This window comes from Roseovarius pacificus (assembly GCF_900142665.1).
Classification (GTDB): Bacteria; Pseudomonadota; Alphaproteobacteria; order Rhodobacterales; family Rhodobacteraceae; genus Roseovarius; species Roseovarius pacificus.
Genome location: NZ_FRBR01000002.1, coordinates 1 through 55,851, shown reverse-complemented (window position 1 = coordinate 55,851; position 55,851 = coordinate 1). Strand labels below are relative to the sequence as shown.

Genomic DNA, 55,851 nt, shown 5'->3' with positions numbered 1-55,851 from the left:
GTACGCCTGGCCCGAGCCAGATGCTGATGCTGTCGAACAGCGCCATCAATGGCCTTCCGCGGGCCTGGTTCACCGCTGCGGGGGATCTGACAGCGAACCTGATTCAGATGCTTGCTGCCGGCCTGGGGCTGGCGACCGTCCTCGCAGCCTCCGCCGAGGCCCTGACCGCCGTAAAATGGGCCGGCACCCTCTATCTCCTGTGGATCGGCCTGCGTACGCTTCGGCGATCGATGAAGCCCATATCGCACTCCGCTTCTCGACGGGCCTCCCTGCGGGCCCTTTGGCTGCAAGGCTTCGTGACCTCGGCGGCCAACCCCAAGGCCGTGGTCTTCTTCGCCGCGCTGTTTCCCCAGTTCATTGATCCGGCGCAGCCGTTCTGGCCGCAGTTTCTAATTCTGTCGGCCACCTACATCGCAATGGACGGAGCGTTCCTGACCGGATACGGGGCTGGCGCGCATTGGCTCTCCCAACGACTGAAGGGTTCGGCCCGTCGTTGGCTGGACCGGATCGGAGGCAGCTGCATGATCCTGGCAGCGGTTCTCCTGGGGATGAAAAACGCCGCCAGCCGGTAAGGTCGCTACTTCTCTCGGACGGAAATTCAACGCCGGGTGAGACATTCTCACTACGCATGATGCGAGAGGTTTTTCATGATGATCAGGCGTTGCATGAGAAGGCGCTGAAGCAAGCAAGCAGCCAGCCCCCCGCTTCCGAACGCAGGTTTCGGCTGCAGGTTCGGAGGTGGCTTCATGATTGAACTGCGTCAACTACACCAATTGATCGCTATCGCCGAGTTTCGGAGCCTGCGCGCTGCCGCCGAAGCTCTGGAGGTACAACAGTCGACGCTAAGCCGCACCGTCCGCGCCATCGAGGATGAGCTCGGCGCGATAGTTCTGGACAGGCGCCATAGCGGCGTCGAGTTCACTGAGGCCGGGCAGGCTTTCCTTCGCGAAGCCAAATCCGCGATCGAACTGCTCGAACGTGCGCAGCGACATGCCAGGCTTGCAGGTCGAGGAAAGACCGGAAGTCTCACGATCGGGATTCAGACCTCGCTGGGCACCGGCTTCCTCAAGGACCTTCTCCGGCGATACGCGACGGCCCATCCCAAGGTGCAGCTTAGCGCAGTCGACGGCGCAACGAGAGAGCATGTCAGGCTCGTCGCGGCGGGCTCTCTGGACATCGCCTTCGTGACCGATTGCGAGATCCCGTCGAACTGCGATTACGCACAGCTGTGGCAGGAAGAAGTTTTCGTTGTCACCTCGAAGACCCATGCACTGTCTGGCGTGCCCGCTGTCAGTTGGTCCTCGATGCGGCACGAACGGGTCCTCGTAACCGTCGCCGCGCCAGGTCCCGAGGTCGAAGCCTTCATTCGCGGCGTTCTGGCAGCCGAAGATGATTGCGCCTTCAAAGTCGATCGGATCGATGCGACGCAGGAGATGCTTCTGGATCTGGTCGCCCTGAACCAGGGCATTACGCTCGCCGTCTCTTCCTGGCAGCGACCGGATGATCGGGAACTTTCCTATCTCCCGGTGAACGAGCCCAAAAACAGCGTGGCCTTCAATGCAATCTGGAATCGAGCGAACGGCAATCCGGCGCTCCGGCGGCTCATAACTGCCGCACATATCTGCGCCGGACGGCACCGCCGGGGCACGTCCGACTGGCTGTCAGCGCAACACTCCATCGGTCAGGACGGCATGTCGGGCCAACAAGTTACCATACCCTCCAAAGGGTCCTCGCGCGATGGATAGTATCAAGCGTTGCCGTACCGCAGAAGCTCTGAGCGCCTATGCCGCAGGACGCTACTCAGCGGCGGAAACCGTCTGCGTGCGCACACTCATGGACTACCCTAACGACCCGGACCTGTTTCACCTGCTCGGGGTCGCACTGCTCGCTCATGGTAGCATCACCGCGGCGATCGAGGCCCTCGAGGCCGCGTGCGTACATGCACCGGTACCCTCGCCGGAAGCTTACAACAATCTCGGCATAGCTCTGCGTAAGGGGGCAGCGGCCTGAAGACGCAATTGCAGCCTTCAGGAAGGCCATCGAAACACGGCCCGGATATGCGGAAGCGATGTACAATTTGGCTGTCACCTCAATGGATCTGGCGGATTTTTCTACAGCAGCCGACCTTCTTGCCGAAGTCACCGCTGCCAGTCCTGAAGATGCGCGGGCGCATTTCGCTTTGGCAGACGCTTTAATCGCCCTGAACGATCTTGACGCGGCAGCGCTGTCATTGCGTCGCTACCTGCGCCTCGCCCCCGGAGACGAGCAAGGCGCTGAACTGATTCTTGCATCAATTGGCAAGGCGCCTGTTCCAGCTAGAGCATCGCCCGCCTTTCTGCGCGACCTCTACCGACGAAAGGCGAAGAATTGGGATCTGGTCCCAGGCTATTTCGCGCATCGTCACGTCCTGGATGCCGTTCTGCGCCACGCTTCCCCGCTCTTCCTCTCGGCCCTCGATGCCGGATGTGGCACAGGTCTCTCCGGCGCCGGCTTCCGCGCGATGACCCAGCACATGACGGGGGTCGACGTCTCACCGGACATGCTTGAGCGCGCACGCGCGAAAGGCATCTATGACGTCCTGAACGAGGATGATCTGCTTTCTTTCCTGACCCGGCATCCAGACCAATTTGACCTGATCGTCTCGGCGGCGGCACTCATCCATTTCGGAGACCTGAACGCCGTCCTCGAAGCAGTGTGGCTGGCCCTTCGGCCGGAAGGAACATTTGCTTTCACCACCTATTCATACGACGGTTCCGACCCAACAGCCTTTGGTGCATCGAGCTATCGGGAACTCGCAAAATCGGAATGTTTTGCGCATGGCAGCGCCTACCTGGCCGACTTATCCAAAACCTGCGGTTTCGAGATCTGCGAAGTCAGCGAGATCATTCATGAGCAAAGCTCCACGCAGAAAATCCCGGGTTTCGTCGCGGTGCTGCGCAAGAAGAACGGCGTTGAAGGCCCCTAATCAACGGCCCCTTGCCGGGCCATTGATCTGAGCAATCCCGTCTATTGCCTGGATGCGGAAGGTCTCTTCCCGATGATGTTCATCGCCTTGACGCTGGCGACCACCTCGTCGCACTGGTTCCTCGACAACATCTTCATCGAGAGGCTGTGGGGCACGCTGAAATACGAGTGCGTCTACCTTCATGCCTGGGAGGCAGGTTCGGAGACAAAGGCGGCCATCCGGAAATGGATGACCTTCTACAACCACCAGCGGCCCCACTTCGCCCTCGGCGGCAAGCCTCCGGCGCTGGTTTATTGGCAGAGAAATGCTATCAACCAACCTGATCAGCAGGTGCAACGAGTAGCTTAATTCACACCAGGTCCTGTTCAAGAGATGGGTAATAGCTCAGGCTACCACCGCTGAAGCTGTGTTGAGAGCAAGATGAAATGCACCAAGATGCTTCGCAAATCCCTGATGGCTCTAGACTTTGACCACCTGATTGTGGAGCTGCAGATCCGCATTGCAGTCCTCGGCGGTTACGCCGCGCTCGGCATACCTCTCACAGAGGCCATAGGGTAATTTCGTCCGGGGAAAGGGGAACTGTGATCAGAGCCGGATTTGCGCAACACGGCCGCCTTTGACTACCGTTTTCTGGCAAAACCGGCCGCAACAGTCATTTTCAATCGCTGTCTTCAGCCGCGTCGTTGGTATCGCTAAGACGAAGGCGTGCCGCTAGTGTGCTTCTTACATCTTCGGGTTGATCGTCCAGCGCCCTGAGCAATGTTCGCAGGTCGCGTCGGGTTTGGTAGAGTTGGTCGATGAGGTTCAAAACCACCGGCATAGCAGTCGTGGGCAGCGCCATCCCCTTTCGCAAATCGCAAAGAAGGCGCAGGCGCGCGATATCGAGTTCGTCGAAGACCGGGCCAGCCTCGCCCACCGCCGGGCGTACCCACCCTTGGCGCACCCAAAGCCGGAGTTCCCGCCGGGACAGGCGCCGGATCTTGGTGAGGACCATCTCTTCCGTGTGTCTCATGTCATCCTCCGCAATTCGGCGCGCGGGTCGAACACGGCCATCCGGCGCCAGCGCTCCGCCAGTTCCTCCATCTCTGGGTCGATCTTTTTAGGCAGCACGATCTTCAACCTCACGATCTGATCGCCCGGCTTGCCTTTCGGGCCCTTGATGCCCTTGCCGCGCAATCTCAGGCGCCGACCCGACGACGCCCCTTTCGGAATCGTGACCGAGACGGATCCCGATACGGTCGGCACATCGACCTTTGCGCCGAGCACCGCTTCATCGAAGGTGATTGGCAATTCCATCTCGATATCGTCATCCAGCCGGGCGAACACCGGATGCGTCCCCACCGAAACGGTCACCAGAGCGTCGCCGGCGGCGCCACCGCCGATCCCCGGAGCGCCCTTGCCGCGCAGCCGAAGCGTCTGGCCATCCCTGACGCCAGGCGGGATCGTGATTTCGATATTGTTGCCATCGGGCATCGTGACACGACGCTTCGCGCCGCGCGCGGCATCGAGGAAATCGACCTCGAGATGATAACGCATATCCGAACCGCGGGCGTGGACCTCGTGCCGGAACCCACCGCCGCCCGCCCCGGCGGCGCGCGCTCTGAAGAACTGCGAGAAGATGTCGTTCAGATCGTCCTGATCCATTCCACCCTCGAAACCCGGACCCGGGTCGTAGCGGCGGCCGGCATCCTGGCCGGCATAGTGGTGGTAATACTGGCGCTCGGGGCGTTCCTGTCCGCTGGCGTCGATCTCGCCGGCATCGAAACGCCGGCGCTTCTCGGGATCGCCCAGCAGATCGTTGGCCGCCGACACCTCCTTGAACCGTTCCTGCTTGGCCTTGTCATCGGGATGCAGGTCCGGGTGCAGCTCTTTCGCCAGCTTGCGATAGGCCTTCTTGATCTCGTCCTGTGTGGCGGCCTTCGGCACGCCAAGTATCTCATAAGGATCGGTGTTCATCTTCACCTGTCTGTGTTGGGTCCGGCGTCGTCATGACCCCGGATCCTTACCCTGGGATTTCGCGCCTCTCCTGATCATTTTCCAGCCAAGACCCTATGGCCCGCGCGAAGCCGGGATCTTGCACCGGCAAAGGCTAGGATATGGTTTCATACTGTCTGTGCCGAGTGCCGGAGCAAGGAATGTGCGCTCTCAAACACGGGAGAAAGACAAACCCCGGAGGGATTTGCGCAACGCCACAATACCTCGTCAGTATTCCGCAGCAACAGACAACGGTGGGTCAATTGTAACACCATAACCGCATCAATAAGAAACCGGAGAACAATGCGTCTCCTTGAACCAAGTTCATAAATTGTCGGCCCTGCGCGTGGGGCCGACAGTCGTATCAGGCGGTCAGAGCAGAGTTGCCGCCGTCGTTTTTCCAGCGCCGCCAGGCGGGAAAGGCCAGCGCGAGCGCGCCGAGAGCCACATGGGCGAGTGCGATACTGAGCGTGAAGCCGGCTATGAGAGCCCATGGGCTGATCGCAGCCCAGACCCCCGCAACCATACGTGCCCAGTCAAGCCCTTCATGCGGTCGCCAAAGCGCAATTGCGGAAAGCACTGCGATCAGTCCGCCTGTCAGCAGGGCGCTCCAGAAGGCAATATCGGTCATCGTGATGACGAAGGGCAACCCAGCGAGGGCGAGGCCCGCGAGAAGGCTGATGCCGTCGCCAAGCTTGTCATAGTTCGTAGTCCAGGTCTTGCTCATGGTGTTACCTCCTTTCTCTTCACCAGGGATTCAATGCGGCCGAGCCAGCCGCTTGGGCGCCGGCGCAGGCAGGAAGGGCAACAGCTCCTCCTGCGAAATCGCGCCGGTCGCGATCTCTTCCAAGGCAAGCTCTTCGGTGGCTTGCCGTTTAGGTTCGACCCGCGGTTCTGCCCCGGCCTTCAGCGCCCGGCTGCGGGCGCTCGCGGCGAGGACCAGAGCGAAACGATCGGGCACCGCCTGCTGGGCATCAATTGCAACGAAGGGATTCATGCCGCCCTCCCTTCCTCAACGGACGGATACATGCCGTCGGCGGCCACCGCCGCTTCAAGCGCCAACAGCGCTCGTTCAACCTCGGCAAGCTGCGATTCACGTTGGTTTTCCGGCATGCCTTCGGTGCTGGCGACATCCTGAAGATACTCCGTGTAGGCCCAGTTCATCAGGATAGAACGGCGAGCCTCCAACGACAGGCTGGCGTCCGAAGCAACCTCAATGGGAGGACGCCCATCATCGCCGCCTTTCGGATCGCCCCGCCGTTTGGCGCCGGCCATCGCGTCGCGATAGGTTTGCCGCATCTCCGACAGGCCGAGCCGAGAAAGCGTGGCATCGGACCACAGCCCGGCCTGCCTGTCCCGTGCCCGGGCGGCACCGCGCGCGGCTTCGCCTGCCGGCAGATGCACCTCGTAAGCCACCCCCAGACGCTTTGCATGGCGAATAGCAGCTTCCAGCGTCGGAAAGCTCAGGTCTATCTGCTGGATCGTGTCGTCCCCACCCGTCCAGCCCATCAAAGGCTCGAGCCAAGGACCGGTCCGGCGCGGAAAGCTCATCTTCCAGCCCTGCGTACCCGCGCGCCCCGAGGTCATCGCCGATTTCGACGGCTTCCAGATCCGGGCGACCGCATCGTCCGGCAGAGAAGAGTCCCAGTCGGGTCGCGAACCGGCCAGGCTCGGAATGGGTGAGGCATGTGATTGTGCTGTGAAATCTCCACTGATCAAGTTCACTACTTACCCTCCAGATTTCGGGAACGGCGTCCGACCGCCAAGAAAGCGGCCGGAGCATCCCATCCTGGGCCCGAGGTGCTTCAGGCCGCGACAGGTTCCGGCTCACGAGCCGTCTCGAGCTGCCTGGTCTCGAGACCTTCGGTCGCCTCAGGAGACGCGATCTCGATCCGACGCGGCTTGAGTTCCTCGGGGACCTCGCGCTTCAGCTGGACAGTCAGCAGGCCGTTCGACAAGGTGGCCTCTTCGACCCGGACGTGATCAGCCAGTTCGAACCGACGTTCAAACGACCGACCGGCGATGCCGCGATAGAGATAGCTGGCACCGTCGTCACCATCGGGAGTCTCCTTGTGGCCCGACACGATCAGCATGTTCTTGTCCTGGGTCAGGGTCAGATCGTCTTCGGCAAAGCCAGCCACCGCCATGTCGATGCGATAGTCGTCCTCGCCGGTCTTGACGATGTCGTAGGGCGGCCAGTTGTCGAGCGTTTCCACCCGACGGGCGGCCTCAAGTGCGTCGAGCATACGGTCGAAACCGATACTCGAACGGAACAGAGGTGCAAAATCAAGTCTCGTTGCCATAGCCATATCCTCCTTTGAGCAACATGGGTACAGACGACGGAAGCACCGCAGGAACGGCGTCCCGCCTTGTCACCGATCCCCATCTGGGCGATCAGCACAAATTGATTTGGAACAGCACCTTACGGTTTCAAGAGGGTGCTCAAAACTTTTTTCTGCGAACAGAAATCCTATATTTCACGCACTTCCTTGTAGCATTCGAAAGGAGGAGATCATGACCGAGAATGACGTGAAGAGCATCTTGGGTCCCGGCACGGATCCTACACTTCTGTCTGATATTCTGCGCACCGGCGCTGACGCCTCCGAGCTTGCCCGTGCCAAGGCCTGGGTCGAGGCGGATGAAGCGCAGGTCGATGCCCATAGCCCCTTCCCATCGGGCCGGGTCGCACGGTTGGTAGAATTGCTCGAAGCCGATCAGGAAGAAGACGATCTGCTGTAACAGAAATCGGGCTGGCGCAGAAGATGGCGCCAGCCCGTCCCTTCAGGTTGTTACGATAACCCGAACCGGTCCGTCGCGACGCAGAACATCGGCAACCACGTGGGTGCCCGACCTGCGTAGAGCCACATCGACGGATCCACCATCAAGGCGCAGATTGCGCAGGACGACCTCTCCCAGAAACCCCGGAAGGATCGGTTGCTCGAAGATCACCTGACGCGCCTCAGCATCGAAGCGCAGCCCGAGACAGGCTTGAAGCAGCAACAACGGCGCTCCCGCCGCCCAGGCCTGCGGCGTACAGGCCACCGGGTAGAAGGTCGGCCCTTGCGTCTCGCGGCGCGGAAAACCGCAGAACAGCTCCGGCAACCGTCTCAGATCGATATAGGTGGCGGCGGAGAAGATGCCCTCGAATATACGCGCGGCCTGTTCACGGAACCCGTAGCGCGCCAGCCCCGCCCCGATCAGCGCATTGTCATGGGGCCAGACCGAGCCGTTGTGATAGCTCATCGGATTGTACCGTGCCTGACCCGCGGCAATGGTCCGCACTCCCCATCCGCAGAAAGACGTCGGCCCCATCAGGGCATGAATGACCGTTTCGGCGCGCTCCTCCGGGACGATTCCCGTCCAGAGCAGATGGCCCGCGTTCGAACTGCGTACTCGGCAGGGCCGTTTGTCACCATCGAGGGCGAGCACATAGGTCCCAAGCTCATCGTCCCAGAACGCCGCGTCGAAACGGGACTTGAGTTCCGAGGCCTTTCGCGCCTGCTCTTGCGCGATCCCGTCATGACCGAGTTCCCGTGCGATCTCGGCCGCGGCCAGCCGGGCAGCATAGACGTAGCCCTGCACTTCGCAAAGCGCGATCGGCCCCTTGGCCAGCGTCCCATCGGCGTGAAACACCGCATCATGACTGTCCTTCCACCCCTGGTTGGCGAGCCCCTTGTCGCTGCGCCTCTCGTATTCCACGAAACCGTCGCCGTCCCGATCGCCATAGGTCTCGATCCAATCGAGCGCCGCACGGACATGCGGCCAGAGTGTTTCCAGCACCTCCCGATTGCCGGTGCGCTCGAAATACGCCCCGGCGAGCATCACGAACAGCGGTGTCGAATCCACGCTGCCGTAATAGCGCCGGAACGGAACTTCGCCGGTTTCCGCCATTTCGCCATAACGCGCTTCATGAAGGATCTTGCCTGGCTCGGCATCGGTATCCGGATCGAATTCCGTCGCCTGGTTGGCCGCAAGATGCAGCAAAACGCCCCGCGCGACCGCCGGGTCGAGCCAGAGCATTTCCCGGGCGGTGATCAGAGCATCGCGACCGAACACGGTGCTGAACCAGGGCACGCCCGCATAGGGATAGGGCCCCTCCTCCGTATCGGTCATGAGCATGTAGAGGTCCGAGACCGAACGGCGCATGGTCTCATTGAAAATCTCGTTGGAGCTTTGCACCGTGGCTGCGCGGGAAGAGGAACGTCTGAGTGCGCGGCGCGCGTCCCGCAAGGAGCGGAAAAACAGGCGCGACGGAGGATCCTCGGCCCCATTCGCGTCGCAGCCGATCTCGATAAAGAGCGAACGCGTTTCGCCGGGGGCGAGGCTCAGACGATAGACGGCTTTCCCCGGCTCAAGCTGCGCAGGCGCAGGATCGAAACGCAGAGCGGTGCTACGTGGATTGTGGTCGAGCCCCCGGTACGACAAGATTACGTGCGAGCCATCCACCTCCGGCAAGAGCGACGTTCCCCGGCGGGCCCGTACCCGGCCACGGACCTCAAAAATATCCGCAAAATCGGCCTCAAAGGCGATTTCCAAGGTAACTTCATGTGCGACCTCGTCAAAATTGCGTACCGCCAGCCGCTCATAACAGGTGCCTTGCCAGAGAAACCGCGTCCGGCGCATGTGGATGCGATCATGCGCAATCAGACAGCGACCGGTCTCGTCATTAAGATCGGGATTCGTCAGATCGCAGGTCAGCGTGGCGTTATCGTCGCGCAATGTGGACGAGAGCAGCATGGGCCGCTCTCCCCCGATGGTCAGATAGTAATGCGAGAGATACCTGGTGTCGCGATGGAACAGGCCCTCGGGGCTGCCCGGCCCCGAGAGCACATCGCCATTGTGATCGAACACGGCGAAGGTATCGCCGTGCTTCAGGGTTCGTGGCCGCCGTTCCTGCAAGGAGGCTGCCGCCGGGATGAAGAATTGCGCCGGCGGCGCGACCAGTTGCGACGCACGCAAGCCCGTTTGATGCAGCGCCTCGGTCATCTTATTCTCCTTCGCTCTCATTCCGCTGCATGCAGGACCTGAGCCCCTTGGCCCCCGAGCATATGCGGGAGCGGCATCGTAACAGCCTCGACGCCCGGCAACCCACGATAGATTTCGACATAGTCGCGCGCCATGCGGTCCGCAGTGAAGCGTTCTTCGAACGTCTCGCGCACGATTCGTCTGCTGATTCGGTTCAGTTTCCCCACAGCTGCGGCGGCATCTTCCAGAGAATTCACTACATAGCCAGTCAGCCCAGGCTCTACGATCTCCGGCACGGAGCCATTCGCCCATGCGATCACCGGCGTGCCGCAAGCCATAGCTTCGATCATCACGAGACCGAAAGGTTCAGGCCAGTCGACAGGGAACAACAGCGCCCGCGCGTTCCCGAGAAACTCGGCTTTTTGTTCTTCGTTAATTTCCCCAATGAACTCGACATTGTCATGGGCATCGACCATCGGTGCTATGATCTCGTCCCAATACTTGCGATCCGCATCGCCGATCTTAGCAGCAATTTTCAATGGCAACCCCGCTCGCACCGCTATCTCGATGGCGCGGTCCGGCCGTTTCTCCGGCGAAATCCGCCCAAGAAAGGCAAGATAGTCCCCCTTCGGAGATTTGGTGAACGACAGCAGATTCTTGGGAAGTCCATGATAGACGGTCCCTGCCCAGTTCACGAAGGGCAGCGGACGGCGCTGGTCGTCCGAGATAGAAACGAGCGGATAGTTTGGGAACGTCGCGTAGAAGGGCCGGAGATCGGGGCCATCGAGCCTCCCATGCATGGTCGTCACCATACGGTCGGCGAATGCCCGCGCCATGGGATAGTGCAGGAAGTCGATGTGAAAATGCAGCACGTCGAATTCATCGGCCCGCAAGCGGACTTCCTCCAGCATGGCGACATGCCACGGCAGCGAGTTCTTCACGTTCGGATCGAGCCGGAGGGCTTCCTTGCTGCACGGGACCAGGTGGGCCTTGGTCCGGCTGTCGCCGCTGGCGAACAGCGTGACTTCATGGCCCTGCCTGACCAGTTCCTCGGTGAGATAGGAGACGATCCTTTCTGTTCCCCCATAGAGACGCGGCGGGCAACTTTCTTCTAGCGGTGCGATCTGTGCGATCTTCATCGGCAAAACCTCCTCTTCTGAGCGAAGCCTCAACAATGGATGCGAGAAGGTCGTCTACGATCACCCCGCTTGGGCATGACCGCCGGATGTGGCATCTCGAATTCGGACAGTCGTGATACAAGATCACTGCCATCCGCCGGACCATGGTGCCGGAACGCGAGATGGCCTTGCCCGGCAAAACCTCCTGCGCAAAACAGCGATATCAGATAGCAGGGAACCCCTGCAAAAAGTTCAGTTAGAAATCGACTTTGGAGTTTCAACCCCTACGGCGCGCAAAAAATATTAGGCGAAGCAGACAACTGCTGAGTGTGCGTCGGTCGCATTTACGCTGCGCGACGAACCACAACCGCTCCAATCAGCATGCTCAGCCCCAACGCGAGGAACAGAGGCTCGGCGACCTTGGATTGCAACAGGCCGGAGGCAGTCGTGACAGAGATGAGCATCAAGCTGAATTCGCCGCCATGGGCCAGGATGGCGCCCGCGCGAAGCGCAGTCTCGAGCTGTTCTCCGAACATGCGGGTCAGAGCAACAACAAGCGCGAGTTTCACCACCATGAGCACAAAAAGCCATGCCAACACCGTTGGCCATGTCGACCAAATCGCACCTATATGGAGTTGGGTTCCGATACCGATGAAGAACACCCCGACGAACAAATCCCGGAACGGCCTGATTTCCCGTTCGACAAATTGGCGGGCGTCGCCCTCGGCGATCATCATGCCGGCAGCGAATGCACCGAGCGCCGGCGAAAGACCCGCAACCTGCGCAATAATGGCCGCGAGCAAGGCAACGGTCAGGGCAAGAAGCTGTGCGAGTTCAGCCGCGCCCTGGGTTGCGACCCATCCGGCAAGCCGCTGAAGCATTGACCGGGTGATGAAGAGCGCCCCGACGAGCACGCCCATGCCCCCGACCATCTTCAGGACGTCGTGCGCGCTTTCCACGGCTCCTGCCCCGGCGATGACATCGTGAAACGCCAGAAAGCCGACGGCCGCCAGATCCTGAAACAGCAGAACAGCAATCGCGACCCGTCCCTGAGGCGTTCCGAGCGCATCGCCGCCCGCCAGGACCTTAAGACATAGCGCGGTCGATGACATCGCGACCGCGCCAGCGATCAGAACCGCTGCCGCCGGCGCGATCTCGGTAAAGACGAGGAGCCCTACGGTGACCAACCCTCCAACTACGAGCACCTGTACCAGACCGAGTCCGAAGATCAGCCGCCGGAGCGACACGAGCTTGTCGAGGGAGAATTCCAGACCAAGCGCAAAGAGAAGCAGGATCACCCCGACCTCACCGATAACCGTCAGTGTGGCACCCTCGGTGATGAGCCCCAGACCGGACGGCCCGATCACAATGCCGGACAGCAGGAAACCGACCAGTGCGGGGATGCCAAGCCGTGCGCAGATCGCGACATGGCAAAAAGCCATCATGGCGAGCAACGCGGCGGCCTCCAACAGCCCCTGGTCGGCGTGCATCAACGTCGCCCGCTTCCATAGACAGTCGCCCCGATCCACGCCGGTGGGTCGGACGCGGGGAAGGACTCAGCACTCGCTTCACAGACCGGGTCTGCAGCCGTCGCGAGTTCCGCTGAGAGATCACGAACGCTGGCCGCGTCGATGCCTCGGTGAAGCCGGTGCCGGGAACTCGGTCGGTGGCCGGTCTCGATACGGTGGGCGCCAGGAGCATCGGCTCCCTTGCTGGTTGGCACTGTCTCCCACCAGAATCGGCGCGGTGGCACGGATCGACGTTTGTCCGGCTCGTGGCGCACGATATACTGCCAGTCGTTTCGTTCCGCGAAGGCGATGGCGCTGTCGAGATCAGGGAATGTCAGGCGGATCGGACGATAGGGATCTTCGGTTGCGGTCCAGCCCATAAGAGGCTCGATGACCGGCGCCCGGGCCGGCTCAAACTCGAGTATCCAATGCTGCCGCCTGATTGGAGCGGAGGTGTGGGACGAGCGAGCTGGCCTGTAGATCAACGCTGTCGGCAGGTCTGGAGATGTCAGGTCAGTTCCGGGGATCTTCGGTCGAAACGGTGGGCGGTTGTGTCCTTTCATCATGATGTACCTCTCTTCGGATTGCGGCACCGGCGGCGTTACCGTCGCCGGTGCACGTGCCGTCATTCGGCGGCAGGCTCGGCCTCTTCGCTATCGCCATTGCCGGGCTCGCCGAGGGCCTCGGTTTCTGCTGCGCTCTCCAGCTTTTGGAACGTGATCTTCTGATCATCCGCGGTCCAGGCGACGCGCACCTTGTCGCCGTCCTCGATCCGACCGGAAAGCATCTCGCGGGCGAGCTCGGTTTCCAGTTCCGACCGGATTAGCCGTCGCAACTCGCGGGCGCCGAACTCTGGCCGGAAACCCACCGCTCCGAAATGCTCCGCAACGCTTCCGTCATAGTCGAGCTCGACCCCCTGGGTCAGCGCCGTGCGGGCGACGCGGGCCAGCTGCAACTCGACGATCTGCCGGATTTCCGACTGGTTCAGAGAATGGAAGACGATGATTTCGTCGATCCGGTTGATGAACTCGGGCCGGAAATGGGCACGCAACACGTCCATCAGTTCGGCCTTCTGCCCTGCCTCGTCGAACTCCTTGGTTCCGCGCTTGCGAAGGTTGCGCTGGATGATATCGGAGCCGAGGTTCGACGTGGCGATAATGATGGTGTTGGTGAAATCCACCACGCGGCCCTTGCCGTCGGTCAGGCGGCCATCGTCGAAGACCTGCAGCAGGATGTTGTAGACATCCGCATGCGCCTTCTCGATCTCGTCGAGCAGCACGACAGAATAGGGCCGGCGCCGGACCCGTTCCGTCAACTGGCCGCCCTCGTCGTAACCGACATAGCCCGGCGGGGCGCCAACCAGCCGCGCGACCGCGTGACGTTCGCCATATTCGGACATGTCGATGCGGATCATCGCATCCTGATCACCGAAGATCGTCTCCGCCAGAGTCTTGGCCAGCTCGGTCTTGCCGACGCCGGTCGGGCCGAGGAACAGGAAGGTCGCGGTCGGGCCGGAGCCCTCGCGCAGCCCGGAGCGCGCCAGTCGCACGGCATCGGCAACGGCATGAATCGCCTCTTCCTGGCCGATTACCCGCTCATGCAACTTTTCCTCGAGTCTCAGCAGCTTTTCGCGCTCTTCTGTCGTCAGCTCGCTCACCGGCACGCCGGTCAGTTTCGAGACGATCTGCGCCACGTGGTCGGCGCGCACTTCAGCCGTCGCAGAGGCCCGGTCGCGCTTCCAGGTTTCCATCAACTCGTCAAGCTCGACCTGTTTGGCTTCAAGCTCTTTCTTGAGTTCAGCAGCACGGTCGAACTGCTTCCTCCCCGCAGCGTAGTCCTGCTCGCGCCGGATCTGGGCGACCTCAGCCTCGAGCTCCTGGACATCGACGGGACGCGCGGTAGCGCTGATCTTCACGCGCGCGGCAGCCTGGTCGATCAGGTCGATGGCCTTATCGGGCATGAAGCGGCCGGTGACGTAGCGGTCGGAAAGCTCGGCCGCCGCGACGATGGCCTCGTCGGTGATCGTCACCTTGTGGTGGCTTTCCAGCGTGTCGCGCAGGCCGCGCAGGATCATGATCGTCTGCGCCACCGTCGGCTCATCGACATAGACCGGCTGGAAGCGGCGCTCCAGCGCGGCGTCCTTCTCGATGTATTTCTGGTACTCGTTCAGGGTGGTCGCGCCGATCAGGTTCAGCTCGCCGCGGGCCAGCGCCGGCTTGAACGTATTGGCGATGTCGAGCCCGCCTTCGCCGCCGCCCTGTCCGGCTCCAACGATGGTGTGGATCTCGTCGATGAACAGGATCATGTCGGCCTTGTTGGCCTCGATCTCCTTGAGGATCTTCTGGACCCGCTCCTCGAACTCACCGCGATATTTCGATCCGGCCACCATCGAGTTAATGTTGAGTTCGACCAGCCGTTTGTCGCGCAGCGCCTCAGGCACTTCGCCCGCGACGATGCGCTGCGCCAGCCCCTCGATGATCGCGGTCTTGCCGACGCCCGGCTCGCCGATCAGCACCGGGTTGTTCTTCTTGCGCCGCGCCAGAACCTCGATCGTCGTTTCGATTTCACGCGCCCGGCCGATCACCGGGTCGAGCCTGCCCTCGCGCGCCAGCTTGGTCAAATCGCGGCTGTATTCATCCAGATCAGGCGTGCTCGACGGGGTTTCAACGCGGCCTTCCTCGGCCCCCTGACCGACGATCTTCGTCACCTGCTGGCGTAGCGCCTGCGGCGTCAGGCCCAGCCGGTTCAAGATGCTCGACGCCACGCCCTCGCCCTCTTCGGCGAGACCGATCAGAAGGTGCTCGGGGCCGACATAGGAATGGCCCAGCTCGTTCGAGGCGATGAAGGCGCGGTTCAGCGCATCCTTCACCCGCGGGCTGACGCCGATCTCACGGTCCTTCCCCGTTGCGTCGCCCTTCTTCGCTTCGCTCTCGATCTGGCGGCGCAGATCGTCGGCGTCGATCTTGACCTGCCCCAGCACCGTGCGGACAACATCCGAGCCGGTAAGCGCCAGCAGAAGGTGTTCCGTATCAACCTCGGTTCGGCCGAATTCATGCGCCTTCTGGCCCGCCTCCTGCAAAAGCCGGTTGGCCTGTTCGCTCAGGCGGTCAGCGATATTGATGCCGCCGCGCCGGGCGGTGCGCCCCGCCTGTCGTATAGGGACGGGTTGCCCCTGATCTTCGCCAAGCCGATCGAAAAGGCCACCGGCCTCGCCAAAGAATTCATCGAAGAGCGAGCGCCCTCCGAAAAGCGATTCCAGTGGCGATGCGCTACGCCCCTGCCGTCGGGCGATCCTGCGGTAGTCCTCGTCGCAAAGCTCCATCACCTTGCGTTCACCGTTGACAGAGACCTGCGCACGAAAGCTGGCAGGTCGGGATTTGCAGATATCACAGATGCCGTTTGCCATTTTTCACCTCCGTCATGCTCCCAGCCGGAACGTCCGGACTGGGTCTCTATATTCAGGCCGCCTCGACCTCCTGAGTGAGGACCTTTTCTGCGATGGCCCGAAGGTCGGGCTCGTCCAGCGTCTCGCGGTCGAGCAGATCGCGGGACGTTTCCTCCAGCAGCGCCCGGTTCGCGTCGAGAAGCGCGACTGTACGCGCGAAGATGTCGTCGATAATCGCCTTGACAGCGGTATCCATCCGCTCGGCCGTTGCCTCGCTGTGGCGGCGGTTGAGCCAGGCGGATTGATCCCCCGTGCCAAGGAAGCCGGGCCGCTCGGTGTCATAGCTGACATGGCCCAGATCGGGGTCCATGCCGTAGCGCGCGACCATGGCCCTGGCGATGTCGGTTGCCTTCACCAGGTCGTCGGCGGCACCGGTCGAAAGGTGATCGTATATGACCTTCTCGGCCGCACGCCCGCCCAGAAGAACGGCGATCTTGTTCTCCAGTTCCTCGCGGGTCATCAGGAAGCGGTCTTCGGTCGGGCGCTGGATCGTATAGCCGAGCGCACCGATCCCGCGCGGGATGATCGAGACCTTGTGCACCGGATCGACCCCCGGCAGCGCCATCGCGACCAGCGCATGCCCCATTTCGTGATGCGCCACGATTTCCCGCTCGCGCGCGTTCAGAACACGATTGCGCTTTTCCAGCCCGGCGACGATACGCTCTACCGCGTTGTTGAAGTCTTCCATGGTCACCGCATCGGCCTTTCGGCGGGTTGCCAATAGCGCCCCCTCATTGACCAGATTTGCCAGGTCCGCTCCGGAAAAGCCCGGGGTCAGCGCGGCGACCTTCTCGGCATCCACGTCCGGTGCGAGCGTCACCTTCTTCATGTGTACCTCGAGGATCTGGATGCGGCCCTTCTTGTCGGGCTTGTCCACCAGCACCTGCCGGTCGAAGCGCCCGGCCCTGAGCAACGCCGGGTCGAGGACTTCCGGCCGGTTGGTGGCCGCCAGCAGCACGATCCCCGACGACGGGTCGAACCCGTCCAGCTCAGTGAGAAGCTGGTTCAGCGTCTGTTCGCGCTCGTCATGCCCGCCGGCCATCTGACCGGAGGCGCGGGCGCGGCCGAGCGCGTCGAGCTCGTCGATGAAGATGATCGCCGGTGCGTTCTTGCGGGCCTGCTCGAACAGGTCGCGCACCCGGGCCGCGCCGACGCCCACGAACATCTCGACGAATTCCGAGCCCGAGATCGAGAAGAAGGTCACGCCCGCCTCGCCCGCCACGGCCCGCGCCAGAAGCGTCTTGCCGGTACCCGGCGGGCCGACCAGGAGGATGCCTTTCGGGATCCGGGCGCCGAGCTTGCCGTAATCCTCGGGCGTCTTCAGGAAATCGACCACTTCCTCCAGCTCGGCCTTGGCCTCGTCGACCCCGGCCACATCGGCAAAACTGACGCCGGTTTCCTTCTCCATGTAGACCTTGGCCTTGCTCTTGCCGACCTGCAGGAAGCCGCCAAAACCCTGACGCTCGGCGAACTTGCGAAAGACGAACATCCAGAGACCGAAGAAGACCACTGCCGGCACCACCCAGGAGAGAAGCGCCCCGATCCAGGTGTTTTGCGGAATGCCGGTGATCTCGACATCCGCGTCGTCCAGCCGTTCAAGAATGGCGGGATCGACGATCGTGGTGACGAAGCCCGAGCGCCCGTCGATGGGAGCTTCGAAAGTACCGGTGATCGTATCGGACCCGACCGCAACCGAAGCGATGTCGCCGTCGGCTAGATACTGTTCGAATTGGCTATAGCTGATCGGCGCGGTGCTGCGGTAGCTGGCGATCAGATCCTGAATAAAGATCACCGCAAAAAATGCGACGATCCAGTACCAGATATTAAATTCGGTTCTCTTTTCCATCCCCTTATCTCCTCGGCGCCAACCCGTAGAGATGTTGCTGGTTTATCACACCCGGCCAGATTGGTATTGCTTGAGCCGAGTTCAAGAGGGATCCGACATGAAGATCGAAGCTGGCAACGATGCCCAAAATTCTTACATCCCGTGGTGTGCCACTTCCCGTTAGCTGCGAGTGAAGTTTATTGCGATCATGACTGCAACGCCGCGCCACCAATTCCTGAACCTGCTTCAATCCATCCTGCTTTTGGCGGGTATGGCGGTTATTGCCTGGTTCATCGTTTCGGCGATTGCGGGACAGGGCTTGGCGATTGCGATCGTCATCGGATCCTTGCTGGGATTGCTGCTGTCACCCGGCATCCCGAAACGCCTGTTGCTGAACGCCTACGGCGCACGCAGGCTCAGCGGGCGGGAATTTCCAGAGGGCATGGCGATACTGGCCGAACTCGCACGCCGCGCCGGGCTGCCGCGTGTACCGGAACTCTACTATGTACCGAGCCAGATACCGAACGCCTTCGCTATGGGCTCTCCGGATGAAAGCGCCGTCTGCGTCAGCGATGGTCTTCTGCGATTGATGAACCAGCGCGAACTGGCCGGGGTCCTGGCGCACGAGGTCGCTCACATCGCCAACCGCGATCTCTGGATCATGGGTCTGGCCGACGCGATGTCGCGCGCGGTGTCGCTCGCGTCCTGGGTTGGGCAACTCATCCTGCTGCTGAACCTGCCGCTCATCCTGGCCGGCGCGGCTTATGTGCCCTGGCAGGTACCACTTGTCCTGATCTTTTCACCCACGATCATGGCCCTTCTTCAGCTCGCGCTGTCGCGGGCCCGGGAATACAATGCCGACAGGGGCGGCGCCGAGCTGACCGGCGATCCCGATGGCCTCGCTTCGGCCCTCCTCAAGCTGGAACGCCGCGTCGGGCGGGTCTGGGAAGAGATGTTCCTGCCCGGTCGCCGCATCCCCGAACCCTCGATCCTGCGCACGCACCCGCCCACCGCCGATCGAGTCCGGCGACTGCGTGCAATTTCCGGACCCCGCCGACCGGTCCCACCGTCCGTTCCCCTGAACGCACCGCGGGCTGTGCGCGTCTCCACGCCGCGTTACGGGCCCTGGGGCGTCTATCGATGAGTACTTTTTTGCGCTGAGGCCTTGAAGTTGCAAACAAGCAACACTTTATCCGCAGCGGAACGCCCAGTTGGGGTTTCACGGATACGCGACAGGTTCGGCTGATTCAGCGGACCGCCTGACGTTCGCCTGAGAGGAACGCATGGCAGACGCGAACGCACCAGACCGCCGCCGAAATGGCGAACCTTGAAGCATGTCCGTTCTCCGCGGGCGTTCAGTGGCGTGGTGACAAATCCACGCCGTCAACTGAAACGACGGAGGCGAAACATGCTCTATCCCACCTACACACGTCGCAGCGATCCGTTTGCGCTGATGCGCTCGATGCTGCGCGATTTTGACAGGACCTCTCCTGGCCGCGTGACCCAGCCCGTTTTCCCCGCCGTGAACGTCTGGCAGGGCGACGAGGCAGTCGCGATCACTGCAGAACTCCCTGGCGTTGACCCGGCCGACATCGACATTTCCGTGAAGGAAAATGTCCTGACGCTCTCTGGCGAGCGCAAGGCGCCCGAAATTCCGGAAGGCGGCCGCTGGCACCGCAACGAACGCGGCTTTGGCAAGTTCGCTCGTTCGGTTCGGCTGCCGTTCGTGGCCGCGGAGGACAAGGTCGAGGCGCGGATGACCAACGGTGTGCTGCGCATCGTGATCGGCCGTCCCGAAGAGGACAAGCCGCGAAAAATCGAGATCAAGGCTGCGTAAGAGGAGGACCGATCCATGACCAACGATGTGACACATACTGCCGACAAGACCCCGGCCGAGACACCGGAAACCACCACCGGCCGTCGTATCTACAGGCCGCTGACCGACATCGTCGAAACGACTGACGGGGTGACGCTGATGCTCGAGATGCCGGGCGTCGCCGCCGAAGACGTGGATATCACGCTCGAAAAGCGCGTGTTGACGATCCGAGGTAAGGTCCATGCCACGCAGCCCGAGAAGCTGCAATTGGCCTATGCCGAATACGGCGAGGGCGATTTCGAGCGAGCCTTCACCATGTCCGACGACTTCGACCCCGACAAGATCGGCGCGCAGGTCTCGAACGGTGTGTTGACCCTGACGCTGCCGCGCGCAGCGGAAGCCCAACCCAAAAAGATCACGGTAACGGCTTCGTAAACCCGACATGTCGCACCCAAAAGAAGAAAGGAGAACTCACATGCAGATCAAGGACCTGATCCCTTGGGCGCGGAAGGATCATGCGCCCGACCCGAAAAGTGATGACCAGAACCCCATCGCCACCCTTCAGCGCGACATGAACCGTGTGTTTGAAGGCTTCTGGAACCGCGTCGGCGATTTCGACTGGACCTGGGGAGGCGGCGAGGCGAAATCCGACGTGGTCGAGACCGAAGATCACGTGGAGGTATCGATCGAACTGCCCGGGATGGAAATGAAGGACATCGAGGTCACCGTGACCGACGACATGCTGACCATCAAGGGCGAGAAGAAGATCGAGCGGCAGGAGGAGAAGAAGGGCTATTATCTCTCCGAGCGCAGCTATGGCGCGATCTATCGCACGATCCCGCTACCGCCGGGAGTCGACGGTGAGAAGGCCGATGCCAGCTTCAAGAACGGCGTGCTGACGATCAAGCTGCCGCAGACCCCGGAGGCGCAGGCCAAGGTCAAGCGCATCGAGGTGAAAAACGCCTGATGCCAAATGGCGTGCCGGCGGCACTGTGCCGTCGGCACGACGACCTACACTTCTCCAGTCTTGGACGGCTAAATCCAATCGGGAGAGAGCGATGCAGGTCCGGTTGGAACTTAAGGCAGTTGCCCGGGACTGGTCTTCCGCAAAAGTACTTCCTAGCAGTTCACATAGCTAAAATGGACGAACGATCTCGTCAAAAGCACGGCACCAGAACCCTGCACGATCGAGTGCGAGACCCACCTATGGGGGCATCGAGCGGTTGACACACGATGAAAAGGAGAGCACGTGACATTGAGTTTCGGCACCTGCGGTGCTTCGTTAATGCAGCCGATCATGGAAGTTTCCGAAAAGCTGGAAGCACGATGGGTGTCCAGCAGTCATCAATCAGTCGATGCATCTGCGATCTCGAAGATCGCCTCGGAACATCCTTGTTCCACCGTCATCGAAGCGGTGTGACCCTAAACCGCGCCGGGCAACAATTTCTACCTCGCGCACGTCAGATAATTCGCGGGCTTGATGAGAGCTTGCACGCGATGGCGGCACTTGGCAGATCGGAAAACGGCCGTATAAGAGTCGGCATTTATTCATCGATTGCCTCGGGCTTTCTGGCCGAATTGCTGCGCTCCTTCGGGGAGCAGCAAAATCATGTGCAGATCGAATTGATCGATGGAAACCCGGAAGAACACGTCGCTGCCATTCGCGGGCTCAAACTCGACGTCGCTTTCCTAACCGGAACCCGAACCTGGCAAGATTGCGACAGCGCATTGATGTGGTCGGAAGGTGTTTTCGTTGTCCTGCCTGAACGCCATGAGTTAGCCATCCGGACAGCAGTCGACTGGCGCGAGCTTAGCGGCGAGGCTTTCATGGTCAGCGAAACAGCGCCGGGCCAAGAGATCTATGACATCTGGTGAGGAAGCTGGCAGAGCTCAGTTGGCACCCTGACATACATGTGCAGTCCGTAAGTCGAGATAACCTGCTGTCATTGGTTGCCATTGGGCGAGGTTTGACCGTGGTCAGCGAGGCAATGACAGTGACGACCCATCCGGGAGTGGTCTTTCGACCGATCAAGGGCGAGCGCCTTCCATTTTCTGCAATCTGGTCGCCGAATAACGACAACCCCGCGTTCAGGCGTCTTCTGAGCATGGCGAGGACAAAAGCAGGGGGGGAAAGAAGCGCGGCTATCAGTGAGCACCTCTGTGGATTTGAGCCGCACGCCGCGCCTTCGCAAACCCGCGATCCGTGGCCATGAACCGCTCCAGCATCGGCACGATCAGCCGGAAAGGGTCGGCGGCGGCCTGGCCGCTATCACGGGCGAGGATTTCGGCATAGGCGACCAGATCACAATGAACGGACGCGGGCAATTCCACAGTCACCTTAACCGGCTTGTCATCGGGCAGAGGTCCAAGCTTGAGTTTCGACATGATCAATCTCCTGCGGGTTCGAATACCAGATCGCGGGTGACGATGATCCTGACCGGGAATCCCGGACGGATGGTCAGTGTCGGCGCGACCTGCAACTGACGCTCGACGATCTGCTGGCCGGCCTGGTTAATTGTATCCACCGCGCCATCGCGGATCGCCTCGACCAGACGGTCTTCATCATCGGTGGCGAGGTCCGCGCCGATCGCGAGCAGCGTGGACAGACCCGCCGCGCGCATCAGATCCCACCAGTGATAGTCCACGCCATCTTCGAGGCCGGCATAGCCGCTCGCATCCGCGCCTGGCAGACGTTCGAGAACGATGGATCGGCCACCGGGAAGGATCAGGCGGTTCCAGACCAACAGCACGCGGCGTTGGCCGAACGTCACTCCGTCATCGTATTGGCCGATGATGCGGGTTCCTTGTGGGATCAATAGCAGTGATCCGGTCGGGCTGTCATAGACATTCTCGGTGACCTGCGCGGTGATCTGCCCCGGGAGATCGGAGCGAATGCCGGTGATGAGCGCGGCCGGAATCACAGCTCCCGCCTGAAGGATGTACGGCGAGGCTGGCGGCTGAATGCGATCCGATGCGACGGTCTGCCGATCCACCTGATCGTTGAGGAAAGCCGTATGCCGGTTCCCCTCAGTTTGCTCGGAGCCCCCCAGGCCCGGAAGGTTCACGCCGACCCCGGCCGTCGTTGCCCTGCCAGATGCCGTCTGGAAGAAGACACCGCTCAGACGCGCGGTTTCCTCCTCTGCCCTGCGGCGCTCCGCTTCCGGATCGACGGTCGGGCCGACAATCGGCGGCGGGGTCACGGGCACTCCCCGCTCCTGCGCGTCGAGGATCGGCCGCCCGAGGTCACCGGGCAGTGCGGGTCCCAGAACCGGTCCGGTATAGTCGGAGGGCAACCCTTCCAGGCCGTCCGCGGCCGGTCGGTTGTCGATGGAATAGAGTTCTCCGCCTCCCGGCCCGGCCTCACGGGTCTGGAGCGCATAGATCATAGCACCCCCGATGCCGAACAGCGCGAGAGCTCCGGCACCGGCCAGAACCTTGCGCGACAGCCTGGTCACGCGCGGCGGATCGGGACGCAGACGCATCGGAGCTGCAGGATCGGTGTCACTCATGACGCCCCTCCCCTTCGCGCATCCCCCTCAGGTTGCGCATTCGCCTCGCGCTCCTCCATGCGCACGATCCGGACCACCTGCTGGCGGCCTCCTGCCCCCAGCCGAAGCTCGGCGGCGCCGAAGAGGCGATCCACGATCAGCACGTTCCGGTGAATGCGGCTGTTGACGATCTGCGGGTCTCCGTCGGCGCCGAGCACGAAAAGCGGCGGCATCTCGCCCTGCGCGATGCCAGCCGGGAAGACGACATAGACACGGCGGCCGTCGTCGAAGACGGAAACCGGGCGCCAGGGCGGACTCTCACCCTGAATCTGCAAGCCGTAACGATGATTGCGGGCCGATGGTGCCGGGATGGTCGGCGCGGTTGCCACGGCCTGTTGCCCACCACGCGGCGCTGCCGGATAGGCCCAGGCGACCGAGGGCATGTAGAGCGCCTCGCGTGCACGCAGCTCGATCGTATACACCCGCCTGTCAGTGCTGATCACCAGATTGGTCGAGATGTCGTCCCGCGTCGGTTTGACGAGGATGTGGACGCGGGCGGTGGATCCGGACCCGCTCTCCGTGTCGCCGATGATCCAGCGCGTGGTATCCCCCGCGGCGATCGGGCCCGCGCCGGTCAGGCGCTCGCCCGGCTCCAATGCGATGTTGGTGATCTGACCCGGCGCGGCATAGACCTGATAGAGGGCGCCTTCCGACCAGGGATAGATCTGGATCGCATTGTAATAGCCCTCGCGGCGCGGTTCGATCCGGGCGGCGGCATTGGCGTTTTCAATACGTCCGGTCGGTGTGCCTGCCGCCGCTCCGCCATGCGCCACTGTCCAGACCGGCGGCGTGTGCAAGGGCCGAGGGCGTTCCTCGGCAGCCGAGGCGGGCGGATTGGGCAGCGGCGGCACGGACTCGTCGTAGCTGAATTCCGGTACCGGGTTACTGGCGCACCCCGCCAGCATGGATGCGGATAGCAGCAGGGCCACCAACGCAGGCGCACCGACCATCGGAGACTTGGTCTCAAAGAAACGCTGTTCAGTCATTGGCTCATCTCCCGCGACCAGGAGATCGCATTGACGTAGATACCGAGGGGATTGGCGCGCAGGCGCTCGGCGCTGCGCGGCGTCTGGATCACGACGGTCAGGATCGCGGTCCAGCGCTCGGTCGTGGAAAGCTGGCCGTTCTCGTAGTGGCGCTCGGTCCAGGCGACGCGGAAAGATCCCGGCGAGGCCCGAATGACAGAGGACACCTCGACGGCGATCTGTTGACGACCGACGCGTGCGAACGGATCGTTGGCGCGGGCGAAGTCGTTGAGAGCGGCCGCGCCTCGATCCGTGGTGAACTCATAGGCGCGCAGCCAGTTCTGCCGCACGATGATCGGATCGGCCGGAATCGATCGGACCTGTTCGATGAAGCGGCCGAGATGGAAGGCGATCTGCGGATCGGTTGGTTCGTAATCGGCGGAGGCTGGCGCGACCGCCTGGGCCTCGCCGAGCGCATCGACCTGAACGACCCAGGGCACTACCGTGCCGCGTGCGGATTGCCAGACCAGGGCGCCAGCAAAACCCGCCGCAAGGATCAGGCTACCGAAAGCCATGTACCGCCAGTTGCGGGCCTGAACGCGGGCGGAACCGATGCGCTCGTCCCAGACCTGCGCGGCCCTCTGGTAGGGCGTCTCTGGCTGAGGTGTCTTGCCATAATGCGTGGCGGAACGCCTGAAGAGGTTCATGAGCGATCCCTTTCGGAGAGATTGACGGAGGAGGCCGAGCCATGGCTGTCGCCCGACCGGACGGCATGGGCGGCGGCGCGCACCCCGTGGCTCACGGCCTGGCTATGGCGCATGCGCTTCGCCCAGGCTGGCGGGCCATCGGAGGCGGACGGGCCGGAGCTGCCAGGCTCGGATGCCGCGCTGCCGACCGTGCCCATCGAGGTGGTTCCGCCCGTCGCCGCAACACCGCCCTTGACGCCCTCGGCGTAGCTGGACTGGATGCCGCCCGCCGCGCGAGAGGAGGCCTTCTTGAGTGGTGATGCCGCGGCAGCGGCCCCGGCGCGGGCCACACCAGCCAACCCGCCGGAGAGACCACCTCCGCCCATCGAGCCGAGCGTGTAGGCGCTCGAGGCAGCGCCCGCCGCGGTGGCGCCGCCGCGTGCGAGGGCGGCACCACCGGAGAGCGCGGACCCGGCTCCGCGTGCTGCCAGCATGCTCGCCCCTCCGGCCCCGATCGCAGCGCCACCAACGGCAAGGCCGGTGCCTATGGCCGCCCCCGCGCTGAGTTGCGGCCCGCCGGACACCAGACCCGAGGCGATGCCGGGGCCGAAGATACCAAGGCCCAGCAGAGACAGGGCAGCCAGAACAATCGCCATGGCATCATCGATGGTCGGCGTCACGCCGCCGAAGCCTGCGGTGAACTGACCGAAGAGCGTCGATCCGATGCCGATGATCACGGCGAGGACCAGAACCTTGATGCCGGACGAGATGACGTTGCCAAGCACGCGCTCGGCCATGAAGGCGGTCTTGCCGAAGAGGCCGAAGGGGATCAGCACGAAGCCCGCGAGAGTCGTGAGCTTGAACTCGATCAGGGTAACGAAGAGCTGAACCGCAAGGATGAAGAAGGCGAGGATCACCAGCGCCCAGGCGAAGAACAGGCAGAGGATCTGGACGAGGTTCTCGAAGACCGCGACCCAGCCCATCAGATCGGAGATGCTCTCGAGCAGCGGTCGTCCGGCCTCGAGCCCGGTCTGGGCCACGCGGCCGGGGCGCAGAAGATCGGCGGCGGAAAACCCGGTGCCCGAGGCCATCAGACCGAGGCCCGCGAAGCTCTCGAAGACGATGCGGGCGAGGTTGTTCCAGTTGGAGATGATATAGGCGAAGACCCCGACGAAGAGCGTCTTCTTCACCAGCCGGGCGATGATGTCGTCATCGGCGCCCCAGGCCCAGAACAAGGCCGCCAGCGTCACGTCGATCACGATCAGCGTGGTGGCTATGAAGGCCACCTCGCCGCCGAGCAGCCCAAACCCGCTGTCGATATAGCTGGTGAAGATGCCCAGAAAGTTGTCGATGACGCCGGTTCCACCCATGGCTCACTGATCTCCCGGACGCTGCGGCGCTTCGTGTGCAGGCGTCCGACCGAGGAACCGGTCACGGCTCTCGGCCCAGGCGGCTAGGCAATCGGCATTGCTGGAAGAGGCCTCGCCAAGCTGCTGGCACCGGCGCAGCGTCGCGCGGAGAGGATCGGTAGACGGCTGGAGCGCGGGCGCGGTGCTGGCCGGCACGGGAGCTTCCTCGCGTGTCATCTCGATCACCGTGGCTGTGATCGCGATCGCCACGAACGCGATGGCCGCGATCCGGGCCAGCACCTTCCCCTCCATCGTCGCCCCTCCCGGCCTCAGTTGAACATCTGCGCATTGCCGGGCTGGTAGCCCGAGCCCGGCGTCAGGAAGCGCTCGCGCTGGATGCGGCCCTGTTCGGCGGCGGTGGCACGCTCGGCCTCGGTCAGCGCGTTGGCGCGGCCGTTTGCCGAGATCACCGCGATCAGGTCGGAGAGCTGCTGCGATTGCAGTGCAAGGAGCTGATTACCTGCCTGCGTGGCCTGCAGAGCACCGACCGCATTCTGGCTCTGCCCCACAAGCGCGGACATCTCTGCGCGGTTGGCATCGATATTGCCGACGACACCTGCCTGCACGCGCATGGCATCCTGGAGGCCGCCGACGGTGTTCTCCCAACGGGACCGGGCCTCGGCGATCATTTGCTGGTCGGTCGCCGTCAGAGAAAGGTTGCCATAATCCTGCTGGAACATCTGGTCGATGCTCTGCACATCGAAGGCGACGTTCTGCGCCTGGGCCAGGAGTTGTTGCGTGCGGCTGACGTTCTGCTGGATCTGCTGGAGCGCGGAATACGGCAGGTTGGCGAGATTGCGCGCCTGGTTGATCAGCATCTGCGCTTCGTTCTGGAGCTGTGCGATCTGGTTGTTGATCTGCTCCAAAGCGCGCGCCGCCGTCAGGAGATTCTCGGCATGGTTGGTCGGGTCGTAGACGATGAATGGCCCGCCGCCGATACCGAAGAACGCGTGCGCGGGCGGCGCTGCGATGGGCGACATGGCGATGGGCATCGCCAGCGCGAGGGCAAGCAGCGACGTGCCAGCGGACCGAAACGTAATCTTGCGTGTCATGGTGTGACTTCCTCTTCTTCAAGGTCGATGTCGGCGTCCTCAACAACAGCGGTGGCCTGAGAAACCCCCTCTGCGTCGATGGCGAGATTGGTGAGGTCGGGGATCAGCTCGGCGGCCCAATCGAGGCCATGTGCTTTCAGCCAGGCGACGAGGAACCCGTCTCGGCCGTGCTCAGCGCAGATCTCGGCGATCAGCGCCTGATCCGATTTGGCGGAAGCCGCGCAGAGCGCGAGCCCAACGTCGCTGAGACCCAGCTCGAACAGCCGGTTGCCGCGCCGCGACTGGCAGTAGTAGTCGCGCTTGGGCGTAGCACGTGCGAGGATCTCGATCTGCCGGTCATTGAGGCCGAAGCGGCGATAGATGGCCATGATTTGAGGCTCGATAGCCCGCTCGTTCGGCAGCAGGAGTCGCGTCGGGCAGCTTTCGATGATCGCAGGCGCGATGGCGCTGCCGTCGATGTCGCTGAGGCTCTGCGTCGCGAAGATCACCGAGGCGTTCTTCTTCCTCAGCGTCTTCAGCCACTCGCGGAGCTGCTCCGCGAATGCATCGTCATCGAGCGCCAGCCAGCCCTCGTCGATGATGAGCAGCGTGGGTCGTCCGTCGAACCGATCACCGATCCGGTGGAACAGGTAAGAGAGGACGGCGGGCGCCGCGCCGGTTCCCACCAGCCCCTCGATCTCGAAGGCCTGCACATCCGCCGATCCCAGCCGTTCGGTCTCGGCATCGAGCAGCCGGCCATAGGGTCCACCCACGCAGTATGCGCGGAGTGCCTGCTTCAGATCGTTGGACTGCAGCAGGACCGCCAAGCCGGTCATGGTCCGCTCGCCCACAGGGGCCGAGGCCAGCGAGGTCAGTGCCGTCCAGATATGTTCCTTCACATCGGGCGTGATCTGGATGTTCTCGCGCGTGAGGATCGCGACAATCCAGTCAGCCGCCCAGGCGCGCTCGGAGGTCTCGTGGATACAGGCCAGCGGCTGTAGCGATACGGAGGTGTCGGCCGCGTCGGTCAGCTCTCCGCCGAGGTCATGCCAGTCACCGCCCATGGAAAGCGCGGTGGCGCGGATCGAGCCGCCGAAGTCGAAGGCGAAGACCTGGCTGCGCGGATACCGCCGGAACTGAAGCGCCATCAGCGCCAGCAACACGGATTTGCCCGCGCCGGTCGGGCCGACGACCAGGGTGTGCCCGACATCCCCGACATGCAGAGAAAACCGGAACGGGGTGGAGCCTTCGGTCCTGGCGTAGAGCAACGGAGCGTCGCCGAAATGCTCATCCTTTTCCGGCCCCGCCCAGACCGCCGAGAGCGGGATCATATGGGCGAGATTCAATGTGCTGATCGGTGGCTGGCGGACATTGGCATAGGCATGGCCGGGCAGACTTCCGAGCCAGGCATCGACGGCGTTGACCGTCTCGACCATGACGCTGAAATCGCGGGACTGGACGATCTTCTCGACCAGCCGCAGTTTCTCGTCAGCGCGGCGGACGTCCTCGTCCCAGACCGTGATCGTGGCCGTGACATAGGCCATGCCTGCCACATCAGCGCCGAGTTCCTGCAGGGCCATGTCCGCATCAGCGGCCTTGTTCGCAGCATCGGTATCGACCAGCGCGGATTGCTCGTTGGTCATCACCTCCTTGAGGATCGCAGCGATGGACTTACGCTTGGCAAACCACTGGCGGCGTATCCGGGTCAGCAGCTTCGTCGCATCCAGCTTGTCCATGAGAATGGCCCGGGTTGACCAGCGATAGGGAAAGGCCAGGCGGTTCAACTCGTCGAGCAGGCCCGGGGTCGTGGCGCCGGGAAAGCCGGTGATCGTCAGGACGCGGAGATGATGATTGCCCAGGCGCGGCTCCAGCCCACCGGCCAGCGGCTGGTCGGGCAAGAGAGCGTCGAGATAGACCGGCACCTCGGGCACGCGCACGCGATGCCGGTTGGTCGAAATCGTTGAATGCAGGTAGGTCAGCGTAGCCGTGTCATCGAGCCAGTGGCAGTCCGGCATGAAACCGTCGAGCAGCGCCAGCACGCGATCGGTACGGTCGATGAAGCCGTGCACCTGTTCCCAGGGGTTCACGCCCGAGGTTTCGCGGCCCTCGTAGAGCCAGGATTCTGAGCGTGCCGCGTCCTCGGCAGGCGGAAGCCAGAGGAGCGTCAGGAAATAGCCGGATACGAAATGGCTCCCCTCCTCCTCGAAATCGGCCTTGCGCTCGGCATCGACCAGCGCGGAAGCCGCATCCGGGAAGATGCTTACCGGATAGGTCGCGGCCTCAGAGCGCTGTGCTTCCACGAAGATCGCCCACCCGGAACCGAGGCGGCGGAAAGCGTTGTTCAGTCGCCCGGCGACCGCAACCAGTTCGGCCGCAACGGCACTGTCGAGATCAGGCCCCCGAAACTTCGCCGTCCTCTGAAACGAGCCGTCCTTGTTGAGGACCACGCCCTCCCCGACCAGCGCCACCCAGGGCAGGTAATCGGCGAGGCGCGAGGCGGTGCGGCGGTATTCTGCGAGATTCATCATGGGAGTTCACACCGAGAGATGACCGGGAATGCGCAAATGGCGGCGCGCAACCTCGACGAAGAGCGGATCGCGCCTGGCCGCCCAGACGGCGGCGATGTGGCCGACGGCCCAGATCAGGATCCCGACCAGCCAGAGCTGAAGCCCGAGGCCGACCGCACCGGCGAGCGTGCCATTGAGGATGGCAACCGAGCGCGGTGCGCCGCCGAGCAGGATCGGCTCGGTCAGCGCGCGGTGGACCGGCACGCTGAACCCCGGCACAGCGTCGAGGGCCTCGAAACCCACCGCCATCAGATCAGCGCTCCGCCACCGAAGCTGAAGAAGCTCAGGAAGAAGGACGAGGCCGCAAAGGCGATGGAAATCCCGAAGACGATCTGGATCAGCCGCCGGAACCCGCCGCCGGTATCGCCGAAGGCCAGCGTCAGACCGGTGACGATGATGATGATCACCGCCACGATCTTGGCCACCGGCCCCTCGACGGAGTCGAGAATGGATTGCAGAGGCGCTTCCCAAGGCATGGAGGACCCGGAGGCGTGGGCAGCCGGGGCGATGAACAGGCTGACATAGGTGGCGGTGGCCGCGGTGGCGATGTGGCGGCGAATTCGCAGGGCGTGACGGATCATTCGAGGTCTCCTGGTTCGTGAGTGGTGGGTTCTGAAATGACAGGTGAAATCCGGTAGTCGCCGTCCGGCCCGAGGCCCTTGACGCGGGCGAGTTCGGCCAGACGACGTGCGGAGCCGCGTCCGGACAGGACGGCCACGAGGTCGATGGTCTCCGCGATCATGGCGCGGGGCACGGTAACGACGGCTTCCTGGATGAGCTGCTCGAGACGGCGCAGCGCGCCAATCCCGGAACCGGCATGGATGGTGCCGATCCCGCCCGGATGGCCGGTGCCCCAGGCCTTGAGCAGGTCCAGTGCCTCGGCGCCACGCACCTCACCGATCGGAATACGATCGGGGCGCAGACGCAGCGAGGACCGCACCAGATCGGACAGGCTGGCAACACCGTCCTTGGTGCGCATCGCCACGAGATTCGGCGCGGCGCATTGCAGTTCCCGGGTGTCCTCAATGATCACGACGCGATCGGAGGTCTTGGCCACCTCGGCGAGCAGCGCATTGGTCAGCGTGGTCTTGCCGGTCGAGGTGCCCCCCGCCACCAGGATATTGGCACGGGTCGCAACCGCGTGGCGCAGCACCTCGGCCTGCAGCGGAGTCATGATCCCGGCGGCGACGTAGTCCTCGAGTGTGAACACAGCGACAGCGGGCTTGCGAATGGCGAATGCGGGGGCAGCCACGATGGGAGGCAGCAGCCCCTCGAAGCGCTCGCCTGTTTCCGGGAGCTCTGCAGAGACGCGCGGTGACAGGCCATGAACTTCAACGCCAACATGGTGCGCGACCAGTCGTACGATGCGCTCACCGTCGGCTGCGCTCAGCGTCTTGCCGCTGTCGGCCAGCCCCTCGGAAAGTCGGTCGACCCAGAGCCGCCCATCGGGGTTGAGCATCACCTCGACGGTCATGGGATCGTCCAGAAACCCGGCGATCGCCGGCCCGAGCGCGGTGCGCAGCATCCGCGCGCCTCTCCGGATCACCTCTGGTCTCTGATCTGCCTTCGCCATGCCGGCCCCGTTCCTTACCGGCGCCTCCAACTGGCGGCCCTGGATCGGGGTCGATTAAGAAAGCCGTAGATGCCTACGGCTCAACAGGTTTCTGAGGGGTGTAGTAGCGTGGCGTGTAAAGACAGGAAAACGGCGGAACTTGCCCGGCCTCACTCGCAGCCTTGCTAAGCCGCTCGATATCCAATCTGGCCGCGTCACCATATTCGACCAGAAAATCGTAACTGTCGGTGCGCAGACGAACCATCATTGCCAAAGTGCGTGAAATCGCCCAGATTGTTCCTGCCCGCCCTAAGCCAGCGATCTATAAAAACTGCACCTTTGCTGGACATGCAATTTCCCGTGATCCGCTATGGTACCTATTAGGCTGTCATATGATGTTGATCGAACCTCATCGTTTCACCCCTTACGAGGCTGGTCGCACTACGTCAGTCACCCTACCGGGACAGCATCGTAGTACTCATGTCGATGTTCTTCGGATCTCACCGGGACTGGTATTGGCGCACAGCCATTTTTCGTCCGCTCAGCGGCATAGCGGGGACATACGGCGTCCCGAAGACCAGGTAATCCTAACCTTCAATTTTTCCGGACGAATGCTGTTGGTCGACCCGCGCGGACATGCGCATGAGATCAGCGGTGGGCAGGCGTGGCTGATCCGATCCGGCGGCATGCAACTGAAACGGATCGTGGAAAAGGGTGAAGGCTGTTCGAACCTTGTCATCGCCCTGAACGCCTCCCGATTGAGCCCGGCGCTGGCCAACATGCTCGGGCACAACCTGCCTGGCCCGATGCGGGTCCGGCGTCTGAATCTGCCAGTTCCGGGTCGCGCGATGCTCACTGCTTTGCTCGACCAGAGAACCGATCCTGCAGCCATATTGCGCAAGGAGGGACAATGCCTTGCTCTATTGGGTCATGCGTTAGAGGAAGTTGCGGCCCATCCCCAGCAAGGTTCCGAGACACGCAATCCTTGCCTTTTGGTCGAAAGAATCTCGGCACTTCTCTGCGAACGGCTGGCCGAACCCATCACAATGACTGAGATTGAACATGAGTTTGGTCTGAGCAGTGTTACATTGAACCAACTCTTCCGAACCCGTACACGGGAAACCGTTTTCGAACATTTGCGCCGGTTGCGAATCGAAGCAGCCGAACGTCTGATTCGTCAGACAGATCGAAGTTTTACCGAAATCGCGGCAGACTGCGGTTTTTCCGATGCCAGTCATCTATCTAACGTATTCCGCAAGCGTTTCGGAACCACAGCAAGTGCATGGCGACGTGCCGGAAAACAAAATCAATAATCTCTTTTCGCAAATTCAAGAGTATTTTTGTCAGTTACAAGTTTTTGGCTGCCGGCCATGGCACGGACCTCTAACAAAGGAGGCCCCGATGTCCCGAACACCAAAGACCCGTGCGACGCTGCTCGTCATGACGACAGCCCTTACGACGACCGGCCTCATACCGGAACGCGCTATCGCGGATGATGACATCATCTATCTTGGCGAGATCACGATCTTCTCCAATTTCTGGGAAGAGCTCGCCCGCAAAGCCGCAGCGACAGCAACGGTACTGGACGAAGAAGACATGTCGCAATCGATCTCCCCAGATCTTGATGCCGTCACGGAAAAATCGGCCAATACAATCTTCCAGCGGGCGAATTCACAAGAGCGCCTGGTCGTGCGTGGCATGTCGGCATTCGACAACGCCTTGTCTGACCCAGTCGGCTATTCGGTAAACGGTGTTCCGCTACCAATGGGCACTATGCAACTGCCGCACTTTTTTGGTGTCGAGAATGTCACGCTGCTCAAAGGGCCGCAGGGCACCATATTCGGACGCAATTCCGAAGCCGGGCTCTTGACCTTCGAGACGATCGCGCCTGGCAGTCGCGAAGGCTGGGAAATAAACGTCGGGCTTTCCGGATCGGATGCCGGGGCCTCGCCTCTCGGAGCCAACGGGTCGATCCTGTGGTCCGGGCAAGCCACAAACGGTCCGGCCTTATCCTTCGGGCTGGAAGTCGCCCGAGATCCCGGCGTGATAAGCAATCCAGTCACAGGGGCGGATGACGGTGGAGAAAACCGACGCGTGACAGGCTTTCTGGGTCTCGAGTGGGACTTGCAGGACGGTGGCTACCTCAAGCTAACTACGATGGCCGAAGACCAGGATTTCAACAAGGAGCAGTTTCGCTATGTCTCCGGCCCGCTGGCAACCGACCGCTATGAAAGCGTGTATTCAGACCCTTCCTGGGAAAACCGCCGTATGAGTGTGACTGCACTGGAATATGGTACCAGTTTCGACGGATTCGACCTGACTGCGATCACCGGGTTCACCACGTTCGACCGGGAATTCGCACTGGATTTCGACAGTTCTTCACTGCCTCTCGGCGTTACCGAAATGGATATCGAGGACCGAGCCCTCTCACAGGACATCCGACTGACCTCAAACAGCGAAGGGCCGCTGAAATGGACGTTGGGTGTCAACGCTTTCACGCAGAACACCGATGCCGATTTCAATCTCGGCGCCATGTCGACCGACCGACACACCGAGATCGACCAATGGGGAGCCGGGCTCTATGGTTTCGCTGAATATGCATTCACAGACCGGTTCCGCATAGGGGCGGGCCTGCGGGTCGATTACGTCTCATCAAAGGCCTGGCAGAGGTTCTCTTCGCCGACCGCGAACCTGCGTTATGAAGGCAGCGACAGCTCGACCACTCTGCTCCCCAAGCTCACGCTCGCCTATGACGTGAGCGATGCGACCACGATCCACGCAAGCTATGCACGTGGCTATATGCCCGCAGGCTACAACTATGCTTTCGCCAACAGTGCCGATGGCCTGAGCTATGACGCTGAATACAGTTGGAATGCGGAACTCGGGGTAAAGCACGAATTTGCCAGCGGAGCAGCGCTTAGCCTTGTCGCCTTCCATACCACGGTCAAAGATAAGCAGATTACCGAGACAATCCCTGGCGCGGCTCAATATATATCGAATGCAGGCGAGGCGAAAAGCTACGGGATCGAGACAGAGTTCAACGCACCCCTGGCCCGGGGCTGGGAACTCACCGCCAATGCTGGCTGGCAGAGGGCACGGGCGACCTCGTTTCAGACCACGACGACGGACATATCTACAGGATCGGTGATGGCGGTCGACTGGTCAGGGAATGCCCTGCCGATGGCGCCGGATGTGACCTGGGGCCTTGCGCTCTCGCATGTCGGAGATATCTGGAGTGGAAAGATCAGCTTGCACGGATCGGGAAGCTACTGGTTCGACCCGGCAAACAGCCTGAAGCAAGAAGGCTTCATGACTGTGAATGCCGAGATTACCCGGCAGTTCGGAGGAGGCGAGCTTACTCTCTGGGCCAAGAACCTGTTTGACGAAGAATACTACAGCACTGCGGCTAACACGATCCGGGGCACCGTGGTCGAGGATGGCAGTCCCCGTACCGTCGGGCTGAATTGGAGGATGACTTGGTAATGTACAATATGCCTTCGGAGCGTCGGTCAGGCGCGGGGTTGCTGTTGGACACGCTGGAGGGACCGATCCGACAGGCCCTGCTTGGCTGGGCTCTGGACAGCGGCGTCTTCGATCTCTGCGAGACATTTATCCTGCCCGACGCACTGGCACGGCGCATGGATCTGCCTCCGCCACAGCTTCTGCTGACGCTTCGGGCACTGGTCGCGGCTGATTTCATGCAGACCGACGGCGGCAGGTTTCGCACCGCCCCTGACATCCTGCCTTTCGTTGCCAAGGACAGCCCGAGAAACATGGTTGCGACCCTGAGGTCTATGGCAGACATGCGCCACGCCGGGCTGAACGATATCGGCACCCTCATTGCCAGCGCCACCCATGGTGGCAACACTCGCCTGTTCGACGATACGCATTGGGACGCCAGTTACCTTTCTCTCGCAGCGTTTCATCGCTCCGTTGCCGCAGATGCGATGATTCCCTGCTTGACCAGTCTGCCGGAGTGGCCTGATACGCAAAACCTGCTGGAAATCGGTCCTGGTTCAGCGGTGTTGGCTCGCAGGCTGCTGGCATTGCGACCCGATCTCTCCATTACACTGTTTGACCTTCCACCGGTGATAGAGAGGATCGCAGAGGAGGCTGCCGATCTGCCTCTTTCCCTGGTTCCTGGAAGTTACAATGGTGCTCTCCCTGGGAAATGCTTCGACGTCATCTGGTGTTCGATGACACTCTACTTCCATGATCAAGGTCTGCCCGCGTTAATTTGCCGGTTGGCAGAACACCTTGCCCCCGGCGGAGTGTTGCTCAGCTTTCATGAAGCGCTGACCGATGATCGCACGGCCCCACCTGAACATGTGATCGGCCGATTGATGCCAGGATTGCGCCAGCGCGATGTCTCCTTCGCAGAAGGGGAAATCGCCGAGGCTATGACTGCCGCTGGCCTGCGGCGCCCGAGTTCCGACAGGCTCTCCACTCCCTTCGGTCGCTTCCGATTGGACGCCGCCCGCAAGGAGGCCTGATATGCGCATTCTCTGCCTGTTTTTGCTCCTTCTCCCGGTCCGCACCCTCAGTGATGAGATCACGCTCTCTGGTCCTCCGATCTGGGAGAGTGCTCCATTGATCGCACTGGCCGAAACTCAGCCGGTCGATGGGGTCAGTTTCACCTTCCGACCTTGGACCACCCCCGAGGAACTGCGCAAGTGGCTCATGGCGGACGAGCCTCTAATGGCAATCGCCCCGGCACCCGTGGCGGCAATCTTCGCGGCGAACGGGCTAAACCTGAAGATCGTTTCGACCACAATCACCGAGGGCAGTTTGTCGATCGTCGGCCGCGGCGCGCCGATCGAACGGCTCGAGGACCTCTCCGGTACGACGCTCGCCCTGCCTTTTAAGGGCTATCTGCCCGATCTGTTGATGCACCGAATAGCAGCGCCGGGGCCGGAAAGCTGGACCCCGTTCTATACAGGCAGCCTTGTGGCCGGAATGCAGCTCGTCTTAGCCGGGCGTGCCGATACCGCTCTGCTGGCCGAGCCAATGGCAACGCTGGCGCTGGCGCAGGACCCTAGCCTAACCCGGCGCGCCGATCTGTGCGCGCTCTGGCGAGGGGCGACGGCGCTCGTCGATTGCCCCCCCGCCGGCGTGGTGATCGTGAACCGCGCGTTCGATGGTAGGCCAGAGGTTATTGCTGCTTACGGCGCTGCGTTTGCCAAGCTCGCCACCGAGCCGAGCACGGCTGCTGCCCTGCTCGATCTGCATTTCCCGAACATGAGGCAGGCAGCCCAAGGCTTTTCCCGGATCGAACCGCATAGCCTACCTATGCCCGAAAATGCGGCTGTGCTGTCCGGCTTCTACGGTGAACTCCTTACGGTCGAACCAGCCGCGATCGGCGGTGCCCTTCCCAACTCCACGCTCTACGGGCCGTGATGCAGCGCATCGCCTTCCTGACTGGGTTAGCCAGTCTTGGCTTGATCTGGTCACTGGCGGCGCGCAACAGCCTGCCAGCCATTCTGCCGGGCCCTTTGGCCGTGGCTGCAGCACTTTGGACGCTCCTCACGGAGCCCTCATTTTGGACTGACACGCTGCTGCCCAGCCTTGGTCGGGCAGCAGCGGGGCTCGCATCAGCGTTCGCCCTCGGAGCTCCACTTGGATTGGCAGGCTGGCGCTGGCCCGTAATCTCGGCCCTGGCGGCACCGTTACGACTGATCCTGATGGGAATGCCCGCCCCGATCCTCGCGATCCTGTTCATCCTGTGGTTCGATGGCGGCCCCCTCACTGTCATCCTCACCGTCGCGGTTCTGTTGCTACCAGTGTTCCAGATCGCCGTCGCCGAGGGCACGGGCAATATCGACTCGCATCTGGCCGAAATGGCGCGCGTCTTCCGCGTACCGTTGATGAGACAGTTACACCGAATCGCCCTACCTGCCGTATGGACCGCCCTTGGCCCGGCCTTGCGGATCGCTGTGGCTAATGCCCTGCGCGTTACCCTGCTGACAGAACTGCTTTCAGGGGCCGAGGGTCTCGGAGCGGCGGTGCAACGCGCACAGAGCTGGCTTCAAACCGACCGCCTTTTTGCGCTCGTGATCCTGATCCTTGCGCTGATCGGCCTCGCAGACACCGGGCTAGGCCTTTTGCTGCGTGAAAGGCCACGCCCATGATTCTCTTCGCTGCCGAAGATGCCAGCTTGCATTACGCGGGTAGTCCGAACCCAACCTTCCGGAACGTGACTCTGCGCATCAAAGCTAGAGAAAATCTGCGTCTATGCGGACCAAGTGGCGCCGGAAAGACCAGCCTGATGCGGTTGATCGCCGGGTTGGAGGCCCCGACTTCGGGCAAAATCACCGCTCACGCGTGCCGCATCGGCTATTGTTTTTCCGAACCCCGGCTCCTGGCAAATCTGTCGGTCTTGGAGAACCTTCTCTTCGTCGCGCCCGGATTCGAAGCAGAGGCTGAGGATCTGTTGCGCTGTGTCGAGATGGAAGCGTTTCGCGACAACCCAGCTCGCAACCTATCAAAAGGGCAAGCCCAACGGATAGCATTGCTTCGCGCGCTTATCGTTCGGCCAGATATCGTGCTTCTGGATGAGGCGCTCGGTGGGCTAGACCTGCCGGCATGGCAGCATAGCCGCGAATTGGTCATCGAACGCCGCGCAACATATCCTTTCGCGCTTGTTGAAATTAGCCACGATCCGACACGCCTGGTGGCACCCCATGGCAGGACTATAACCCTCACATGAAACAATGCGCTATCGCGTGGTTGGCGAATAGCGCTGCTGCAGCCCGTCGAGTACCAGATCTCGCTTACGTTCCCACCAGGGCCGCGCACCACCTTGCATCACCGTGATCATGCCGCCGATCTGTTCGGCATGATCGGGCAAAGCACAGGCCTCTCGCCGCCATTGCGCAACCATGGCCTCCATCCGGGTACCTTGTTGCCTATCGGCTTGTCCAAGCGCGTGCCAGCCGAGGAAACAATCTCCCACCAGATCGACCAGCGTGTCGATCGCCAGCACCGCGTCCTCCAGCAAGAAGCCATGAGCCTGCAGCCGGGACACCGCCTCGGCAAAGGCACGGATCCCGGATTGCGGCATAATCTCCATTGTGCGAAACGCCTCGGCCAGCCCTGGATGGCGCTGATAAAGCTCCCAGATGGCATCTGTCAGCTTAATCAACTCAACACGCCAGTCTGCGCCCGTTGGGCTGCGCCAATCGAGCTCGGCAATCGCCATCTCCGCAGCCAGAGCTACAATGGCATCCCGGTTTCGGACATGCCGATAGAGAGAGGAATGATCGACCCCAAGATGTGCAGCCAAGGCTGTCACAGTGGCCTTATCAAGCCCGACTTCAAGCGCCGCCCCGGCAATCTGTTCACGCGATAGGCGTGCGGGGCGTCCCCGCCCGCGCCGCCGGGATTCAGTTTTACTGGCATCGCTGGAATTTGGCATGGCTTGGTTTTAGGGCAATCGCGCAGACATCGCCAGATGTCAGCCGTCCAGTGTCCACTCCGCCGCCTTCGCGCGATGGCTCCATAGCTGCGCATAAAGACCCCGCTCCTCCAGCAGCGCCTGGTGCTCTCCCTGTTCGACGATCCTGCCCTCGTCCAAAACAAGGATCTGGTCGGCGGACTGGATGGTCGAAAGCTTATGCGCCACCACGATCAGCGTGCGCCCTTCTACCAGCCGCGCCAGCGCTGTCTGGATGGCGCGCTCATTGGTCGGGTCGATGGCCGCTGTCGCCTCATCCATCAGCACAATGGGGGCATCCTTCAGGATGGCGCGCGCGATAGAAATCCGCTGCCGCTCACCGCCCGAAAGCGCATCCCCGCCTTCACCCACCTGGGTGTCGTAGCCCCGCGGCAGGCGAGAGATGAAGTCATGCGCCTGCGCGGCACGGGCCGCCGCCTCGATCTCTGCCTCGGTGGCTCCAGCTTTGCCCACGGCGATGTTGTCTCGGATCGTGCCCGAGAACAGATAGACATCCTGAAACACCATAGTCACGAGATTGGAAAGCCCGGCCTCGCCGATCCACGCCACATCAGCCCCTCCGATAGTGATGCGCCCGCTGCCTGCGTCCCAGAAGCGCGGGATCAGGTTCAGGATTGTGCTCTTGCCAGAACCGGACGGCCCGACGATGGCCGTCATGGAACGTTCCGGCACGGTGAAGGAAATGTCGTGTAGCACCACCTCGCCCGGGCGATAGCCGAACCCGACGCGGTCGAAACTGACCTCGAAACCCGATGGCGCGGCATCGGCGACCTCCGGCAGGTCGGGGGCGGACAGGATGCGATCCATGCGGATCAGCGAGGCATCGGCCATGCGCACAGCTTCCATCACGCCCAGAAGCGACAGCAGCGGCGCATACATGGAAAAAAGGAGCAGGAGCGCCGTGATGGCAGTGCCCGTCTCCATCGTATTGAAACGTCCGCCAACCACCCAGATCACCAGCGGCGCCCCCAGCATGACGATCATACCGAAAAGCGCCATGGGCAGCGTCAGTTGCGCGACCATGCGGATGGAGATATCCCGGAAATCGTCGATCGCCTTGCGAAAGCTCTCCTGTCCCTGCGCCACCTGGTTGAAGGCGCGGATCACCCCCATGCCCTGCACGAATTCGATCATCCGCGCGCCGGCCTCGGCCTGCATGTCCTGCCGCTGGATGCCCAATTTCGACAGCTGCCGCGAGGTGCCGAAGAACACCGGCAACGCCACGAGGACCGAGGTCGCCGTGGCCAGCGCCACCACCCAGTCCCGTGTGAGCAGCACAAGGAAGATCGCCACCGGCAGACCAAGCGCCTGCGAGATGCGCGGCAGCCCGTCGGAGAAGAAGCTCTCCAGCATCTGCATGTCAGAAGTCAGAACCGTCACCGTATCGCCCCGGTGCCGCGTCTGATGAAACCCGAGCGGCAGGTGGCGCAGCTTTTCGAGGATGCGCAGCCGCAGATGCCCGGCCACCTCGTAGGACGACAGCCAGGAGGCACGGACCGAGAGATAGCCGAAGAGGATCTGCCCGAGAAGCGACAGCGCCATCAAACCGGCCGACTGCCATATCCAGGCCGCGGTCAGCGCCCGGCCCTCGGCCAGGCCGGTCACCACCCAGACCATCACACCAAAGCTCAGGCCCAGCATCATGCTTTGCAGGAACCGAAACAGCACGCCGCGCGCCACCCGCCCCTTGAGCGGTCCGGCCAGATGCCAAGCGCGTTTAAGGCTTTCCATATCCGATCGGCTTTCGGGCACTGCGACCCTGTCTTCCACCATGCTCATTGGGCTGCCTCCGCTGCCTGATTGCCGCGCAGCGAGATTGCCTGAGCCGCCGTGTAATCTGCCCAGAGCCGGGCATAGAGCCCGCCCTGTGCAACCAGGTCCCCATGCCGCCCGGTCTCGGCCAATCGCCCCTGATCCAGCACAACGATCCGGTCGGCTCCCATGATCGTGTGCAGCCGATGCGCCACCACGATCAGCGTGCGGTCCCTGGCCAGCTCGCTCAGCGCCTCCTGGATGGCTGCCTCGCTGTCGGGGTCGGCGAAGGCCGTGGCCTCATCCAGCACGATGACTGGCGCGTTCTTCAGGATGGCCCTGGCAATGGCGAGGCGTTGGCGCTCCCCACCGGAGAGCGCCGCACCGCCTTCGCCCAGCTTCGTCTCATAGCCATCGGGCAGCGCAGTAATGAACGCGTGCGCACGTGCGGCGCGGGCAGCGGCATGAAGCTCTGCTTCGGTCGCGCCGGCTTTGCCCAGGCGGAGGTTCTCGGCAATCGTACCACTGAACAGGAAGGTGTCCTGGAACACGAAGGCCACTTCCTCCATCAACTGGTCGATCCCGATGTCACGGATATCCGTGCCGCCTAGGGTGATCCGCCCCTCCCATACGTCGTGTAGCCGCGGGATCAGACTGGCCAGCGTGCTCTTGCCCGACCCGGAGGGACCGACCAGTGCCGTGACCGCGCCGTCCCCGGCAGTGAAACTGACGTCATGGATCACCTCATGGGCGTCATACCCAAAGCGCACGTTCTCAAACTTGACCTCGCGGTTCGGCAGTTCGATCCGTTTCCCGGTATCGGTCTGGGTCTGGGTGCCCAACACGTCTTCAATCAGCGTCGACGCCATCGAGATATGCGCCATATTGTGGAAGAGATTGAACAGCTTGAGCAGCGGCTGACTGTAATTCGCTCCAAGGATGACGAAGAAAGCCAGCCCCGTCAGATTCAGCGTGCCGCTGCGCATCAACAGCATGCCAACAGGCAGGATCACGCAGATGTTGGCCACCACCAGCGTATAGAACAGCGCTCCGCGCGGCACGAACTGGCGCCCCATCTCCGTCTCTATCGCCGCGTAGTCGCGCACCGCAGTAGCGGCCTCACCAAGGCTTTCGCCGCTGCGGTTGAAGATCTTGATGACCGCCATCCCGGCCAAATACTCCACAATCGCGCCATTCATGCGCTCACCGGCGGCCTGATATTGCCCGACCATCCGCGAGGTGCGTCCCATGGCGGACAGCATCAGGCCGAACGCCACGGGTGCGAGGACGATAGCCGCCAGCGCCATGCGCCAGTCGACGGCAAACAGCCAGATCGTCACAGCCAGCCAAGTGCCGATGGCCGACACACCTTCAGGCAGCCCATGCGCAACGAGGATCTCCAGCCGCTCCGGCTCATCCACGATCAGCTTTTTCGCACCGCCGGACCGCCGCCCCGCGAACCAGCCCATCGGAAGCCGCGCAAGATGACGCGCCATGGCCAGCCGCAACGCATGTATCAGCCGGAAGGCGGCGACATGGCTCAGCCCCAAGGCCAGTCCCATAAGAAGATACCCCGCGATCACCGCCGCCAGGGCAATCAGCGCGTAGCTCGCGAAGAGTCCTGCAGAGGCGGTCCCGTCAATCAGCGCAATCACCAATCGCCAGACGACCCAGATCGGCACCAACTCCAGCACCACGGCGCCGGTCGCCAGGAACGCCGACAACACGAGAAGCGGCTTTGCACCCTCCCCGTACCGCATCAGGAGTTTCAGGCTGGCAAAGAAGTCAGGCCGCTCTGGCACTTCGCTTCCAGCCGACCGCTCGACGTTTTCAGACACTGCCATCCGGCGCCCCCAATAACTGAGTGAATGAGTCGAAAACAATCAGTAGCGGTACGCAAATTATTTTGCAACACTATGTTTCAATTTATACGAATGTATCAAATTCGATCTGTGCGAGTGCCATCCGTCGCGCAACGATGGGAAGCAGCAGCCTGGAAAACAGCGCCGGTGCCAGCCAGCCCTGCAGCCGCATGGAACGCTCACTGGTTGGCACATATTGTCCAGCAATACGCCGGGAACCGGCCTGAACCCTGGTCACAGCCGGACGCAGTCGGCGTTCGTAGGATGCAAATGCAATCTGGGGCGCTTGGTCGGCGAGCTCTTCTGCCAGCACCACAGCCCCGGCCACCGCCAGCGAGGTACCCTGTCCGGACAGGAACGTCGGGCACCAAGCCGCATCCCCCAACAGTGCCACCCGCCCTTTCGACCAGCACGGCATTTCGATCTGGGACACGGTATCGACAAAACAGCCTTCCCAATAGGCACAGTCGCCCAAAGCGCTGGCGACCGGTTCGGCCCAGCCGCCGAACACCTCAAATATCCGCTTTTGCCGTTCCGCAGCGTTCAACCGCTGTTCGTCCGTATCGCGCCAGCAGAACAGCGTGGCCGCCTCGCCGTTCGGAAGGGCGTAGAGCGTGGCGTGGCGATCGACATCCGCCATCCCGACCACCGATGCCTTCAGCGGTTTGGTTGGGCGGCAATGCCAGGCGGCAATCCGATAGCCAAGGTTGCGGACAGAATCGGCGCTATCACCGAAGACCAGCCGCCGCACGCCGGAGCGATAGCCATCCGCGCCGATGACTGCATCGTATCGCTCTTCGCTGCCATCGCTGAGCGCAACGGAAACACCGCCAGCATCCTGCTCCAACGCACTCACACTGAGCTGGAAGCGGATGTCGATGTCCTTCGCCGTCCCGATCAGCACGTCCTGCAAAGCATCGCGCATAATCATCAGCATTCGCCCGTTCATCGCTGACGCGATCCGGCGATAGTCATAGCGAAAGTGCTCACGTCCATCGGCATAGAGATAGCGCGCCTCGCCAAGAGGCACGGCCTGCGCCTGCAAGGCAGGCAGCAGCCCCAACTGTTCCACCGCGCGGTGGCCGCTGCCGTGAAGCCCCACCGCGAAACCGTCGCGCCGATCCGCCGAGGCTCTGTCGACAAGGTGCGTTACAATCCCATGCCTTCGGAGAGCAAGGGCGAGCGCCACCCCTGCCGGCCCGGCACCCTGAACGAGGACACGCATTGCTCAGAACCTCTGGGTCAAGCGGATACCGATCTCGCGCCCGCGTCCGAGCTGATACACATCGCCCAACCCGTAGCTGCTGGCGTCAAAGCCATAGGAGGCATAGGTCTCGTCCGTCAGGTTCGTGGCATAGAGATCCAGAACAGCACCGTTGCTCATTTCCCAGGCGAGCCCGGCATCAACCAGCCAATACCCGTCCTGACCGATACTGTTGGCCTCGTCGAACCAGATATCTCCCTGATAGCTGAGCCCCAACCGAGGGATCAGACGGCCACGCCCTGCCCCCAGTTCATGCGTGTAATCGACCGCCAGCCGCGCCGTAAACTCCGGCGCATAGGGAACATCATTCCCCTGATAGGAAAGACCCGGCGTCGCACTGCTGTCATAATCGGTAAAACGCGACTCTCCCCACGTAGCGCCACCGCTCAGCCCCCAAGGCCCCTGGTTGATCCGTAGGGTCGCATCAATACCCTTGGCTGTCACCTCGCCCACGTTTTGAAGGTATTGCGCCGGGGCCGTACCCACGAACATCTGGTAGTCTTCCGTCACGCTGTAATAGGCTGCGACGGAGGCTTCGATCGTGCCATTGTTCGACCGGTACTTCAGGCCCGCCTCGCCGTTCCAAGTCGTCGCGGGGTCATAGGTATATGCGATATTCGCAGGGGTCAGCGTGCGCGTAAACCCGCCCGCCTTAAATCCACTGCTCACGATCCCGTACGCCTGCCACTCCGGTGTAATTGAATAACTCAGCCCGAGCTTCGGAGAAAACGCGTTCCAATCATCGCTGCCCCGCATGGTGACTACGCCAGTCGCGGTTGCATCGGTGGTCTCAAAATCCCAGCGTGCCCCGGCAACAACATCCAGCCGGTCCGTGGCATGCCAGGTCAGATCCCCGAAGGCTGCATAGCTTTCGGTCTTCTGCGTCGTCGTCGAACCGTAGGCTTCACGGCGGAATTCGGAATTCGAATAGAACAAGCCCGCCACATACTCGACAGGTCCACCTGTCGCGGAGGAAAGCCGGAATTCCTGCGTCAGGGTTTCCTGCCATTCCGGGGTGTATGAGCCAAAAATCGTCCGATCGAGGAACCGGTCCTGGTAACCCGTGAGCGAGGAAAATGTCGCCCAGCCGAGATCGTAATCAACCGTGAGACCGAAGCTATTGGTATCATGCGAATATTTCGAAGGAAACGGCACCGCTTGTCGGGCCGCCAGCGCCGTGCCCATGACGAACTGTTCCTCGCTGGACTCCACTTCGTTGCGCGCCGCACTGAATGTGATGTCGAGCGGACTACCCTCGGGCGCATAACGCAGTCGCAGCTGCGCGCGATCTTCGACGGTGCCGCCCACATCCTCTCCCGTGCCCATAACCTGAAGGTCATCCCCCGCGTCGTTGCGGGCCAGTGAAAAGTCGGCCCAGAGACCCTCCGCCAATTGCAGTTCCCCGCGCAGTTGCGCCTGATAGCTTTCCTCGGAACCGCCGAGTGAATAGGAGAAGCGATCACCCTCACCCGGCTTCAGGGTGGTCACATTGATCACACCACCGACTGCGCCACGCCCGTAGAGGCTACCTTGCGGTCCATAGAGGACTTCAGCGCTTTCCAGAGCGCCGGGGAACATCTGCGCAAGAACCGCCGGATCCTGCGGCAGCCCGTCGACATAGACCTGCACCGACGGGCTGTAATAATCCAGCGAGGACTGGCCACGGAGGGTGAAGTTCGAATAGACCCGGGATGACCGTGTATCGACCGCAAGCCCCGGAAAGACACGATCAAGATCCGCCACCGTCTGGACCCCGCGCCCGCTCAATTCCGACGCATCGGCTTGCGCGACGGTGCCCGGAAAGCTCAGCGCATCCTGAGGCCGCTTGGCTCCCACGATATAGATCGTTCCGAGTTCGAACACGTCGTCGTTCGAGGTTTCCTGAGCGGTCAGAGGCGCTGCGCCGAAGGTCAGCGCCGCAACACAGATCGTATTGAATAGGCTGCGATTCATTCGGCTATCTCCACATTGTTCAAAGAAATTTCAGGGGGCAAAGGCTTGCCCATACAGCGCCGAACCAGCGGCAGGGCGCAGAAAAGCAATGCCACGGCCCCACCGAAGACAGGCGCATAACCCAAGTGCTGCGCAATCTGTCCGGCCAGAATCCCAATGATTACAGCGAGTCCGGCGTCGAGGCTCTGCAACAGTGCAAAATCGGTTGCAACCTGGTCCGGCGCACACCAGTTCATCATCTCGGCATAAAGAGCCACGAAGGAAATCGCCGTCAGCGCAGACAGGCTAAGCTGAAGTGTTGCCAGCCCCCAGAGAGCACCGGGCGCAACCGCCCAGATTGCAAGCCCTACGCAACAAGCCCCCACACCGAGCCCCGCCGACAGCAGCACGGAACGGGTGCCGAAACGTCGGCACATAAGCGTACCGGCGACTGCGGCTATCAGGCCGGTGATCATGCCGCCCGCACCGCGCAACCAACCAATCGCGTCCAGCGAAAAACCGGCATCCACAAGCATGGGGCCGGTCATCGCCGCACCGAGCCGCACCGCACTTTGCCACAGCAGAAGAAAACCGACCCCGCGTATTAAAGTCCGGTTCTTGAGGCTGTGGCGCAACGATGGCCGCTTCGTCGTGCCTTCAGGACGTTCGATCCGTAACGCGCGCACCGGGAGCGTAAGCAACAGCATGGCAACCGCTAGAAAGACCATCGAGAGCTCCCATCCTGCCCGAGCGTAGACCCAGAGCCACAAGCCACCGCCGATCAGGAAGCCGGCATAGCCCCCGACCGTGCTCGCGCCACTGGCAAGAGATCGCGTTTGGCGGGTGGTGGCATGCACACCGGCGGCATCGGTCGCGATGTCCTGTGTCGCGGCCAAAAGCGCCATCACGAAGACCACTGGCAACAGCGCCGCAAGTTGCGTCGTAGGCGCGAATGCCGCGCCGATTACATAGCTCAGTGCCAACAGGCCCTGACACATCAAGATCCATCGGCGCGGAGTGGAAAAACGATCAACCAGTGGGGACCAGAACACCTTGAGTACCCAGGGCAAAAACAACAACGACAACAAACCAATCCGGTCTAGCGCTACCCCGGCGTCACGTAAAACCACGGGCAAGGCACTTTGGACCATGCTGCCGGTGATGGATTGCGCGGCGTAGAGCCCGACGAGAGCAAAAGCAGGCATCCAAACAGTTCGCCTTGATGATATTGAGACTTGCACGTCCTTGGACCGACCTTGGATTCGTTGTGTTTTCAGGGGCGTATACCGAAATACAAAAGTTGACTATTGTGATCGGGTATTCTGATAATGGGATCAGACTTTTATTTTTGGAGAGCACTAGAATGGGCTTTCAGATTGAAACGCGCCAACTCGCCCATGCAGAACCGCATGAGGTGGCGGTTCTGGGGCCGCAGCCGCTGACACCATCTCCCAGCGGTGAACCGGAAAGCGGCAGTTATCGTATCCTCGGCGCGCGCAAGGGGCTGACGATCTCCTTGTTCGACATGGAGATCAATGCCAACACAGATACTAACATGCATACGGCTCCCTGTGTCGCACTTAACATTCTGTTCGAAGCCACCGGCACCGGCTGGATCACCGAAGGAGACGCGCAATACGGCCCGATCCCGTTTCGCCCCGGCTTCTACTGCATGATCGCGCCTGAAGGCGCATCCGGGCAGGACCGGCTGAAATCCTCTTCGCGATTTCGTGGTATCGACATCAGGCTTTCGCCCCCCTTGTGGAGAGCTCTGGGCGGCCCGCAGTCCGTTGAGGCCCTTGGCTCGGCACATCCCTATTCGACTGCTGTAAGTCCTTCGGTCTGGACCGGCATATTACCCATGCCGCCACGTCTGATGACCAACGCGCAGGCATTGTTCCAATCGGGCATGTCCGGCACCGCCGATCTCACCGTGGAAGCCCGATCGCTCGACATCATCGACCAAGCGATCCGCGCGCTTGCTGCTCAATCTGCTCCGACGGCAATACTCACGCGCGACAAAAGAGCTGTACAAAGAGTTATCGCCTTGATGGATAGCGATCTGAGTCGAAGCTGGACGGTTCCCGAACTCGCCATAGCGGCAGGCATTTCCCATAACCGCCTGAAACGGAGCTTTCGCGCCGAGACCGGATATGCAGTCTATGGGTTTTTGCAAGAACGCCGTTTGAGCGAAGCCCGCAAGCTCTTGATTGAAGGCGACAGCACCGTTACGGACGCCGCGCTGATCGTTGGGTATGACAGCATGAGTCATTTCACGACCCTCTTTCGACGGCGCTTCGGCCAAACACCTTCAGAGATGCTGCGCTTGTCGAAACCCCCGCTCGATACGGGAAAACACGCATAAGCCCGAACCGCGCCAGCGCTTCATCCTGCGGCTCGGCTTCGACCGAGCCCCACGGACAGCAACAAAGCCATCGATCCGGTCCCGAGAGCGACCCCCAAAACGCCTCCATACCCAATCTGAGCGGCCATGGGCGCACCTGCGGACATGGCCGCAATCGCGGCGAATTGTCCGGACGTAAACTGCAGGGTAAAATCCGTGGCAGCGCTTTGCGGCGCGGCGCGGTCCATCATCATGGCTGCCATCACAACCGAGACCGGATTATAGCAAAGGAAATATACAATCGCACCCATCGCCGCTGCTTGGGTCATACCCCAGGCCGGCAAAAGAAGCACAGTGATCCCGATGATCTGAAAGCCCACCCCCAGAACCAGCGCGTCGCGACGACTGAAACGGTACATCAGCCATCCACTGATCAGGGCTGCGACGAGGCCAGCAATGGAGCCGAGCACATTCACCACTAAGCCGATTCGCGCTGGCCCCCATCCCTGATCTACCAAAAGCGGCATCAGAACAGCATAAGCCATTCCGCTTGATGCCGAAACGAGCAGAATTATCCCCAACCAGCACCTCTGCCCTGGCTGCCACCAGAACACCATCATCCTGCGATAGAGCTTACCCGTCGCATCCCCGGATCGCCGCCAGGCGGGCTCCTCGAATCCAATAAGCTGCACCGCAGAAATGGCTGTGAGGGCAGCGAGCAGTGTCAAACAGCCTGCCCAACCGATCTGAGGATAGAGCATCAGAATCAGACCGCCGCCCACCATATTGCCCGCTAGACCACCAGCGATCTGCAATCCGTTCCCCAAACCACGACGGGTCTCCGGCAGGAGACGGCATGCCAGTCCGTCCACGGCGATGTCCTGAGTCGCAGCCAGTAAGGCCACGGCAAGACAGAGCGCATAGACAAGCGGAAAATCGTCGATCACATCGAACCTACCAATTGCTAGCAACAGCAAGACCAAAAGTCCCTGCGTCAACAGGAGCCAGCCGCGAAAATGGCCGCCTCGACCTATCGTGAAGCGATCTATCATCGGCGCCCAGAGTAGTTTGAGCGGCCAGATCAACCCGAGCATGTAGACCAGCCCCAATGTGTCGAGCTCGGCTCCCTCGCTCCGGAGGATTGCCACCAGAGCGACCACGAAAAAGTTCAGGCCGAGATATTGCGTCGAATAGAGGCTTGCGAGAAGAGCCCATTGACGCATGCCTAAGACATTGGCGCTGCCTTCGCACCCCAGATCATCCGCCATGTTCAGAACCTGTGCATCACGCCAACGGTCACTGTGCGTCCACGGGCGATCCCCCCATAACTTGTACCGCTGCCAGGTGCATAGTAGCCGTAAAGCTCGATCTGCTCATCCAGCAAATTCTCCGCGGCGACATAAAACTCAGTTTGCCCTTGCGTCAGCCCCAGCCGCAAATCGAGCTTATGATAGGGATTAAGATCAAAATGGTTCTGTGGATCGGCTGGCCGGCTCCCGACAAAACTATAATCAAGCCGGGCGTCAAGGATAGGATTTGCAAACCCTAGAAGAGCTGGCACAGCCTGCCTGTAATTCGCCGAGAGATGAGCGGTCCAGGGCGCAACATCCGGCACCTTGTTGCCGGAATGCACATCCCCGTCGCCGATCCCGAGCACATTGGAGGTGATTTCAGCATCAATGTAACTCAGCCCGGCACCAATCGAAAACGAGGGGCTTGCATACCAAGTTCCCTGTAACTCTATGCCACGGCTCCGCGTATCAGCATTCAAGGCACTCACGACGTAAGTTGCCGAGTCATAGCTGAGCAAGTGATTATCTTCGACCCGATTGGCGAATACCGCACCACTCAACTCGAAGGCTCCGTCTGCGAAAGCGGTCGCGAAACCAACTTCAATAGAATCGTTCGTCGCGCCTCGATAGGGCTCGCTGTCGGCCGGCTGGGTTGCGTAGATATTGTAGCCCCCTGGCACATGACCGCGTGCGATTTTTGCATGGAGCCTGGTTTCCGGCGCGACATCCCATGACAGTCCAAGCTGCCCTGTCAGAAAGTCTTCACTGCGCGAGCGGTTCTCATACACAACCGAACCGCCGCCGTGATAGGCACCGTTATAACTGGACTGGGTCCAGGTTTGACGCAACCCAGCGCTGAGCTTCACATCGCTGCTGAGGGGAAAGGTCACATTACCATAAAGCGAATAGCGCTCGCTTTCGAAATCGCGGAACGTCGCGCTGGACGTCCCGTATGTATTGCGCGGTGTATCATAAGAACCATCGAAATGTTCAAAAGAGGCGCCGAGAACCCATTCAAACGGAGCTCCATCCGAAGACGCCCATCGAATGTCCTGATTGAAGACCATTTCTTGCGCCTCGTCGATATTCCAGAACTCTCCCGGCGCACCATAAAGTGCGCCATAGAGGATCCGGTCATACGCCGCGACCTCCGTATTTTTTCCTGTCAGGTAGGACGTGAGAGAGGTAATCCGGCTTTCCCCAAAATCATGGGTTACCTGAAGTGCTGTGCGATCAAGCGACTTTTCGACCTGATCATAGAGGTTCGGGGTTAGATCAAGCTCACCGTAACGATTATAGGGCTTGAGCATTATCAAATTGGGCAATGCCTCGATCTTCTGATGCTCATAGGTCAACAAAGCCGATGTTCCCTGTTGCCCCTCCCAAAGAAGCGAGCCACGAAACGCAAGCTCCTTCGGATCGCTTACCGGCTGGCCCGTCTGCCTGTTTTCCACCCAATGCTCACTGCCGGAATAACGCAGCGCCACCCGACCGCTCAGGCTTTCCGACAACGGACCACCCACGGCCCCCTCCAGAAGGTACTGCCCCTCTTGACCCATTTCACTGCGCAAATACCCTTCCAACGCACGGCTCGGCTTTGCAGTGATGACATTGACGGTCCCAGCCAAAGCTGCAGCAGCAGATTTCGTGCCCTGTGGCCCCTTCAGGATCTCGATCCGCTCCGCATCGAGCGTTCCCAGCGAGATATGCCGTGCACTCAACGGGCTGCCGTCCAATGTAAATGTTGCCGCACTGTCATCAAGGCTCATGGGATACATCGACCCTACACCGCGAATGTAGACGGTCGAGAGGTTCGTCCCACCCGAAGAGTTCACGCCAACCCCGGGGGTTGCCCGCAGAACATCCTCGAAGTTTTGCAAACGCCCCTGTTCGATATCTTCGCGCTCATGCACAGTGGAAGAACTCATAAGATCGTTCTGCCCCTCAATTGTAATCGGATCGAGCTGGATAACCCCAAGAAACTCGGACGTCTCCTGGTCTTGTGCGCGGCCCATCGCAGGAAAGAACGAGGTACTGCTGATCGTCAGGACTATCACGAAAGTATGCGGACAAGAGATAGGTCGTGTAGGCAAGCGCATGAGAATTTTCGGGCTCCAATAGCGTGAGATTACGCCAAACAGATCAGATCGCGGCTTGCCGCGCCGCCCGATTTCGATCAAACTCAATCCTGATTCAATCAATCAGGTATAGTTCAAAGTGGGGCAGGCTATGGGACATGCATTTAGGGAGGCAGATGGTTTCATTCCGGTTTCCAAGGCTTTACGTGACACCGATCTGTTCCACCCCACTCAGGGTCGTCAATGTCGAGCCGTCTTCCTCAAACTGCAGGACGGGGTTGACCTCCTTTACTGGGCTGGCCGCTTTCAAAGCGGCATGGAACTGCCGCTGAAAGACGACAGCGACCGTGTCAGCCTGAGCTTCACAACAAATCTCAAGGGCACTGCCTCGCGTAACTTCACTGACAAACCAGACGACCACCTGCCCGTGCGGTGTAACACGGGTTCAATAGAATATTGCCCGGGGCGCAGCGGCATTTACCGGCAAAAGGGATCTCTCGAAAACCTGACGCTCATGATCGACAATGACCTGTTCAGCCAATGGGTCGATGATCGCGATAACGAGCTCATTCACCTCGCCAAACATGGTGGTTCAAGCGGGGGATATCTCGGAGGAGAGTTGTCCGCTGTCATTCATCTGATCAACCAAGAGCTTGCGTTTCACGATCAGACCCAACCACCGCGACGCCATCCGCTTTGGTACCAGGCACAAGCGCTATCGGTCGTAGGATTATTTCTTGAGTGTCGGACAGATTTGCGGGTCGAAAGCGTTAACCCCGATTTGAGACGTAAGCTTTTGCGCGCGAGAGATTTGCTTCTAGCGGATTTGAGTGCCGCGCCCAGCATTCCGGCACTTGCGTTCGAGGCTGGTCTGAGCGCCCCCTCACTCACACGCGGATTCAAAAAACTCTTCGGCACGAGCCCCTATAAACTGTTCCAGCGAGAAAGAATGCACGCAGCGCACCATCGACTTTCGGTCGGCCGCGCGTCAGTAACCATGGTCGCGGCGGATCTCGGCTATGTCAATCTTAGCCATTTTTCGGCAGCTTTCCGCAAACAGTTTGGTATGTTGCCAAATGAGCTGCACCGAAAAGGATGAATGCATAGACCTGTGCCGAAGTGGTAAAAGAGATAGAGGCCCCAAGAGAGTGTAAGAATCGTGACCACAATAATCTTTTCAATCACAGCCGACATCGAACATGTCGGGAGAATTCAGCATCTCGTGACTGCAAAAACCGAGGAAGCAGCGCTACAGCGGCTCTCGCGCTCCTACCCCGAGCGCGAAATGACGGTGATCAAGCTGCTCAAAACTGAGTTCTCCGGGGTTCCTACCAATCGAAAGCGCCTTTCCGCGACCTACATGAAACGAGGTGACATCTCGCACTGACCGGCAAAATGGCGAGCCGAACGCCAACGTCTGATGCCCCTTATGCGGTCGGCCTCGTGAACACATAGACGACGCCAAAAGCCATCAGCCCGCCCACGGCAAGCATGAGCGGCCAGCCGGGGTGACTGCCCCGGACGAAGAGAATGAACCCTAGGACCGATCCCCCGAGCGACATCCATTTCGCTCGCATCGGGATTGCCCCACACTCACGCCAGTCTGTCAGCAGCGGGCCGAAGCGGCGATGCGACAGAAGCCACATTTCCAGGCGCTCCGAAGAGCGGGCGAAGCAGGCAGCCGCAACGATCAGGAAGGGCACTGTTGGCAGCACCGGCAGGAAGGCGCCGAGGAAGCCCAATCCTGTGAAGCCCAGCCCCAAGGCCAGGAAGATATGCCGCAGGACGGCTGCCCCGCCGCGTCTATCCGGTCGCATGGCGGAGCTCCCCGGCCTTACGGCGCATCAGGAAGGGGTCGTTCAGGAATGTGCCGAACGGCACGAAGGAAACGGCGGTGGTGCGCGCCCAATCCGATCCGCTCCAGCCACGCCCCCAGATCGCGGCAATCATCAGCGCGATATAGGCCAGGAAGGCATAACCGTGGATCGGGCCTGCAACCTGTACCCAGAGCGGATTGTCCAGCGCGTATTTGATCGGCATCGCCACGAGAAACAGCGCCAGGGTGGTGACACCCTCGATGAGAGCAGCGCCCCGAAAAACGCGAAACGTGAGTTCAGACAGGGCGGAACGCGGCCCCGGATCAGCTCTGGTCATGAAGAAGGTCCTTGGAGATATGTTCAGGACGGAACCCCATCCCGATGAGCCGCCCCATCAGGCGTGAGAGGATCGGAAAGCGCGCAATCATCCGCAAGAACCCCGGCGGGCGCGGCGCGGCCTCACCTTTGTCATTGCGCTTCCGACGCATCATCCGTTGCAGCCGCTGCGTGGCGCGGGTCGGAAACATTCGGCGAGCCTGCACCCGGGCCAGATCGGTCTCGGAAAGCACCCCGTCCCGCAATGGTCCGGAAAGGATATTCGCAGTCGCCACCGCGTCCTGGATGGCTAGGTTCACCCCGAACCCGCCCACCGGGGACATGGCATGGGCCGCATCGCCGATACAGAGCACACCGGGCGCCCACCAGCGTTTGAGCCGATCCATGCGGATCGAGAGCAGATGCACCTGATCCCAGTCGGCAATTTCCTCGAAGCGTTTCTCAGGCAGCGGCGCGAGGGCCGCAAGCGCGGCACGAAAGGCTGTCAGACCCGAGGCCTTCAAATCGTCGAAACCGCCTTTGCGGATCACATAGCCGCATTGCCAGAAGTCGCCCCGATCAATCAGCACCAGCCCCTGTTGCGGTCCGGCATGGCTCATGGCAGGCGCCGGATCGTCGGGTGATCGCGAAAGTCTGAACCAGATGACGTCAACGGCAGAGCCGAAATCCACCACCTCCAGCCCCGCCTGCTCGCGCACGACGGATTGCCGCCCGTCCGCCCCGATTACCAGTGGCACATGAATATCGCCCTCGTCGCCGGCGTCGTTTTCCCAATGAACACCGCAGATGCGGTCCCCTTCGCGCAGAAGCTCGACAATACGGTGCCCCATCAGCAGCTGGAAATTCGGAAGCTCTTCGCCTTTCCCGGCCAGGAAGTTCAGAAAATCCCATTGCGGCATGAAGGCGATGTAGCGACAGCTCAGCGGCAGATGCGAGAAATCTGCGATGGTCACCTGCCTGCCGCCCATCTCGGCATGCAGATCGGGGGCCTTCTGATGCGGCAGGGCCAGAAACTCTTCCAGCCAGTCCAACTCAGCCATGAGTTCAAGTGTCGCCGGGTGAATCGTGTCGCCGCGAAAATCCCGCAGGAAATCGGGATGCTTTTCCAGCACCGTCACACGCAGCCCCGCCCGCGCCAGCAGGAGCCCGGCCATCATGCCCGCCGGGCCGCCGCCCGCAATCACGCAGCTTTGTGACGCTTCCATATTTTCCCCTCCGTCGAATTAAGGAAACTTTAGGCCTCTGGCAGCAAAGCGTGGTTTTGCGGCATTAAACTGTTTGTGCTGGAAGCTTTCTGCGTCAGGCTATCGCGATACTACGGGCTTTGCCACGCCTTTATGAGGCATCCCCGAATGGCACGGTCGCAGGCAAATCGACCTGGAACTAATGCAGCCAGACTGCGGTCAGACCTTATCCGTCCAATCGGTAAGCGCTTTGGGATTGTCCCGCGCGCATGCAAAGCGCCGGTCTTGGGCGACTTTCAGGTTCTGCCAATCTGTCAATCGTGCTGCGGTTGCACGGCAGGCGTCATTCGATACATCAAAGGGTCGTTTCACGCGCAAATTGAGCAGCCGAAGACCAGCGTCTGAGCATGCTACACAGGCCTTGCGGAGCCTCAGTGTCGCGGCTGGAGACTGGGTCTCGCGCAATATTTCAAGCCAGGGGCCACGATATTCTCCGTCGGTTGGCACCATCGAGACTTGGGTGGCGAGGGAATAGACCTCGGCGTACTCGCCGACAAAGTCACTGTCCCCCTCAGTCACAGGCGGCGTAGTGAGCTCCAGAACCTCGTAGCACCCCAACAACCAGCGCAACATCACGTCCTGCTCATGTTGCAGCACCCCAGGCAGGCCAGAGAGACAGCTCACCGGCAGAGACGCCGTATCCAATATGCGCCATTCATGGGTGGCGGATGAGTAAAAAACGAGTAGAAAGCGCATGTACCCCTCGAAGGAAAGAAAATGTGGCTACCAGACGGGGGCTCAAAGTTATCTATGGCGCTTTTCTGTGTCTGACAAGTGCGGTGACGTCTACAACATCTGCCACTTCTGCAATTATCCATCTTGAAAGCAGAATCAAAGCGAATTGAATTATGAACCCCACGTGGAATACCGGCGACACGTTCCTGACAGACAGAGTATCAGTACCTTTGGGAACCAGTGCGAGCGTCGCTGTCAGTCTCGAAAAGATGTCAGATATAGCTTTCGCCACGATCAAGCGAGTCAATCCAAGAGCGGCAGTTGATGTATCGCGGTCGTGTCGCGAATGCTGTGGAAATTCCCTGGCGGCGCGCTCCGGGCATATGAAGAGTCGGTGTTTTAGGCTGCGAGGTCAAGGGGCATGGGTT

General features: G+C 61.4%; 54 protein-coding genes and 3 pseudogenes (1 of these 57 only partly in view). 22 read left to right on the top strand and 35 right to left on the bottom strand.

Annotated features, from left to right (window positions below; genetic code table 11):
* From BUB53_RS05870 to BUB53_RS23140, 6 genes and pseudogenes are all read left to right on the top strand, one after another.
* Positions 1-572 carry the 3' portion of a LysE family translocator gene (locus tag BUB53_RS05870; RefSeq protein ID WP_073033780.1) on the top strand. Its footprint begins 52 nt before the window's first position, so only the last 572 of its 624 coding nucleotides appear in the window; its start codon lies beyond the left edge, outside the window; it ends in the stop codon at positions 570-572.
* Between the two features lie 174 nt (positions 573-746).
* Positions 747-1,745, top strand: a complete 999-nt coding sequence (locus tag BUB53_RS05865) for a LysR family transcriptional regulator (protein WP_073033779.1) — start codon at positions 747-749, stop codon at positions 1,743-1,745.
* Positions 1,738-2,010: a tetratricopeptide repeat protein gene (locus tag BUB53_RS22410; protein WP_073033778.1), complete on the top strand. Its 273-nt coding sequence runs from the start codon at positions 1,738-1,740 to the stop codon at positions 2,008-2,010. The genes BUB53_RS05865 and BUB53_RS22410 overlap by 8 nt, the downstream gene beginning before the upstream one ends.
* Before the next feature lie 7 nt (positions 2,011-2,017).
* Complete coding sequence (locus BUB53_RS05855; protein WP_373285770.1) at positions 2,018-2,965, top strand: class I SAM-dependent DNA methyltransferase; 948 nt, start codon at positions 2,018-2,020, stop codon at positions 2,963-2,965.
* A 117-nt stretch (positions 2,966-3,082) separates the two neighbouring features.
* A pseudogene (locus BUB53_RS05850) lies at positions 3,083-3,313 on the top strand (integrase core domain-containing protein); the annotation flags it as partial.
* A gap of 36 nt (positions 3,314-3,349) precedes the next feature.
* A pseudogene (locus BUB53_RS23140) lies at positions 3,350-3,523 on the top strand (IS5/IS1182 family transposase); the annotation flags it as partial.
* 100 nt (positions 3,524-3,623) lie between these two features.
* Here the strand turns inward: BUB53_RS23140 and BUB53_RS05845 are convergent.
* From BUB53_RS05845 to BUB53_RS05820, 6 genes are all read right to left on the bottom strand, one after another.
* Positions 3,624-3,977, bottom strand: a complete 354-nt coding sequence (locus BUB53_RS05845; RefSeq protein WP_073033776.1) for a MerR family transcriptional regulator — start codon at positions 3,975-3,977, stop codon at positions 3,624-3,626.
* A complete protein-coding gene (locus tag BUB53_RS05840; protein ID WP_073033775.1) occupies positions 3,974-4,921 on the bottom strand; it encodes a DnaJ C-terminal domain-containing protein in 948 nt (315 codons plus the stop codon). Before BUB53_RS05840 ends, BUB53_RS05845 begins: the two co-directional genes overlap by 4 nt.
* A gap of 382 nt (positions 4,922-5,303) precedes the next feature.
* A complete protein-coding gene (locus BUB53_RS05835) occupies positions 5,304-5,666 on the bottom strand; it encodes an SPW repeat domain-containing protein (protein WP_035366285.1) in 363 nt (120 codons plus the stop codon).
* Positions 5,667-5,696: 30 nt separating this feature from the next.
* A complete protein-coding gene (rpoZ, locus tag BUB53_RS05830) occupies positions 5,697-5,936 on the bottom strand; it encodes a DNA-directed RNA polymerase subunit omega (protein ID WP_073033774.1) in 240 nt (79 codons plus the stop codon).
* Positions 5,933-6,658: an NADH dehydrogenase ubiquinone Fe-S protein 4 gene (locus BUB53_RS05825; RefSeq protein WP_073034037.1), complete on the bottom strand. Its 726-nt coding sequence runs from the start codon at positions 6,656-6,658 to the stop codon at positions 5,933-5,935. Before BUB53_RS05825 ends, rpoZ begins: the two co-directional genes overlap by 4 nt.
* Positions 6,659-6,744: 86 nt before the next feature.
* On the bottom strand, positions 6,745-7,242 hold the full coding sequence (locus BUB53_RS05820) for an Hsp20 family protein (protein ID WP_028092955.1): 498 nt from the start codon (positions 7,240-7,242) through the stop codon (positions 6,745-6,747).
* Positions 7,243-7,453: 211 nt separating this feature from the next.
* Between BUB53_RS05820 and BUB53_RS05815 the strand changes: the two genes are divergently transcribed.
* Positions 7,454-7,678, top strand: coding sequence for a hypothetical protein (locus tag BUB53_RS05815; RefSeq protein WP_073033773.1), 225 nt, complete (start codon positions 7,454-7,456; stop codon positions 7,676-7,678).
* 42 nt (positions 7,679-7,720) lie between these two features.
* On the opposite strand, the gene BUB53_RS05810 is transcribed toward BUB53_RS05815, so the two are convergent.
* The 6 genes from BUB53_RS05810 to ftsH all read right to left on the bottom strand — a co-directional run bounded on the left by BUB53_RS05810 (position 7,721) and on the right by ftsH (position 17,821).
* Entirely contained in the window at positions 7,721-9,925 is a 2,205-nt protein-coding gene (locus BUB53_RS05810; protein WP_073033772.1) for an amylo-alpha-1,6-glucosidase, read from the bottom strand.
* A 17-nt stretch (positions 9,926-9,942) separates the two neighbouring features.
* Positions 9,943-11,043 (bottom strand): glycosyltransferase family 4 protein, encoded by a 1,101-nt coding sequence (locus BUB53_RS05805; RefSeq protein WP_073033771.1) that lies wholly within the window; start codon positions 11,041-11,043, stop codon positions 9,943-9,945.
* 323 nt (positions 11,044-11,366) lie between these two features.
* Positions 11,367-12,512: a cation:proton antiporter gene (locus tag BUB53_RS05800; protein WP_073033770.1), complete on the bottom strand. Its 1,146-nt coding sequence runs from the start codon at positions 12,510-12,512 to the stop codon at positions 11,367-11,369.
* Complete coding sequence (locus tag BUB53_RS05795; RefSeq protein ID WP_188744980.1) at positions 12,512-13,093, bottom strand: NADH dehydrogenase ubiquinone Fe-S protein 4; 582 nt, start codon at positions 13,091-13,093, stop codon at positions 12,512-12,514. The genes BUB53_RS05800 and BUB53_RS05795 overlap by 1 nt, the downstream gene beginning before the upstream one ends.
* Positions 13,094-13,155: 62 nt before the next feature.
* The gene (locus tag BUB53_RS05790; protein ID WP_073033769.1) at positions 13,156-15,936 is read right to left on the bottom strand and encodes an ATP-dependent Clp protease ATP-binding subunit; all 2,781 of its coding nucleotides are present in this window, start codon (positions 15,934-15,936) and stop codon (positions 13,156-13,158) included.
* Positions 15,937-15,988: 52 nt separating this feature from the next.
* On the bottom strand, positions 15,989-17,821 hold the full coding sequence (gene ftsH / locus BUB53_RS05785) for an ATP-dependent zinc metalloprotease FtsH (protein WP_073033768.1): 1,833 nt from the start codon (positions 17,819-17,821) through the stop codon (positions 15,989-15,991).
* Positions 17,822-18,008: 187 nt separating this feature from the next.
* Here ftsH and BUB53_RS05780 point away from each other — a divergent pair, with 187 nt between their 5' ends.
* The 6 genes and pseudogenes from BUB53_RS05780 (at position 18,009) to BUB53_RS23130 (ending at position 21,491) form a co-directional block, all read left to right on the top strand.
* Positions 18,009-18,944 (top strand): zinc metalloprotease HtpX, encoded by a 936-nt coding sequence (locus BUB53_RS05780; RefSeq protein WP_073033767.1) that lies wholly within the window; start codon positions 18,009-18,011, stop codon positions 18,942-18,944.
* A 264-nt stretch (positions 18,945-19,208) separates the two neighbouring features.
* Complete coding sequence (locus BUB53_RS05775) at positions 19,209-19,637, top strand: Hsp20/alpha crystallin family protein (RefSeq protein ID WP_073033766.1); 429 nt, start codon at positions 19,209-19,211, stop codon at positions 19,635-19,637.
* Positions 19,638-19,652: 15 nt separating this feature from the next.
* Positions 19,653-20,051 carry an Hsp20/alpha crystallin family protein gene (locus BUB53_RS05770; RefSeq protein ID WP_073033765.1) on the top strand — a complete coding sequence of 133 codons (399 nt, stop codon included), beginning with the start codon at positions 19,653-19,655 and terminating at the stop codon, positions 20,049-20,051.
* Positions 20,052-20,091: 40 nt separating this feature from the next.
* Entirely contained in the window at positions 20,092-20,583 is a 492-nt protein-coding gene (locus tag BUB53_RS05765) for an Hsp20/alpha crystallin family protein (protein ID WP_073033764.1), read from the top strand.
* Between the two features lie 266 nt (positions 20,584-20,849).
* A pseudogene (locus BUB53_RS23135) lies at positions 20,850-20,996 on the top strand (LysR family transcriptional regulator); the annotation flags it as partial.
* Positions 20,997-21,113: 117 nt separating this feature from the next.
* Positions 21,114-21,491, top strand: coding sequence for a LysR family substrate-binding domain-containing protein (locus BUB53_RS23130; protein WP_229709504.1), 378 nt, complete (start codon positions 21,114-21,116; stop codon positions 21,489-21,491).
* A gap of 270 nt (positions 21,492-21,761) precedes the next feature.
* On the opposite strand, the gene BUB53_RS05755 is transcribed toward BUB53_RS23130, so the two are convergent.
* From BUB53_RS05755 to trbB, 11 genes are read right to left on the bottom strand one after another with little or no spacing between them, the layout of a single operon-like run.
* Positions 21,762-22,001 (bottom strand): DUF2274 domain-containing protein, encoded by a 240-nt coding sequence (locus BUB53_RS05755; protein WP_073033763.1) that lies wholly within the window; start codon positions 21,999-22,001, stop codon positions 21,762-21,764.
* Positions 22,002-22,003: 2 nt separating this feature from the next.
* Entirely contained in the window at positions 22,004-23,125 is a 1,122-nt protein-coding gene (locus BUB53_RS05750; protein WP_073033762.1) for a TraB/TrbI/VirB10 family type IV secretion system protein, read from the bottom strand.
* Entirely contained in the window at positions 23,122-24,150 is a 1,029-nt protein-coding gene (trbG, locus tag BUB53_RS05745) for a P-type conjugative transfer protein TrbG (RefSeq protein ID WP_073033761.1), read from the bottom strand. The genes BUB53_RS05750 and trbG overlap by 4 nt, the downstream gene beginning before the upstream one ends.
* A complete protein-coding gene (gene trbF / locus BUB53_RS05740) occupies positions 24,147-24,836 on the bottom strand; it encodes a conjugal transfer protein TrbF (RefSeq protein WP_073033760.1) in 690 nt (229 codons plus the stop codon). Before trbF ends, trbG begins: the two co-directional genes overlap by 4 nt.
* Positions 24,833-26,185 carry a P-type conjugative transfer protein TrbL gene (gene trbL, locus BUB53_RS05735; RefSeq protein WP_073033759.1) on the bottom strand — a complete coding sequence of 451 codons (1,353 nt, stop codon included), beginning with the start codon at positions 26,183-26,185 and terminating at the stop codon, positions 24,833-24,835. The genes trbF and trbL overlap by 4 nt, the downstream gene beginning before the upstream one ends.
* A gap of 3 nt (positions 26,186-26,188) precedes the next feature.
* Positions 26,189-26,476 (bottom strand): putative entry exclusion protein TrbK-alt, encoded by a 288-nt coding sequence (gene trbK-alt / locus BUB53_RS05730; protein WP_073033758.1) that lies wholly within the window; start codon positions 26,474-26,476, stop codon positions 26,189-26,191.
* Positions 26,477-26,493: 17 nt separating this feature from the next.
* Positions 26,494-27,276 carry a P-type conjugative transfer protein TrbJ gene (gene trbJ / locus BUB53_RS05725; protein WP_073033757.1) on the bottom strand — a complete coding sequence of 261 codons (783 nt, stop codon included), beginning with the start codon at positions 27,274-27,276 and terminating at the stop codon, positions 26,494-26,496.
* Positions 27,273-29,783, bottom strand: coding sequence for a conjugal transfer protein TrbE (trbE, locus tag BUB53_RS05720; protein ID WP_073033756.1), 2,511 nt, complete (start codon positions 29,781-29,783; stop codon positions 27,273-27,275). The genes trbJ and trbE overlap by 4 nt, the downstream gene beginning before the upstream one ends.
* 6 nt (positions 29,784-29,789) lie before the next feature.
* Complete coding sequence (locus BUB53_RS05715) at positions 29,790-30,071, bottom strand: VirB3 family type IV secretion system protein (RefSeq protein ID WP_073033755.1); 282 nt, start codon at positions 30,069-30,071, stop codon at positions 29,790-29,792.
* Entirely contained in the window at positions 30,071-30,403 is a 333-nt protein-coding gene (locus BUB53_RS05710) for a TrbC/VirB2 family type IV secretion system protein (protein ID WP_009573785.1), read from the bottom strand. The genes BUB53_RS05715 and BUB53_RS05710 overlap by 1 nt, the downstream gene beginning before the upstream one ends.
* Positions 30,400-31,347 (bottom strand): P-type conjugative transfer ATPase TrbB, encoded by a 948-nt coding sequence (gene trbB / locus BUB53_RS05705; RefSeq protein ID WP_444544461.1) that lies wholly within the window; start codon positions 31,345-31,347, stop codon positions 30,400-30,402. The genes BUB53_RS05710 and trbB overlap by 4 nt, the downstream gene beginning before the upstream one ends.
* Before the next feature lie 419 nt (positions 31,348-31,766).
* Here trbB and BUB53_RS05700 point away from each other — a divergent pair, with 419 nt between their 5' ends.
* The 6 genes from BUB53_RS05700 (at position 31,767) to BUB53_RS05675 (ending at position 38,080) form a co-directional block, all read left to right on the top strand.
* Positions 31,767-32,687 carry a helix-turn-helix domain-containing protein gene (locus tag BUB53_RS05700; protein ID WP_011747803.1) on the top strand — a complete coding sequence of 307 codons (921 nt, stop codon included), beginning with the start codon at positions 31,767-31,769 and terminating at the stop codon, positions 32,685-32,687.
* Complete coding sequence (locus BUB53_RS05695; protein ID WP_229709496.1) at positions 32,602-34,857, top strand: TonB-dependent receptor; 2,256 nt, start codon at positions 32,602-32,604, stop codon at positions 34,855-34,857. The genes BUB53_RS05700 and BUB53_RS05695 overlap by 86 nt, the downstream gene beginning before the upstream one ends.
* A 44-nt stretch (positions 34,858-34,901) precedes the next feature.
* Entirely contained in the window at positions 34,902-35,867 is a 966-nt protein-coding gene (locus BUB53_RS05690) for a class I SAM-dependent methyltransferase (RefSeq protein ID WP_229709497.1), read from the top strand.
* A 1-nt stretch (position 35,868) separates the two neighbouring features.
* Positions 35,869-36,771, top strand: coding sequence for a substrate-binding domain-containing protein (locus tag BUB53_RS05685; protein WP_073033753.1), 903 nt, complete (start codon positions 35,869-35,871; stop codon positions 36,769-36,771).
* 224 nt (positions 36,772-36,995) lie between these two features.
* Positions 36,996-37,502 carry an ABC transporter permease gene (locus BUB53_RS05680; protein WP_229709498.1) on the top strand — a complete coding sequence of 169 codons (507 nt, stop codon included), beginning with the start codon at positions 36,996-36,998 and terminating at the stop codon, positions 37,500-37,502.
* Entirely contained in the window at positions 37,499-38,080 is a 582-nt protein-coding gene (locus BUB53_RS05675; RefSeq protein ID WP_011747808.1) for an ATP-binding cassette domain-containing protein, read from the top strand. Before BUB53_RS05680 ends, BUB53_RS05675 begins: the two co-directional genes overlap by 4 nt.
* A gap of 9 nt (positions 38,081-38,089) precedes the next feature.
* On the opposite strand, the gene BUB53_RS05670 is transcribed toward BUB53_RS05675, so the two are convergent.
* The 6 genes from BUB53_RS05670 to BUB53_RS05645 form a co-directional block, all read right to left on the bottom strand.
* Complete coding sequence (locus tag BUB53_RS05670) at positions 38,090-38,788, bottom strand: TetR/AcrR family transcriptional regulator (protein WP_073033752.1); 699 nt, start codon at positions 38,786-38,788, stop codon at positions 38,090-38,092.
* A 39-nt stretch (positions 38,789-38,827) separates the two neighbouring features.
* The gene (locus BUB53_RS05665; protein ID WP_084728927.1) at positions 38,828-40,606 is read right to left on the bottom strand and encodes an ABC transporter ATP-binding protein; all 1,779 of its coding nucleotides are present in this window, start codon (positions 40,604-40,606) and stop codon (positions 38,828-38,830) included.
* Positions 40,603-42,423 (bottom strand): ABC transporter ATP-binding protein, encoded by a 1,821-nt coding sequence (locus BUB53_RS05660; RefSeq protein WP_073033751.1) that lies wholly within the window; start codon positions 42,421-42,423, stop codon positions 40,603-40,605. The genes BUB53_RS05665 and BUB53_RS05660 overlap by 4 nt, the downstream gene beginning before the upstream one ends.
* An 82-nt stretch (positions 42,424-42,505) precedes the next feature.
* On the bottom strand, positions 42,506-43,666 hold the full coding sequence (locus BUB53_RS05655) for an FAD-dependent monooxygenase (RefSeq protein WP_073033750.1): 1,161 nt from the start codon (positions 43,664-43,666) through the stop codon (positions 42,506-42,508).
* A 3-nt stretch (positions 43,667-43,669) separates the two neighbouring features.
* Positions 43,670-45,658 (bottom strand): TonB-dependent receptor, encoded by a 1,989-nt coding sequence (locus BUB53_RS05650; RefSeq protein ID WP_073033749.1) that lies wholly within the window; start codon positions 45,656-45,658, stop codon positions 43,670-43,672.
* Positions 45,655-46,842 carry an MFS transporter gene (locus BUB53_RS05645; RefSeq protein ID WP_073033748.1) on the bottom strand — a complete coding sequence of 396 codons (1,188 nt, stop codon included), beginning with the start codon at positions 46,840-46,842 and terminating at the stop codon, positions 45,655-45,657. The genes BUB53_RS05650 and BUB53_RS05645 overlap by 4 nt, the downstream gene beginning before the upstream one ends.
* Positions 46,843-47,000: 158 nt before the next feature.
* Between BUB53_RS05645 and BUB53_RS05640 the strand changes: the two genes are divergently transcribed.
* Positions 47,001-48,002, top strand: a complete 1,002-nt coding sequence (locus BUB53_RS05640; protein WP_073033747.1) for a helix-turn-helix transcriptional regulator — start codon at positions 47,001-47,003, stop codon at positions 48,000-48,002.
* Positions 48,003-48,022: 20 nt separating this feature from the next.
* Here BUB53_RS05640 and BUB53_RS05635 read toward each other — a convergent pair whose 3' ends face one another.
* Both BUB53_RS05635 and BUB53_RS05630 read right to left on the bottom strand, forming a co-directional pair.
* Entirely contained in the window at positions 48,023-49,249 is a 1,227-nt protein-coding gene (locus BUB53_RS05635) for an MFS transporter (protein WP_073033746.1), read from the bottom strand.
* 2 nt (positions 49,250-49,251) lie between these two features.
* Positions 49,252-51,453, bottom strand: coding sequence for a TonB-dependent receptor (locus BUB53_RS05630; RefSeq protein WP_229709499.1), 2,202 nt, complete (start codon positions 51,451-51,453; stop codon positions 49,252-49,254).
* A gap of 49 nt (positions 51,454-51,502) precedes the next feature.
* Between BUB53_RS05630 and BUB53_RS05625 the strand changes: the two genes are divergently transcribed.
* Positions 51,503-52,450 (top strand): helix-turn-helix transcriptional regulator, encoded by a 948-nt coding sequence (locus tag BUB53_RS05625; protein WP_081465031.1) that lies wholly within the window; start codon positions 51,503-51,505, stop codon positions 52,448-52,450.
* 60 nt (positions 52,451-52,510) lie between these two features.
* Positions 52,511-52,738 carry a hypothetical protein gene (locus BUB53_RS22405; protein WP_128492929.1) on the top strand — a complete coding sequence of 76 codons (228 nt, stop codon included), beginning with the start codon at positions 52,511-52,513 and terminating at the stop codon, positions 52,736-52,738.
* A 40-nt stretch (positions 52,739-52,778) separates the two neighbouring features.
* Here BUB53_RS22405 and BUB53_RS05620 read toward each other — a convergent pair whose 3' ends face one another.
* The 4 genes from BUB53_RS05620 to BUB53_RS05605 form a co-directional block, all read right to left on the bottom strand.
* Complete coding sequence (locus BUB53_RS05620; protein WP_073033745.1) at positions 52,779-53,168, bottom strand: YbaN family protein; 390 nt, start codon at positions 53,166-53,168, stop codon at positions 52,779-52,781.
* Positions 53,155-53,505: a DUF3817 domain-containing protein gene (locus BUB53_RS05615; RefSeq protein ID WP_011747820.1), complete on the bottom strand. Its 351-nt coding sequence runs from the start codon at positions 53,503-53,505 to the stop codon at positions 53,155-53,157. The genes BUB53_RS05620 and BUB53_RS05615 overlap by 14 nt, the downstream gene beginning before the upstream one ends.
* Positions 53,492-54,709 carry an FAD-dependent oxidoreductase gene (locus BUB53_RS05610; RefSeq protein WP_073033744.1) on the bottom strand — a complete coding sequence of 406 codons (1,218 nt, stop codon included), beginning with the start codon at positions 54,707-54,709 and terminating at the stop codon, positions 53,492-53,494. The genes BUB53_RS05615 and BUB53_RS05610 overlap by 14 nt, the downstream gene beginning before the upstream one ends.
* 198 nt (positions 54,710-54,907) lie before the next feature.
* Complete coding sequence (locus BUB53_RS05605; RefSeq protein ID WP_073033743.1) at positions 54,908-55,444, bottom strand: hypothetical protein; 537 nt, start codon at positions 55,442-55,444, stop codon at positions 54,908-54,910.
* Positions 55,445-55,851 lie beyond the last annotated feature (407 nt).

What these genes read in the sequence shown, in the direction of transcription:
- BUB53_RS05865 (WP_073033779.1), top strand. Translation starts at nt 747, where the DNA reads ATGATTGAACTGCGTCAACTACACCAATTGATCGCTATCGCCGAGTTT.
- BUB53_RS22410 (WP_073033778.1), top strand. Translation starts at nt 1,738, where the DNA reads ATGGATAGTATCAAGCGTTGCCGTACCGCAGAAGCTCTGAGCGCCTAT.
- BUB53_RS05845 (WP_073033776.1), bottom strand. Translation starts at nt 3,977, where the DNA reads ATGAGACACACGGAAGAGATGGTCCTCACCAAGATCCGGCGCCTGTCC.
- BUB53_RS05840 (WP_073033775.1), bottom strand. Translation starts at nt 4,921, where the DNA reads ATGAACACCGATCCTTATGAGATACTTGGCGTGCCGAAGGCCGCCACA.
- BUB53_RS05835 (WP_035366285.1), bottom strand. Translation starts at nt 5,666, where the DNA reads ATGAGCAAGACCTGGACTACGAACTATGACAAGCTTGGCGACGGCATC.
- rpoZ (WP_073033774.1), bottom strand. Translation starts at nt 5,936, where the DNA reads ATGAATCCCTTCGTTGCAATTGATGCCCAGCAGGCGGTGCCCGATCGT.
- BUB53_RS05820 (WP_028092955.1), bottom strand. Translation starts at nt 7,242, where the DNA reads ATGGCAACGAGACTTGATTTTGCACCTCTGTTCCGTTCGAGTATCGGT.
- BUB53_RS05815 (WP_073033773.1), top strand. Translation starts at nt 7,454, where the DNA reads ATGACCGAGAATGACGTGAAGAGCATCTTGGGTCCCGGCACGGATCCT.
- BUB53_RS05810 (WP_073033772.1), bottom strand. Translation starts at nt 9,925, where the DNA reads ATGACCGAGGCGCTGCATCAAACGGGCTTGCGTGCGTCGCAACTGGTC.
- BUB53_RS05805 (WP_073033771.1), bottom strand. Translation starts at nt 11,043, where the DNA reads ATGAAGATCGCACAGATCGCACCGCTAGAAGAAAGTTGCCCGCCGCGT.
- BUB53_RS05800 (WP_073033770.1), bottom strand. Translation starts at nt 12,512, where the DNA reads ATGCACGCCGACCAGGGGCTGTTGGAGGCCGCCGCGTTGCTCGCCATG.
- BUB53_RS05795 (WP_188744980.1), bottom strand. Translation starts at nt 13,093, where the DNA reads ATGAAAGGACACAACCGCCCACCGTTTCGACCGAAGATCCCCGGAACT.
- BUB53_RS05790 (WP_073033769.1), bottom strand. Translation starts at nt 15,936, where the DNA reads ATGGCAAACGGCATCTGTGATATCTGCAAATCCCGACCTGCCAGCTTT.
- ftsH (WP_073033768.1), bottom strand. Translation starts at nt 17,821, where the DNA reads ATGGAAAAGAGAACCGAATTTAATATCTGGTACTGGATCGTCGCATTT.
- BUB53_RS05780 (WP_073033767.1), top strand. Translation starts at nt 18,009, where the DNA reads ATGACTGCAACGCCGCGCCACCAATTCCTGAACCTGCTTCAATCCATC.
- BUB53_RS05775 (WP_073033766.1), top strand. Translation starts at nt 19,209, where the DNA reads ATGCTCTATCCCACCTACACACGTCGCAGCGATCCGTTTGCGCTGATG.
- BUB53_RS05770 (WP_073033765.1), top strand. Translation starts at nt 19,653, where the DNA reads ATGACCAACGATGTGACACATACTGCCGACAAGACCCCGGCCGAGACA.
- BUB53_RS05765 (WP_073033764.1), top strand. Translation starts at nt 20,092, where the DNA reads ATGCAGATCAAGGACCTGATCCCTTGGGCGCGGAAGGATCATGCGCCC.
- BUB53_RS23130 (WP_229709504.1), top strand. Translation starts at nt 21,114, where the DNA reads ATGGCGGCACTTGGCAGATCGGAAAACGGCCGTATAAGAGTCGGCATT.
- BUB53_RS05755 (WP_073033763.1), bottom strand. Translation starts at nt 22,001, where the DNA reads ATGTCGAAACTCAAGCTTGGACCTCTGCCCGATGACAAGCCGGTTAAG.
- BUB53_RS05750 (WP_073033762.1), bottom strand. Translation starts at nt 23,125, where the DNA reads ATGAGTGACACCGATCCTGCAGCTCCGATGCGTCTGCGTCCCGATCCG.
- trbG (WP_073033761.1), bottom strand. Translation starts at nt 24,150, where the DNA reads ATGACTGAACAGCGTTTCTTTGAGACCAAGTCTCCGATGGTCGGTGCG.
- trbF (WP_073033760.1), bottom strand. Translation starts at nt 24,836, where the DNA reads ATGAACCTCTTCAGGCGTTCCGCCACGCATTATGGCAAGACACCTCAG.
- trbL (WP_073033759.1), bottom strand. Translation starts at nt 26,185, where the DNA reads ATGGGTGGAACCGGCGTCATCGACAACTTTCTGGGCATCTTCACCAGC.
- trbK-alt (WP_073033758.1), bottom strand. Translation starts at nt 26,476, where the DNA reads ATGGAGGGGAAGGTGCTGGCCCGGATCGCGGCCATCGCGTTCGTGGCG.
- trbJ (WP_073033757.1), bottom strand. Translation starts at nt 27,276, where the DNA reads ATGACACGCAAGATTACGTTTCGGTCCGCTGGCACGTCGCTGCTTGCC.
- trbE (WP_073033756.1), bottom strand. Translation starts at nt 29,783, where the DNA reads ATGATGAATCTCGCAGAATACCGCCGCACCGCCTCGCGCCTCGCCGAT.
- BUB53_RS05715 (WP_073033755.1), bottom strand. Translation starts at nt 30,071, where the DNA reads ATGGCGGTGGGTTTCGAGGCCCTCGACGCTGTGCCGGGGTTCAGCGTG.
- BUB53_RS05710 (WP_009573785.1), bottom strand. Translation starts at nt 30,403, where the DNA reads ATGATCCGTCACGCCCTGCGAATTCGCCGCCACATCGCCACCGCGGCC.
- trbB (WP_444544461.1), bottom strand. Translation starts at nt 31,347, where the DNA reads ATGCTGCGCACCGCGCTCGGGCCGGCGATCGCCGGGTTTCTGGACGAT.
- BUB53_RS05700 (WP_011747803.1), top strand. Translation starts at nt 31,767, where the DNA reads ATGATGTTGATCGAACCTCATCGTTTCACCCCTTACGAGGCTGGTCGC.
- BUB53_RS05695 (WP_229709496.1), top strand. Translation starts at nt 32,602, where the DNA reads ATGCCAGTCATCTATCTAACGTATTCCGCAAGCGTTTCGGAACCACAG.
- BUB53_RS05685 (WP_073033753.1), top strand. Translation starts at nt 35,869, where the DNA reads ATGCGCATTCTCTGCCTGTTTTTGCTCCTTCTCCCGGTCCGCACCCTC.
- BUB53_RS05675 (WP_011747808.1), top strand. Translation starts at nt 37,499, where the DNA reads ATGATTCTCTTCGCTGCCGAAGATGCCAGCTTGCATTACGCGGGTAGT.
- BUB53_RS05670 (WP_073033752.1), bottom strand. Translation starts at nt 38,788, where the DNA reads ATGCCAAATTCCAGCGATGCCAGTAAAACTGAATCCCGGCGGCGCGGG.
- BUB53_RS05665 (WP_084728927.1), bottom strand. Translation starts at nt 40,606, where the DNA reads ATGAGCATGGTGGAAGACAGGGTCGCAGTGCCCGAAAGCCGATCGGAT.
- BUB53_RS05660 (WP_073033751.1), bottom strand. Translation starts at nt 42,423, where the DNA reads ATGGCAGTGTCTGAAAACGTCGAGCGGTCGGCTGGAAGCGAAGTGCCA.
- BUB53_RS05655 (WP_073033750.1), bottom strand. Translation starts at nt 43,666, where the DNA reads ATGCGTGTCCTCGTTCAGGGTGCCGGGCCGGCAGGGGTGGCGCTCGCC.
- BUB53_RS05650 (WP_073033749.1), bottom strand. Translation starts at nt 45,658, where the DNA reads ATGAATCGCAGCCTATTCAATACGATCTGTGTTGCGGCGCTGACCTTC.
- BUB53_RS05645 (WP_073033748.1), bottom strand. Translation starts at nt 46,842, where the DNA reads ATGCCTGCTTTTGCTCTCGTCGGGCTCTACGCCGCGCAATCCATCACC.
- BUB53_RS05640 (WP_073033747.1), top strand. Translation starts at nt 47,001, where the DNA reads ATGGGCTTTCAGATTGAAACGCGCCAACTCGCCCATGCAGAACCGCAT.
- BUB53_RS05635 (WP_073033746.1), bottom strand. Translation starts at nt 49,249, where the DNA reads ATGGCGGATGATCTGGGGTGCGAAGGCAGCGCCAATGTCTTAGGCATG.
- BUB53_RS05625 (WP_081465031.1), top strand. Translation starts at nt 51,503, where the DNA reads ATGGGACATGCATTTAGGGAGGCAGATGGTTTCATTCCGGTTTCCAAG.
- BUB53_RS05620 (WP_073033745.1), bottom strand. Translation starts at nt 53,168, where the DNA reads ATGCGACCGGATAGACGCGGCGGGGCAGCCGTCCTGCGGCATATCTTC.
- BUB53_RS05615 (WP_011747820.1), bottom strand. Translation starts at nt 53,505, where the DNA reads ATGACCAGAGCTGATCCGGGGCCGCGTTCCGCCCTGTCTGAACTCACG.
- BUB53_RS05610 (WP_073033744.1), bottom strand. Translation starts at nt 54,709, where the DNA reads ATGGAAGCGTCACAAAGCTGCGTGATTGCGGGCGGCGGCCCGGCGGGC.
- BUB53_RS05605 (WP_073033743.1), bottom strand. Translation starts at nt 55,444, where the DNA reads ATGCGCTTTCTACTCGTTTTTTACTCATCCGCCACCCATGAATGGCGC.